We start from the raw sequence: 45,283 nt of genomic DNA on the forward strand, positions 1-45,283 counted from the left end.
TGCTGCCAATCTGCACCAATGGTCCAACTCCACCATTGTGAGAAATCATAAAGATTGGGCACAGGACTTTTTGCCTGCTTAAACGTTAGCGACCCTGGTTGCATGATACTATCATGTGGTTTGGGAGTGCCTTCGGGAAGTTGCTTTTTCATTTCCTCCCAATCTAATTCTCTTTCAGCAACTGTTTTATAACCTGTTTCCTTTACAAATTCTTTAAACTGGTCATTGGTTACTTCGGTAATGTCCATAAAAAAACCATCAACGGCAACCTTATGTGCTGGCTTCTCATGTTCCATTGCCCCTTTATCCTGTGGTACGGCACCTTGTGAGAAAACTGCTCCTGGAATCCAAACCATTCCTTTGGGAGTAGGTACATCTTCTGGTTTTTCCTTAACTACCGTTGTATCTACCACAATTGGTTTGGACTCCTCTTTCTTTTCTGGAGTTTTTACTACCTCTGCCTTTTGTGATTTATCTTCTTTGCACCCTATGGCAAAACATAAAACCGCAACAGAAGCAAGTATTTTGATTGTATTATGCATAATTCTATTTCAAAAATGGAAAACAAAGTTAAACATATTTTCCGGTTAACCACTATATTGGATTCCGTCTGTTTCTTTTAAAACGGAAACAAAAAAATGTCCCCGAAAAAGACGGGGACATTGTTATTTTGTGATACTTATAAATTATATGACTACGGTTTCACCTGGTTTTGGAATGTTGTAACTACCGTCCGCATTAGGTTGTACGGGGGCTGGAGAATCCCATGTTAAATCATCAGGTGCCAGATCAATGTTAGATTGCATGGCTTCGTCCCATTTAATTACTTTACCCGAATACGTTGCCATTCTTCCTATAATGGCACTCATGGTACTCTTGGCCCCATTTTCGGCATCAGCTATTACACCTCCGTTTCTTATGGATTCAAACAACTTTATATGCTCTACTTCATATGGATTAGGGTCATCCTTACCTCTATGTTCAAAGACCGAGTTTCCGCTCCAATCTGTAATTGTAGCGGTATCCCCTTTTGTATAAATGGTACCCTTTGTTCCTTGGAAAAACTCCGAAACCTTACTCATAGTTTCCGGCTGATGACGACATTGGCTAGCAACGACCGCACCACTAGGATAAGTGTATTCTACAAAGTGGTGGTCATAAATCTCACCATGGTCCTTACCGTTGCGAACCTGTCTACCACCCATACCTTGGGCAGAAATTGGGTATTCACCAACAAACCAGTTGGCAACATCTATATTATGGATATGCTGCTCCAAAATGTGGTCTCCGCATAACCAATTAAAATAATACCAGTTACGCATTTGGTATTCCAACTCACTTTGCTGTGGTTGGCGCTCACGAACCCAAACACCACCGCTGTTCCAATACACCTGTCCCGAAACAATTTTACCGATGGCATCTTTTTTAATCTGGTCAATGGCAGATAGATAACTATCTTGATAATGTCTTTGCAAACCTACAACAACGTTCAATTTATTCTCTTTGGCCTTTTTGGCAGCGGCCAAAACCTTACGAACGCCAGGTACATCTGTAGCAACTGGTTTTTCCATAAAGACGTGTTTGCCATTGTTTACCGCATATTCAAAATGCTGCGGACGAAATCCTGGAGGCGTTGCTAGGATAACAACATCTGCTAGGTCCATTGCCTTTGTAGCTGCATCAAAACCAACAAATTGGTTCTTTTCCTTCACGTTAATTTTTTTAGTTTCGCCCATTGCCTTTGAAATATTGGCCAAACTACCTTTTAGACGATCTTCAAAAGCATCGGCCATAGCCACAAGCTCTATATTATCATCTGCATTCAACGCTTGTACAGCTGCGCCGGTTCCACGACCTCCACAACCTACTAGTGCTAATTTCAATTTCTTGTCCCCTAATACATTTGCCATACCGCTCATCTGTAAATTGGGCAACAACAATGCTCCGCCAGTAAATAAGGCGGTGTTTCTAACAAAATCTCTTCTGGATTTTTTGATAATACTGGTTTTGGTCTTGTCTACTTTCATTTTCTGTATATTTCTAGGATTATTTGCAGTAGCTGGTACATCTACGAAGCAACTGTGAATATAAAAATAATAAGCCAACTTATTTCATCAAAATTTGCGTTTTTCTCACTTTCTGAAACATTATTTTATCAAAGCAATACAAATTTGTTAGTTTTAAGAATATCCAGTCAATTGGATGGGCGCAAACTACCTTTTCCGCCGTAAGTCTGCCATTTTATAGCATTAAGTCTTTTTTACTCCTAACCACCTGACTTTTGGCACCTTGAAGATATACCTCCAATTTCAATTAAGTGTACTTTTAACACATTTTGAATTTTAAAAATGAACTTTTTGTCTAATTTTCCTGTGTTAGGCAAGTAAACCAAGGATTGTTAAATTCACTTTTTTTTTATCAATTACATATTTTTAAATTATCTTTCGTTTCGATTTTCGTAAAAAAACTTTTAATAAAAATTACTTTTACAAATCTGAACACCAAAAACAACAAACCAAATATTATATGGAAACAAACACAAATGAAATGGCTTCAAACGCCAATAGACTTTTTTACGCAAGTTGCTTTGCACTTATTACCACTGCATTTTCTTTTAGTATTAGGGCTGGTATCTTACCACAATTGGGCGAAGAGCTCAGTTTAAGTGGTGAACAATTAGGTTTTATTAACGCTATGTGGTTTATCGGCTTTCCTTTATCTATGGTTATAGGGGGGCTTATTTATCACAAAGTTGGTGGCAAAGCCATAATGCAGTTTGCTTTTTTTGCTCATGCTATAGGAATTATACTTACCATTTATTCCGGTAGTTACACTGGTCTTCTTATCTCTACTCTTTTAATAGGTTTGGGTAACGGTTGTACCGAAGCCGCATGTAACCCTATGATTGCAGATGCATACCAAGGAAACAGGATGAGTACTATGATGAACCGTTTTCACATGTGGTTCCCAGGTGGTATTGCTATAGGAAGCTTAATTTCAAGCTTTATGACAGATATGAGCTTTAGCTGGGAAAGTCAAATATGGCTTATTTTAATACCTACTTTAATCTACGCCTATTTATTCTTTGGCCAAGCATGGCCTAAGGCTAAGGTAGAAGAAGCCGCTACACTTGGCGGGAACGTAAAAGCTATGTTATCGCCATTATTCATCTTTATGTTGGTTTGTATGTCTTTGACGGCTATTTCCGAATTTGGCCCTAACCAATGGGTGGGTCTTATCCTCTCTAAAAGTGGAGCCAACCCTATGATCATTCTTGCCTTAACAGCGGGACTAATGGCCATTGCAAGATTCTTTGGAGGTAATATGGTGAAGCGATTTAACCAAACCGGCGTTCTTTTAGGTTCTGCCGTACTTGCCACTTTAGGTATTTACTTATTTAGCACGCAAACAGGTGCTATGGCATATGTTGCTGCTATTTTCTTTGCCCTAGGTGTTGCATACTTCTGGCCTAACATGATTGGTTTTGTTGCTGATAAAATTCCAAAAAGTGGTGCATTAGGTCTTTCTATTGTTGGTGCCGTAGGTATGTTCTCTAGCTCTATTTTTCAACCAATTATTGGTGGATGGATTGATGCCGATAAAGCAAAAGCTGCTGCGGAAGGTTTTACAGGTGATGAACTGGATTTGGTTTCCGGTCAAGCTACTTTGTTGACAATGACAATATTCCCTGGTATTCTAATCGTGCTTTTCACCCTGCTTTATTTCTGGATGAAAAATAGAAAAGAAAACACTCAGGCTGAAGTTGCTTAAATCTTAGTCTTATAATTTATATGGAAAAGCCCGATGATACATCGGGCTTTTTTATTTATCCCTCCCCATTAAGTGCTGCTCCTATAGTCCTCTCCTTCATTCTCCCCTACTTGTTTCTATGTATTTTGAAGTACTCTATTCTAGTTACTGCGAACATAGCCTTGCAGCACTATAAACTCCGTTTTCTTGGTATTATATTTTAGGATTTTTTCAATGCAAATTAGCAGTTGTATGATACAAAGTAAAACATATGCATAACATATGGTTTTTCGCTTCTTATTTATGCCCTCTCAGACACATATCACATTACTAATTTTCACCTCTCAAAACTATTAAATTCCTCATTTTTACCCCGTAAATATTGGGATAACAAAAGGAATGCAACAAAATTTCCATCATATGCGTCAAATCTTTTACTTCTCGTTCAAGCCTTCACATACATTTGTTTCGGTGATGTTTTCATTGATACCAACATCCTAAAAATTAACTAACTAAACTTAATGATTATGATTAAACTTAAACATGCGATCATTGCATGTCTTGTAATGATCGGACAGTTTGCTTTTTCTCAAACCTCTACCGTTAATGGTGTGGTTTCAGATGAAAGCGGAACTCCCTTGCCAGGTGCTACAATCTTAGTATCCGGAACAACAAACGGTACAACTACGGATTTTGATGGTAACTATTCCCTTTCTAATGTAAGCCCTTCGGACAATTTAGTTTTCTCCTATATAGGCATGACATCACAAACCATTACCGTAGGAAACAGAACCTCTATAAACGTAAGCTTACAAGAAGACGCTCAAGCTTTGGATGAAGTGGTTGTGGTTGGTTATGGTACGCAGTCCCGTGCAGAAGTAACCGGAGCTATTGCCACCGTAGGAGCGGAAGAACTCTCCGCATTACCTGTAGCTAGTGCCGATCAAGCCTTGCAAGGTAGGGCCGCAGGTGTTACGGTCTTAAATACCGGTTCTCCAGGTACCGCCCCGGTAGTTCGTATTCGTGGTCTTGGTACTATGAACAACAATGATCCATTGTATGTTATTGATGGTATTATTGCTGGCGGTTTGGGCGATTTGAATCCTAATGACATTGAATCCATCAACATACTAAAAGATGCCTCTACAACGGCCATTTATGGTTCTTTGGGATCTAATGGTGTGGTTATGGTGACTACTAAAAAAGGAAACAGGTCCGGAAAAACCTTAGTGACGCTTGATGCATATACAGGGGTTAATTTCTCAAACCAAAGGTTTGACCTATTGGATACACAGCAATACTTACAGTACGCACAGGACGCTTTTGGATTTACCCCAACTTCCGCCCTTTCACAATCTAACGGGAACACTACGGATTTTCAAGACGCTCTATTTAGAACGGGTGTTATGCAAAAAGTAGATTTTGGACTTGCTGGTGGTGGTGACAATAACAACTACAGATTTTCTGCCGGATATATGGATCAGGAAGGAGCTATTATAGAAACTGGCTTTGAAAGGTTTTCTTTCCGTGCCAATAGTAACTTTACCGTAGGTAAATTTAATTTTGGTGAAACCATGGCGGTTTCCTTTCAAAAGCAAAACCCTGAAAGAAACCTAGGAGATAGGTCCCTTTTGGAACATGCTATAAAAGCCGCTCCTTATTTACCTATTTACAATCCTAACAACTTACAAGGTTTTCAGGGACCAAATAATGATGCGGACGGCCAAGACGGCGAGAACCCAATTAGAGTTCAAACCCTTGGGGAACACGTGAACAAATCATCTGCCGTTCTTGGTAGTATTTTTGGTGAATTTGAAATTATAGACGGACTTAAATTTAAAAGTCAAGTGGGTCTAGAGTACAGAAACGCCAATACCAACATTTTTGTACCTTCTTATAATGATGATAGTCAAGGAGCTACGCACAGCTCAGAATTTGCGGCCATTACCAAAAATTCTAGCCTAAGAAAATCGATTACAATTACCAATAGCTTAAACTATACCTTCTCTGTTAATGACAAGCATAATTTTGATGTACTGGTACTTGCAGAGAAACAAGAAACCATAGATGAGCTTCTAAACAGTAATAGTCAGAACCCCATTACTAATGATATCAACCAAGTATCTTCAGAAAAAGCATTCTTACAGTCTTTTACGTATGAATATAACCGCTTAGGATATTTGGGTAGGTTAAACTATAATTTTGACCAGAAGTATATTTTTGCAGCATCAATCAGACACGATGCTTCCTCTAGATTTGGAGAGAACAACAGATGGGGTACTTTTCCCTCTGTTGCCTTAGGTTGGAACATTGTCAAAGAAAATTTCCTTACGGACACCGCTTTCAACACTTTAAAATTAAGAGGTAGTTGGGGTATTACGGGTAACGACCGTATTAACAATTACCAGTACAGCGCTACCTTACTTTCTGATTTCTTTTATCCGTTTGGCGATACATTGGCAACTGGAACAACAGCAGGCGGACTCGCTAATCCTGATTTAAAATGGGAGGAAACTACCATGATGAATATTGGACTTGATTTTGAACTGTTCAATAGTAAATTAATGGGTGCCGTTGAATACTTCAACAACACCAGTGATGATTTACTTATGAGTCGCCCTCTTGCCGGGTCGCTAGGAATTCACTCTGGTTCCGTAACCGAAAATGTAGGTTCTGTTGAAACGAATGGAGTTGAATTTAATATTGGTTACAATGATTACGACGGAGACTTTACATGGTCTGCCAATCTTAATGTAGGTACGTCTACCAACGAAGTAAAATCCTTAGGATCTAACGAGTCGCTTTCTGGGGGTACTTTTGAGTCTCAGGATATCTCAAGGATTGAAGTGGGCGAGCCTTTGTTCTTTTTCTTCGGTTATGAAACAGACGGTATTTACCAAACTCGTGCAGAAGTAGACGCTAATCTAAACCAAACCCTTGTTGATGGTGAGTTCCCGGTTAACCCTGGAGATATTAGATTCGTAGATCAAAACGGAGATGGTCAAATTAATGCGGACGATCGTGTGAAAATTGGAAACCCATATCCTGACTTCACTTATGGGCTAAACCTAAACGCTAATTACAAGCAGTTAGACCTTAACCTATTCATATCCGGGGTATCCGGTGTTGATGTGTACAACACCAATATTTATGACTTGGAAGGTATGCCAAGGCTGTTCAACGCAGGCACTAATGTCCTAAACCGTTGGACGGGCCCAGGAACATCAAATAGCGTACCTGCTGCAGGAGGTAATGCCCAGAATTTCAACTCCATTTCCGATCGTTTTGTAGAAGATGGTTCATTTACCAGATTAAAGAACATAACACTGGGGTATACCTTAAAAAATACTGCCTTGGAAGATTACTTCTCTAAATGCAGAATTTACGTGAGCGGTCAGAACTTGATTACTATAACAGATTATTCAGGTTTGGATCCAGAGATAGGAAACCCTTTGACAAATAATGGTGGAAATAGCCAGTATGAATTGGGAATAGATAGAGGTAACTATCCACAGCCTAAATCAGTATTACTTGGAGTTCAACTATCATTCTAAAAAAATTATCATGAAAAGAAATAAAATATTAGTAACGGTCATAGCTACGATAGGTCTGGTGCTATCGTGTAATGAAGATTCATTGGAATTGACCAACCCGAACGAACTTTCGCCAGATACCTTTTTTACGAACAGCACCCAGGTACAGTCTGCCGTTAACGCGGTGTACTCTAACTTGCAGACCAGAGGCCTCTATAGTCGTCATATGTTCTTTATGATGGATAATATGTCTCATGAAAACGGAGGAAACAACCAATTGGAGGCCGATAAAAGACAATATCTTGATTTCTCATTTGATGCCAGTCATGGCGCCATTGGAGCTTATTGGGAAAGTTGCTACAGAGGTATCAATAAAGCCAATTTCGTTATTGAGAATTCAGAGAAAATCAATGAGATTCTACCTTCTCAAATGAGCGATGCCCTAAAGCAAAAGGCCATTGGAGAGGCTAAGTTCTTGCGTGCCCTGTTCCATTTCTTTATTGTAACCAGATATGGAGATGCGCCGTTGGTTACTACATTGCCCCCAGATGATGGTTCCGGCCCAGGCAAGAGCCCTAGTTCTGAAATTTATGCACAGATCATCAAAGACCTGCAAGAAGCTATTCCTGTGCTTAAAATAAAGGGTGAGGAAGAAAATGGCCGTGCTACAAAAGGGGCCGCTCAAGCCTTACTGGGCAAAGTATACTTGTTCTTGGAGCAATATGATGATGCCTTGGCTCAGTTCAATGCTTTAAACGGCTATCAATTGGAAGACAACTACTTTGACAATTTCATGGAAGAAACCGAACATGGTGTTGAATCTATCTTTGAAATTGAATATAATGATGATTTTGGTACCAGCGCACAGTGGAACTCGGACCGCAGCGGTCAAGGTCCTAACGAGGCCACTTTTAGAGGTCAAGAATATGGCTTTAATGATTGGTTCAATGTTTTTCCTTCGGATGATTTATTGGAGGAATATGAAATTGGAGACATTCGTTTTGAGCAAAGTTTTTATGTAAACGGAGATACATTTGGACCTGACGGTTCATTAACCGTAGATGCTTTCCCTAGCAATGGTGGTGGCAATGCAGGCTGGTCCAAATACAACAACTATTACAAAGATGCCAATGAGGATCAAACTTCTGGTATCAACTTTAAATATTTAAGATATGCCGATGTTTTGTTAATGATGGCCGAGTGTGAGAGCATGAGACCGGGAGGTGACCAAGATGTAGCCATAGGCTACATCAACCAAGTTCGCGAAAGGGCTACATTAGACCCATTGCCTACAGGATTATCCAAAGCTGAAGTCTTTGATGCTTTGGTACACGAACGTAAAGTTGAATTGGCCGGTGAGCAATGCAGGTTCAATGATATTATCCGTTGGGGAATTGCAAGTACAGAATTGTCCGGGACCCAGTTCCAAGAAGGCAAGCATGAGCTTTTACCTATACCTCAAGCAGAGATTGATGCCAATATCAATATTTCTGCTGCAGACCAAAATCCTGGCTACTAAACATTTTACGAGTTAGTTTGAGTTAGTTATTTTAAAAACAGTGTGTTTTGGTCGACACACTGTTTTTTTGCTTCAATTCTATTTTAAAAAAGCTGTATCTTAAAAATTTGAACACATATCCAAATGGATTTTAATATGTACGGTAAAACACTGGTATACTCCATTATCCTTCTTTTTTTGGTGAATTGCACCAAAGAATCCAATAAAGTGGAAACAAAATTATTTACGGGTTTAGACCCGGAGCTTAGTGGTTTACACTTTAATAATACCCTTACGGAGAATGATTCCTTAAATTATTTTACCTATTCGTACCTGTACATGGGTGGTGGCGTATCTGCTGGGGATATTAATAATGACGGCTTGGTTGACCTTTACTTTACCGGAAATCAAGTTTCTAACAAATTATATCTGAACAAGGGTAATCTTCAATTTGAGGATATTACGGAAAAGGCCGGCGTAACAGGTGATAACCGTTGGTATACCGGAGTTACCATGGCCGATGTAAATGCAGATGGATTTCTAGATATCTATTGTTCCGTAGGTGGCAAATTCGGTCCAAAGGACAATGAACTTTACATGAATAACGGAGATGGTACTTTCACCGAAAAAGCGGCAGAATATGGTCTTAAAGATATAGGCAACAGTGTGCAAGCTACTTTTTTTGATTATGATAAAGATGGTGATCTAGACCTGTTCGTAGCCAACTACCCTCCTACTAAATTTGACTCTCCCACTTTTGTTTATTCATATAAGATGAAAAATGTCCAGGACCATGAATCCGGGCACTTGTACCAAAACAACGGACAGACCTTTACCAATGTTACCGAAGCCTCGGGACTTAAAGCATACGGACTTTCCTTAAGTGCCACCGTAGGCGACCTCAACAATGACACCTGGCCAGATCTTTACGTATCCAATGATTTTAATTCCCCTGATTTCATGTACATTAATAATCAGGACGGTACGTTTAAAGAAGTGGTAAAACAAGCTACATCCCATACTGCGTTTTATGGTATGGGAGCCGATATAGCAGATTTTAACGACGATGGAAACCTAGATATTTTCCAGGTAGATATGGACGCCAAATCCAACCGACGAAAAAAGGCCAATATGGCCAGCATGAATCCGCAACTGTTTTGGGACGTAGTAGATGCCGGATTCCATTACCAGTACATGCACAATTGTATGCAAATGAATTCTGGAGTTTTTGAAGATGGCATTCCTCATTTTTCCAATGTTTCTAGAATTACCGGCACCTCTTCAACCGATTGGAGCTGGGGTCCTCTTTTTGCCGATTTTGATAATGACGGCTATAAAGACCTTTTTGTATCCAACGGTACGCGACGGGAAATCAATAATAATGACTATTTCAACAAACTGAAATCCATCAAAATAAAGAATGATACGCTACTGGAACTTAGTCAAAAAATTCCATCTGAGAAAATAGACAACTTCATTTTTAAGAACAACGGAAACTTAGAGTTCAAACGAGCCAACAAGGATTGGGGCATTGAGTTTAAAGGTTTCTCCAACGGCGTGGTCTATGCTGATCTTGATAATGATGGAGATTTGGAAATCGTTACCAATAACATAGATGATAAAGCCTCGGTTTTCAGGAACAATGCTTCGGAGAACAATAATTATGTACAAATACAGCTCAAAGGCAATAATACCAATCCATTTGGTTTAGGTGCCCGTGTATATGTAACGGTTGATGGACGGACACAAATGCAAGAATTAACGCTGACCAGAGGATTTCAGTCTTCAGTAGCTCCTATGCTTCATTTTGGATTGGGCGACGCTTCTAAAGTAGACGGATTAAAAGTGGTTTGGCCTAACGGAAAGGTTCAACAACTGCAGGCGGTAAAAGCCAACCAAGCACTGACCTTAAATTTTGAGAGTGCTGTTACGAATATTGAGAAAAAGGGATTTCAAACTAAATTATTTGCCACGGTTACCAACTCAAAGTTCCCTGAATATCAACATACAGAAAACAAATATGATGATTTTGAGGACCAGGTTCTGCTCCCACATAAAATGTCCTCTTTTGGTCCTACTCTTGCTGTTGGAGACCTTAACAATGATGGTCTGGATGACTACTTCGTAGGGGGCTCTTCCGGAAATCTTGGTAGTATATTTTTACAGACGTATGATGGCTTTGAAAAGCAATCTTCTAACTTTTTACAAAATGATATAATAAGTGAGGATTCCGGTTCTTTAATTTTTGATGCCGATGGGGATGGAGATAATGACCTCTACGTGGTAAGTGGAGGATATGAATTTTCAGAAAACTCTAATGCATTACGAGATAGATTATATCTAAACGACGGCCGAGGCAATTTCCAAAAATCTGATGCCACGGCCCTACCGGATTTAAAAATTAGTGGTTCCCAAGTCTATCAATCCGATTTTAATGGAGATGGCAAACCGGACCTTCTGGTCTTAGGCAGACAGATTCCTAAAAACTACCCTAGCCCTACTTCCAGTTACCTTCTTAAAAACACGAGTACAAACGGCAACGTTAGTTTTGAAGTCTTTGAAGATATACAACCACAAGAATTCCAAAATCTGGGCATGGCCACCAGCGCCTTAATTACAGATTTTAATAATGACAACAGACAGGATATTATGATTGTGGGCGAATGGATGCCCATACGCATGTTCCAAAATACCGAGAACGGTTTTGAGGAAGTTTCTGAGTCTTGGGGGCTCACTAAAGATACTACAGGCTGGTGGTGGAGCATTCAACAAGGCGATTTTGACAAGGATGGCGATATGGATTATGTTTTGGGCAACAATGGTGAAAACTATAAATATAAGGCCACTGAGGAAGAAACGTTTGATATTTTCGTGAGCGATTTTGATAAGGACAACAACCAAGATATTGTACTCAGTTACTATAATGATGGTAAACAGTACCCTGTTCGTGGCCGTGGATGTTCGTCTCAGCAGATTCCTGCTATAAAACAGAAGTTCCAGGATTACGAGAGTTTTGCCGAAGCAACCTTAGAAGATGTCTACACAGAAAAGTCTCTGGAATCCGCGCTTCATTATCAAGTAAAATCCTTCGCCAGTATCTATTTAGAAAATAAGGACGGGAAATTTATAGTTCATAAGCTTCCGGTGTTAGCGCAAACCTCTAGCATTAACGAAATATTGGTAGACGATTATAATAAGGATGGAAACCTAGATATTCTTGTAGCGGGCAACCTTTATGCCTCGGAGGTTGAGACCCCACGTAACGATGCCAGCCACGGACTCTTCCTAGAAGGTAACGGAGAAGGAGGTTTTACACCTATAACAGCTTCTGAAAGCGGCTTTTTTGTTACTGGAGATGTGAAGCATATGGCCCCTATTCAAGTAAATTCCCAATCCTACATTCTAGCGGCCAAAAACAATGATTATTTGCAGTTTATAGCACTTAAAAAGAAAGAGGGACTACCACAATGATAGTCCCTCTTTTTCTTCATTATAAAATCCGATTAAAATTCTTTATATGGGTCTAAGGTTACGATACTCCCATCTGGATTATAAGTAATCTCCGCAACTTTTACAGACCGTAAATGTGTAACCCCTCGGGAAAGACTAGAGTCATGGTAGAACAGATACCACTTGCCATCTACCTCACAAATGGAATGGTGAGACGTCCAACCCACAACCGGATTCAAGATGCGTCCGGCATAGGTAAAAGGTCCGTATGGATTATCACCTATAGCGTAACAAATGAAATGGGTATCTCCAGTGGAATATGAGAAATAGTATTTGCCGTTGTATTTGTGTAGCCATGATGCTTCAAAGAAACGTCTGTTATTATCCCCTTCTAACAAAAGGTTACCATTGGCATCCAAAATTTGTACTTCTTTTGGCTCCTCGGCAAACTCCAGCATATCGTCCGTTAACTTGGCTACGATAGGCAATAAGGCCGTTTCTTGGGGTTCGGGCATTTCATTGGTCTTATCATAAGCATTTTTACGGTACTTTTGGAGCTGTCCGCCCCAGATTCCACCAAAATACATGTAGTAGCTTCCATCCTCGTCTTCGAATACTGCTGGATCAATGGAATAACTTCCCTTAATAGCTTCGGGTTGGGGCGTAAAAGGTCCTTCTGGAGCATCGCCTACGGCAACACCTATTTTAAAAATTCCATTATAATCCCTAGCTGGAAAGTACAAATAATACTTCCCGTCTTTATGGGCCGCATCCGGTGCCCACATTTGCTTCTCCGCCCAGGGCACGTCATCCACATGAAGTGCAACCCCATGGTCTACCGTTTCACCCGCTATTCCGTTCATGGAAAGCACGTGGTAATCCTCCATCGCAAAATGGCTTCCCAAATCATCAAAAGGAATCCCGGATTCGATATCATGAGATGGGTAAATGTAAATTTTTCCGTTAAAAACGTGGGCAGAAGGGTCTGCGGTGTATATGTGCTTTACCAATGGCTGAGAAATAGCCGTTTCGTTCAACTTATCAAAATCGATATTTTCTATAGATTCTTCTGGCATGAAATCTTGTGTTTTGTTTTAGATATTATTTTTCTCTTCGTTTCTTTAAATCCAATTCTATGCGGGTTTCCGTTGTTTTGTTGATTTCATAGAAAAACAACAAACCTATACCTATCAAAAACGGAATGGCCGGATAGATACTAACCAACATTCGGGTACCTTGCACTGCAGTTTCCGGCTGCACAATGGCTTCTCCGGCTACCACTGCTTCTTTTGAAACATAACGGTACATACCCAATATAGCGGTTACCAATGCGCTCCCTATACTTAAACCTCCTTTTAACCCTACCATCATGGCAGAGAAAATTATGGCTGTGGCCCTACGGTTGTTCTTCCATTCGGAGAAATCTGCAACGTCTGCAATCATGGCCCAAAGCAAGGGTATGGTGATACCGTAAAAGAAGCCGTGTAAAATTTGTGAGATAAAAATCAACCCAATAGAAGTAGGTGCAAAAAAGTAAAAGAAAACTATGAACAGTGTTGATAAAAATAGGGCTACCATAAAAACATCCCTTTTACCATAGGTATCTGCGAACCGTTTTGAGAGCGTAATACCCACAATCATAAAAATAATTCCCCCGGCATTAAAAAGGCCAAAACCAGCAGATACCGGATTTTCCCCAAAGAAGTTGACCCCAATAGCGGACAAACCATCAAGAACGGGCTGTATAAAAAGGGTAAGGCTTTCTTCGTTTACGTAATTTTCAAAATAATACACATAAGAGCCACCTTTCATGGCCAAGGTTATGAATACCAAAGTGGTAAGTACCAACATAATAATCCACGGCCTGTTACCGAACAAGTCACCCAAATCTTCCTTAAGTGTAGATTTCTGTTCCAAAGTAGGAACAATGCGTTCTTTAGTGGTTAAAAAGGTAATAATCAGCATTACGGTTCCTATAATGGCCAACCAGGTCATTACAATTTCAATACCAACGGCTTTATCACCACCTCCAGCAGATTCGATTATAGGCAACATAAAAACCTGAACAAAAAACTGTGCGAACATAACCGCTACAAAGCGGTAAGCAGACAAACTGTTTCTCTCGCCCATATCACCCGTAATAACCCCACTTAAGGCCGAGTAAGGCAGGTTGTTCGCAGCGTACAGTAATAATAGCAGCGTATAGGTTACCACGGCATAAATGACCTTGCCCTTATAGGCAAAATCAGGTGTACTGAACGCCAACAGCGCCACTATTCCTAGCGGAATGGCCGTAAACAAAATCCAAGGTCTAAACTTACCCCATTTGGAAGTGGTACGGTCCGCCAAAGCCCCTATAATAGGATTAAAACCAAAGGCCGCAATAAGACCCACGGTAAGCATAATGGCCGATGCATGGTTGGTTTCCAAGCCATAGATGTCCGTGTAGAAATAGGCCAGGTACGTCATTAAGGTCTGAAAGACCAAATTTGCCGAGAGATCGCCCAGACTATAGCCTATTTTTTCCTTAACGGATAATTTTTGAGATTCTAAATTCATGAAGATTAATGTTGGTTGGTAGCATCGGTTTTTAAGCCTGTAACAGCGTAGTATGCTTTTTTGGTTTTGTACTCCCGATCAAAAAGTAGCGGATAGTTGGTACGGTCTTTAATGGGCCAATTGTTAAGCCACGAGCTTCTATCGTTCACGCCCCAGAACGTAACCCTGTCAATTTTATCGCTGTGCTTCAAGAAAAGCTTAAAAATATCTCGGTAACGCTCCGCCAACTGTACTTCTACAGAATCCGGCAAGGCATCCGGGTATGGATTCATTTCCTCGCTGTTCTCAAAGTTCTGGCTTATTTCCGCGCCCTCCAGCTCCCAAGGGTTGGGCAGAACGGTAACGTCCAATTCGGTTATGGCTACTTTAATCCCTAATTTGGCATAGGCTACTATACTTGCCTCTACTTCATCCAACGAAGGTTCCGTAAGACCCCAGTGGGCCTGCATACCAACCCCGTGAATTTTAGCACCGTTCTTTTGAAGGTTTTCTATAAGCCTAATGGCGCCTTCCCTCTTTTTAGGCTTCCACATGTTATAGTCATTGTAATACAACTCTGCGGCAGGATCGGCCTTTTCTGCCATTTTAAAAGCGAACTCCAAATAGCGCTCTCCCATTACTTCCAAGAAAACGGATTCCCGTAGAGAGCCATCCTCGTTAAGCGCTTCGTTCACCACGTCCCAACTGTCTATCTTACCCTTGTACCTATCTGCAACCGTGGTAATGTGTTCTTTAATATAGTTGGCCATTTGGGCGCTATCCTTCACGGAATTCATCCATTGGCCAATTTGGCTATGCCATAACAATGTATGCCCTACAATATGCATATTATTCTTTTTGCCCAACGCCACATATTTGTCCGCCATCTCAAAATTATAGGTATCGGGAGATGGATGAAGGGCTTCCCATTTCATAACGTTTTCCGGGCTTAGCGAATTGAAATCCCCTTTCAAGACTTTAAGCGCTTTTGCATCGTTTCCTGTAATAATCCGGTCGTTTACGGCCGCCCCGATATAAAAGTCTTTTTCATATACTTTCTTGAGACTGGTAGCATCATCTTCGGTTTGAAAATTGCTTTCCCTGATTTTTCCAAAACCGAACAAAAACAACAGAATTGCAAAAAATAATACAACGGATTTAAACATATCATTAATTTAAAAAGGTTAAATAAAGAAATTGATAATAGCTCCTTTCTGTTTTGAAGACTATAGTTTGATAAAAGTCGGAAAATAAGCAGGTGGGCCATACTACAAATGAAGCGCAGTATAGAACATTTGTGGCATTTTGTTTTGCAAATACAATAGTACCAAAGCATTTGGGCCCTAGGCCGAAAATGAGAGTGTAAAATTATGCCTTACAAAACCGAGAAAACAGATGATAGAATCGTGTTTAATTGAAGTGAAAAAACATTGAAATAAGGTGAGTTTTCACGGCTTATTTTGAGTATTGGGGAAATTACCAATACCCATTCTCACAAACTAATCAACAAGGTTAGCATAGAAACAAAAGCCATTATTCCATAAAGAATTTTGGATGTATTGGACTTGATTGTCTTTGTCTTATAAAGTCCGTAAAAACCCAAAGGTGGCAATAAAAACAATAAGATATCTACAGTAGTGCTGCTATTATACCATTTACTCTGTTGTTTAGTTTTCATAGCAGGGTTCGTTATGTTATTCATAATTAAAACAAATTCTTAGGTTTGTAAACTGTTATTTAGCACTAAATGAGCAACCGTTTTTAAATGGGAAAATTTAGTTAAACTAAATTGATTCTACTACGATTTCTTACTTGTCAATTCTGGCACAAAGCCAAGTTGCTTCTGCAATAGGTTCATCGTTCGCGTATGCAATTCCAGATTGCTTTATTAATTTGTTGCTAACTCTAATGTTTTTAATAACATATTTAACTTCTTCGTTATAAGTCACTCCTTTTGAAAAAGTAACTTTCTCCATACTTGCCAGTCCAAAAAAACCATTTGCAAGTCCTGCTTTTTTTTAAGCCTGCACCTCCACATTGAGCCATGGATTCTATTAAAATCATTCCAGGGATAAAGTTATATTCCGGAAAACTACCCGTTAGCATTTCATTTGATTTGTCAAAACTTTTGATTCCTATAATCTCTTTTTCGTTTGCAGTAATAATTTTATCTACAAATAAAAAAGGGAATCTATGTGGAATTAATCTTTCTATTTCTGTTTCCATTTATTTCTGTTTATCATATGACGCTTAACGCTTGCACTAAATGCAGTGTGGTAGTAAGGAAACTTTTCGTTTCCGTATGTGAACGAGGCTAAAGTTTATTGTTTTGCCTAATATTTTTAAGCGGGTCTATCTGATTATAAAAGGATCGACCAAAATCTGAGATTACATATTCTTCAAATAAATCATCCTTCTCTATTATTTTTCTCCAATAAGTTAACCTGTTAACAACAGTTCCATATTGCATAAAGGTTAAATTGTATGTACTTTTATCTACAGATAAATTATTTACTTCAACAACATAAAATCTATCGACGAACATATTATTATTTACAAAATTTGGATTAATAGCCAAATTGACACTTTTTAAATTACTTTGCCTACTTGGGTACATTAAAATATCTGTTCTTGTATCATGATCTCTAAAAAGAGAATTATGAGCAATTGTTGCGGATAAAGAATAGCTATCATCACTAATGAAGCAATTGTCTAAATATTCAAGATATTTAATTAACCCTTCTCTTTTATCCAATGATAATTTTTTTTCAAATATTTGGTCTAGTTTTTCAACTAAAGTCGAATTCATTTCTTTAAAAGTATTTTCCTTAGGCAATGGACTTCTTAAGAAATTCTCAAAAAATAAAATTTCTTCAGTGGGTTTAACTTTCCACCTTGAAATGCAGAATTGTTTTTTTTCGAAATCATTATCTCTAATAACTTCAAACAATGAAGTTCCAGGGTCATTAGAGCAATAGAAAACAGGTGTTTTCGGAAAATTACATCTACCCATTTTTGTCATATGCGATGGAGGGTGAGAGTGTTCTAAAAAAATATCTGGATTAGTGAAAGTAGATAAATCTCTGACCCGAAATAGATTCAAATTGAATTCGTTACATTTTTTCGGTTGTAATAAATGAGGGTAAGCCTTGAATTCTTTTTCAATTGGAGCCAAAACGTTTTTTTTAAACTCATTTATATTTTGATTGTCAGATTCCTTGAATTTTGGAAACTTATATTTTTCTAGTTTTTGAATGGCTTTTATAGATTCTTCAAGCGTTGGGAAGTCTATCAAAGGGTCTTTTTCCATGTTTGATGAAATGGGTTATAACATACAGATATATACTATATGATTATAAATTTATATTCCTCCCCTAATTTAACTAAATCTAGCGAAGTCTTAAGATTTGTACTACAATAAAAATTAATATGTACTTACTTTACTTCTGTAGGAAGAAACCCAAACTGGGCCTTAAAGCATTTGGTGAAATAAGAAGGAGAGGAAAAGCCTACTTTAAAGCAGACCTCGCTGATAGATTCGTTTCCGTTCTCTATCATTTTCTTGGCTTTTTCAAGCCTTATCTTTCTTAAGAATTCATTTGCGGAGTAACCGGTGAGCGCTTTAATCTTCCGGTATAATTGACTTCTACTTAGGTTAAGCTCTTCTGCCAGCTGCTCTACATTAAGGTTTTCATCCGATAGGTTGGCGGTAACATAATCCAGCACTTTGGAAATGAAACCTTTATCCAGTTCGGAAGTGTTTTCGGGTACTTTTACATTATTGGAATCGTTTAAATACTTATTAAAAAGTACCTGCCTACTACTAAGAATCTGCTTTAGTTGAGCTTTTAAAACGGTCATCTCAAAAGGTTTGGTCAGGTAGATATCCGCTCCAGAATCAATTCCTTTTACCCAATCCTCCGTCATGGTTTTGGCCGTTAACATAAGTATAGGAATATGGCTTGTTTTTAGGTCTTCCCTAATATGTCTACAAAACTCAAAACCATCCATTTCGGGCATAACCACATCCGACAGGATAATATCCGGAGTTCTTTTTTCCGCAGCTTTTAGTCCCTCTGTACCGTTTACGGCTTCAATAACGGTATACTCTTCCTTAAGTTCGTTTTTTAGGTAGCTACGCAGTTCCGCATTGTCCTCTACAATGAGCAAAGTAATGCCGGAGCCTTTATTGGTAAGTCTTTCCACTATATCTTCATCTACCCTGGCCAGTGGTAAGCCATCCGCTTTAGGTGTTGGTTTTAAGAAAAGTTCGCTAGGTTTAAAATGGGCATTCCCCAACGGCAGGAAAATCTTGAACTTGGTTCCGATACCTTCTTCGCTTTCTACGGTAATTTTTCCTTTTAACAAATCTACAAAACTCTTTACCACTTCTAAACCAATACCTGTACCGCCATAATACTGGCTGTTCATTTTTTCAACCTGATAGAAACGCTCAAAAACCTTTTCCAATTCGTCCTTACCAATACCGCTTCCGGTATCCTCAATATAAATTTCCAAGGCCTGAACGGGCTCTTCCTCGTTTAAAAGGGGCAATATAATTTTATCGGCACGTTTATAAATACCCACGGTAATGGTGCCTTTATCCGGTGTAATCTTAAAGGCATTGGAGAGAATATTAAAAATGACCTTTTCCAGCATGGAGGGATCGCTCCATAGCGTTATGGGCGGTTCATCCGACTCAACCACCAAATGCACATCCTTTAGTGTAGCTTCTTCCTCAAAATGACCGGTTATCTCCTTTACAAAAGACACGGCTTCCAGTTCAGATACTTTAACGTTCAGCTTGTTGATGTCCAGTTTTCTAAAATCCATCAACTCATCTATCAACCGTTTTAACCGATTGGTATTCTTATGGATAATGCTCAACTTCTCTTTCATTTTCTTTGAAAACACCTCTTCCGAATCTCGCAGAATGTCTTCCAAAGGATTTAATATAAGGGTAAGCGGGGTTCTAAACTCGTGAGAGATATTGGTAAAGAATTGAATTTTTCTATCGTTCAACACTTCTTCCTGCAGTCGTTTTTCACGTTCAAACTGCACTATGCGCTTTTCACGTATGCGCTGGCTGGCCAGATTCACTAAGAAATAGGTAATGAGAAGAATAGCCAAAACATATAGAAATATGGCCAGATTGGTACTCCACCACGGCGCCAAAACCGTAATGACCATTGCCGTTGGGGTATTGTTCCAAACCCCGTCATTATTGGCGGCCTTTACTTTAAAAACATAATCGCCAGCAGGCAGGTTGGTATAGGTGGCACTTCTTGTACTACCTACATAGTTCCATCTATTATCAAACCCTTCCAGAATATAGGCGTACTGGTTTTTTTTGGGCCTTGTAAAATTAATTCCGGCGTACTCTATGGTAAAAACGGACTGGTCATGGGAAAGAGTCATGGCCTTGGTACGATTAATTACCTTCTCTAAAGGCGAGTCTTCCGTTCCCGGAACCACGGATTTATTGAAGAGTTTAAAATCCGTAAAATATACTTCTGGTTCGTGCTCATTAAAATTCAGGTTCTGCGGGTCTATAGAATTTACGCCCTCATAACTCCCAAAATATAATATACCGGCTTCATCCTTAAAAGTGGAATTAAAATTGAAATCATTGGCCAGAAGTCCGTCGTGAACATCAAAATTCTTGAAATTCTCTTTTTCCACATCCATTCTAGAAATGCCATTGTTGCCCCCCAACCAAATGGCGCCATTATTGTCCTCTAAAATAGAAGCTATGGTCTGTTGGCTTAGACCGTTCCTATCTCCGTACCAAGTAAACGAGTCTTTGAAAGGGTCATATTTGCACAGACCTCCGCCGTCCGTGCCTATCCAAATAATGCGGTTACTATCCTCATATAAGGATATAATTCTATCTACTATAAGCTGTTGACTCGTATCTGCATGCATGCGCTCCACCAAAGAAATAGCCTTGTCTCCTTCGGAAAAATCACTTTTAATTTTGTACAGTCCGCCTGTGGTACCCAACCAGATAAAACCATTGCTATCTACCAGAACCTTACGTACCTCTCCGTGATGGGGTACCTGGTCCTGAAAAATTTGGTCTACATGAGGTGAGAATTTTTGGGTTTTAGGATTATAGGAATGTAAACCCGTTACATAGGAGCCAATCCAGATTATTCCGTTTTTGTCCTCATCAAAGGTCATGATACGGTTACTGGTTAATCCGCCATTGGTATTGGAAATTTTATAATTTTTAAAGGCTGTAGCATTCTTTTCCAGAAAGTAAATGCCCGAGTTCCATGTTCCTACCCAGAGATTGCCCTTACTGTCAAAAAACATCCCTGAAACCGCAGCGGCATGCAGGTTCGTGGCTATCCCGTTTTGAGGGTCTTTCAAATGTACAATGCTATTGTGTTTAGTGTCATATACATCTATTCCACCACCATCCAAACCTATCCACAGTTTTCCTTTTTTATCGCTCACAATACCCGTAACGGATGGCAACAGCAAAGAGTTATTGATGTTCGCCAAGCTCTTTATATCTCTGAACTTATCGTACAACTTGTCATAAACCCCTACCCCCTTGTTGTAGTAGCCGATCCAGATACGCTCTTGGCTATCTACAAATACGGACCAGATGGAATTGGATTTAATACTGTTTACATCAAACTTGTCATAACGATAGTTCTTGATCAGCGTTCCATCTGCCTTTAGGACAAAAAGGCCGTCATTTTCCGTACCGCATATGATATTACCATCTGCAGCTTGAGCGATTGAAAAAACCCGCTCCGGAGTTATTTCAAAGGAGTCTATCCTGTATTTGTTCCCGGATATGAATTTTATTTTCACTAAACCATCCGATAAGGTTCCCAACCAAATGGCCCCTTCTTTATCCTGAAATAAAGTCTCGATATTCCTTGATAGACTTTTGACTTCCTCTCCCTTTTCATTTACTATTTGTGAGGGTATGACCTTAACTCCATCATACTCAAAGAGACCATAATTTGTGGCCACATAGATTTTACCCGTGGTGCTTTTTAAAATATAGTTGACCTGAAGTGTGGCTATATCTATAGTAGATTGAATGGGAATTGACTCACTTTTCATAGTCAAAGGGTCTACCCTAAATACACCATGATAATGTGAGCCCACTAAGAGTTCTCCATTAATACCTTCTTGAATGGCCCTAATAAGGATACTTCCTTGTCTTGCGGTATCATTCCCAAGTTCTACTTTATCAAAATTATCAAGGTCTGTGTTGTAGAGATCAAGACCTGTTTCCGTACCCACCCAAAGTCTATCCGAACGGTCTATATACGAGGTATGTATAAGCGAGTTACTTATTGACTTGGGTTCGTTTATATCTTGTTTATAGGTGATAAAATCAATGCCATTATACTTTTTTAACCCAACGCCATTGGTTCCTATCCAGATAAGTCCCATACTATCTTCAACAATAGTTGAGACCGCTCTTTGTGTATTGTCCTGCTCAATATTTACAAAATTATATTCCGTTTCCGAATTTTGGGCATACAGGCAATCTTGCGCAAAAAACGCACAAAAAATTAAGACCAAAATTACCTTTACAAACTTCATATATAAGTACCGCCTTACGGATGAATTATAGATTACCGATTTAAATCTAAAACGAACGCCTTTTCATGCCTGCCTGAAGATAGACCAATTGATCAATTCACACAAACGGAACAGTTGGCCGACGCTCTGGCACCATGAAAGGAAAAGCTGTCACCAAAGCATCTACATTTAATACTGGATACAAAAGACATCACAAACCAAATTGCCGGTAGATCAGACCACCGGCAATTTCATGTATTGAATCAAAAATTAACCATTGGGGCGACCATGGCTACATGGTCTACTTTCTTTAGGTTTTTATTCGTTTCCTTTGTTATAATCTGCCAAAAACTTCTCTAAACCACTATCCGTTAACGGGTGCTTTAGAAGGCCTTCAATTGCCGATAATGGACCTGTCATTACATCAGACCCTAATTTGGCGCAGTTAATAACATGCATGGTATGACGTACGGATGCGGATAAAATCTGTGTATCAAAACCGTAGTTGTCATAGATCAAACGTATTTCTTCGATCAAACGTAAACCATCTGTTGAAATATCGTCCAGTCTTCCTAAAAACGGAGAAACGTAGGTAGCTCCCGCTTTAGCGGCCAATAACGCCTGTCCCGCGGAAAAAACTAAAGTAACGTTGGTCTTTATTCCCTTGTCCGAAAAATATTTACAGGCCTTAACTCCATCTGCAATCATAGGTAATTTTACCACAATCTGCGGATGTAAAGCGGCCAATTCTTCGCCCTCCTTAATCATACCGTCATAATCTGTCGCAATGACCTCAGCCGAAACATCACCTTCAACCTTCTCACAAATAGCCAAGTAATGCTTTAGAATATTGTCCTTTCCAGTAATCCCTTCCTTGGCCATCAAAGAAGGGTTGGTAGTTACGCCATCCAAAACACCTAATTCGTAGGCGCTTTGAATGTCGTTTAAATTTGCTGTATCTATAAAAAACTTCATATATCCTAGATGTACTGATTAACAATGTTTTCGAACAATTCTTGCTTACCACTCTTAAGCTCTAACTCACCATTAGTTACCGCTAAATCGTATAAGTTCTCAAGGCTTAATTTACCTGCTTCAAACTCTTTTCCTTTCCCTGAATCAAAAGAGCTGTAACGGTTTTCACGAAGCTTGGTATAATCAGAAGACTGGATAATTTTATCGGCCGTAATTAAACCTCTTGCAAACGTATCCGCACCTCCAATATGAGCTAAGAAAATATCTTCAAGGTCTGTAGAATTTCTTCTAATTTTAGCATCAAAGTTTACACCACCACCTTGTAAGCCTCCTGCTTGCAAGAAAACCAACATAGCTTCTGTAGTCTCCAAAATATTGTTCGGGAACTGATCCGTATCCCATCCGTTTTGGTAATCCCCACGGTTGGCATCCAAGCTTCCTAACATTCCGGATTTTGCGGCAACTTCCATTTCATGCTGAAAAGTGTGCTGTGCCAAAGTTGCATGGTTTACTTCAATATTAATTTTGAAATCTTTATCCAATCCGTACTCTTTCAAGAAACCGATTGCCGTAGCCGAATCAAAATCATACTGGTGCTTGGTTGGCTCCATTGGTTTTGGCTCGATAAAGAAATTACCTTTAAAACCTTGCTTACGGGCATAATCTCTAGCTATAGTTAAGAACTGTGCCATATGGTCTAATTCGCGACCCATATTGGTGTTCAAAAGAGACATATAACCTTCACGACCTCCCCAGAAAACATAATTCTCTCCATCTAATGCAATAGTAGCATCCAAAGCCAATTTTACCTGACCACCTGCTCTAGCAACCACATCAAAATCAGGGTTGGTAGCAGCACCGTTCATGTACCTTGGGTTAGAGAAACAGTTAGCCGTACCCCACAATAATTTAATACCTGAAGCTGCTTTTTTCTCCTTGATATACTCAGTAATAGTAGCTAATCTTTTTTCTGATTCAGCGAAAGTTGGACCTTCTTGAATTAAATCGAAATCATGAAAACAGAAATAATCGAAACCCATTTTGCTGATAAACTCAAAAGCGGCATCTGCCTTGTCTTTTGCAGCTTGAACGGCATCAGAAGATTTATCCCACTCAAAACTTTGTGTACCTGGGCCAAATGGATCAGAACCCTGTCCACAGAACGTATGCCAGTATGCAATGGCAAACTTGAAATGTTCCTTCATGGTCTTGCCCGCAACAACTTGATCCGGGTTGTAATATTTAAACGCTAGAGGGTTGTCTGATTCTTTCCCTTCAAACTTAATGTCTCCAATACCTTTAAAATACTCTTTGTCTCCTAATAATGCCATGTTACTTGTTTTTTAATAATTGTTCTAATTCTTTTTTCCATGCGGAATATGCGGATTGCAATGCTTCTTTTTCTGCGGAAGGTTTATAGCTCATGACATAATCATTGGCCATAATCTGTTCCCCAAAGCTTGAAAAATCGCCATCGCGTAAAATACAGGCCCTAGCTGCGCCAATAGCGCCTGTGGTATTATATATTTCTATTTCGCGATCAATAAGTGTCGCTATAGTGTTCGAGAAAATTTCCGAGCGAAACAAGTTATCGTTTCCTGCTCGTATTTTAGTAGCGGTAATACCGTCTGACCTAAGGATTTCCATACCATACACAAAAGAGAAGGCAATACCTTCCAATGAAGCTCTGCACAAATGTGCTTTGGTGTGGTTGTTTAAGTTGATACCAAAGATATTCGTCCCTAAGTCCACATTGTTCAACATGCGTTCTGCACCGTTACCGAAAGGCAATATTTTTACACCGTCCGAACCTTGTGGTACCGAATTGGCCAAATCGTTCATTTCATCGTATGAAGCAACACTTAAGTTGTTCAACAACCATCTGTATTGAATACCGGCTCCGTTGATGCAAAGTAGTTTACCCACAAATCTGTTGGCTTCACTATAATTTACGTGAGCAAAGTTGTTTACCCTCGAGCTCTCCTTAACCGAAAGATTATCCGTAATGGCATAAATAACACCAGATGTACCACCTGTAGCCGCTACCTCTCCTGGATTAAAAACATTCAATGACAATGCATTGTTGGGTTGGTCTCCTGCACGGTATAAAATAGGCGTGCCTTCTTTTAAACCTGATTCTTTTGCTCCTTGTTCCGATACTTTACTTTGAACAGAAAAAGTATCAACTATTTCAGGCACATGAGATTCGTTCAATCCGTAATAGTCCAATAACCACGTAGCCAGACTATTCGTTTTAAAATCCCAAAAAATACCTTCGGACAAGCCGGATAAGGTAGTGTTTGCCATTCCGCTTAACCTACAAGCTATATAATCTCCGGGAAGCATAAACTTATGGATACGCTCAAAAGTTTCCGGCTCGTTTTCTTTTACCCATTTTAATTTGGAAGCGGTAAAGTTGGACGGCGAATTCAATAAATTCTCACTACAACGGTCATTGCCCAATTCATCAAATGCCTTTTGACCTATGCCCACTGCCCGACTATCACACCAAATAATGGACTCGCGTAAAGGCTTTAGGTTTTCATCAACCACCACCAATCCGTGCATTTGATAAGAAATACCAATACCCGTAACCTCTTCCGGTTTTATATTGTTCTCGGACAACAATGTTTTTGTTGCGGTACACACATGTTTCCACCAGGTATCCGGGTCCTGTTCCGCCCAACCATTATTAATGGCCAAAATATCCATTTCTGTTTTAGGTTCGCTCACTACAGCTACGGGTTTACCAGTACCCACCTCTACCAAGGCCGCTTTTATTGACGAACTTCCTATATCGTAACCTATACTATACATCATCTTTTGGTGTTTGTAAGTGCCTTTGTTTTTCGGTTTAATCCTCATAGGGTATTTTGTAGACCCCTAAAAACCAAGCGCTTTTGTCAAATTTAAACTATAACTTAAAACGAGTTCCAGATAATTCGTTTCCGTACTAAAAATACGAAATACAAGCGTTTATAAATTCAAAATTTCGCAATCACAACCTATTTAAAATCAGATATTTACAATATTTTACATTTTTCGAAACGGGTTTCGTAAAAAGCGTAGGGCCAAAATGGTATTTTAGCGATCCAGAAGGTAATAAAGAAGTAAAATGGTATTGATGATATTTAGTATCTTGATGCAGTTATGAAACGAAAACTTAGTTTAGACGATATTGCAAAGCATTTTAAAGTCTCTAAATCTACCGTATCCAAAGCATTGAACGATAGCCATGAGATCAGTGCCCGAACTAAGGCTAAAATAGTTGCTTACGCCAAGGAACAGAAATATCGCCCTAACCTTAATGCCATTAATCTAAGAAAGGAATCGTCGCAATCCGTAGGTGTTATCATTCCCAATGTTCTTAATTACTTCTTTGCCCAGGTCATTAGCGGTGTGGAAAAGGTCCTGAACGATCATGGTTATAATATGATTGCCTGTATCTCCAATGAATCGTACAACAAAGAGGTTGCCATTACGGAGATGTTACGCAAAGGTGCCATTTCCGGACTTTTAGTCTCCTTGGCCGAGGAAACCGGAAAGATGGACAAAGTAGACCATTTTGAACCTTTTTTGAACAAAGGTATCCCGCTGGTGATGTTTGATCGTGTTTCCTCAAAATTAGAATGCGATAAAGTAACCATAAATGATACCAAAGCTGCCTACAATGCAACAGAGCATCTTATAAAATCCGGATGCAAGCGTATTGCCGTTGTTTCGCTTTTAGGTGACCTTGAGATTTCAAAACTGAGAATTAACGGGTACCACCAATGCTTAAAGGACCACAATATAGAACTGGACCAGAGCTTAATTTTTGAAAAACTGGAGAAGTCTTTTATGGAGGTGGAAATTCGAAAATTACTCTCTGCCGGAAAAGTAGATGCTATTTTGGGATTGGAGGAAGAAGCAGGAGTTACCTCTTTGCTGACCGCTAATTCTTTGGGCATGAAGATTCCCGAGGCGCTTTCCATAATCTGTTTTACCAACGGGGTGCTTCCCAAATATGTAAGGCCCAGCCTAACTTCTATAAGTCAACATGGGTACCACATGGGGCAACGCGCAGCCCAACGGTTGGTGAGCCGGATAGAACAGACCCAAACGGACAAAGCTTTTGAAACCGAAGTGATCAAAACCACTATGATCGAACGGGATTCTACCATACCCTTGATAAAAGCCTAACCTTTAAAAAAAGAACAATTGATTAACGCGTATGATCTGTCCTTTTTGCGGTTGCGCTACTATTTTTAAGTATTTGTAAGATTGCTTCGGGAGCTTCATAGATATTTCCTTAAGTCGCTCCATTTTATTTTCTTGGGTAAAGCTCTGTTTTTTAATCAGTTTCCAATCTTCCTTGTCATCGCTGGTCCAAACGGCTACATAGTCCAATGGCGAATCCTTTTGCTTAAAATGGATACCACAACTTAGGACCACCTCCCCAATTTCCGGTGCAGAACTGCTAAAATCAACAACGGCCACTAACGGGTCCTTCTTAAAAGAGGCCCAGTATTTAGAGAAACCTATTTTTTCATTGATGCGAACGGCATCCGTTAATATTTTCTCGGCATTGCCCGTGTACGAACTTAATAGCCCGGGGTGTAAAACTTCTACGCCCTCAGGTACCAAACCTCTATCATAAAACTCATAGGAAACCGGTTTACTGGCCAACCAACCGTCTTTATAGGCCAATGTTTTTATGGTCTGTTTTCTTTCGTCCATTAAATCTAACGCAAAGGGTTTTTCAAAAATGGTTGAAGTAGAATCCGGCTGAGAACCATCTAAAGTATAGCGTATAGCAACTCCGTTCATTTTATGTCCTAGGGAAATCAAATCACCAGAACTTATAATATTGCCTTCGTTCTCCAAAGTTGGTGGTGTTAATTCCAGCTCCTCTTCCGGGTTTGGAATGTAACCTTCGTTAATAACCACTTTGGGCAATCCATTTCTTAATGCCTCAATATCCTCTGCCTCCAAGTCCGTATTCCAAACAAACACCTCCTTTAGACTTTTTAGACCTTTTAAGTGCTCCAAAACACTGGCGTCTACATCAGTTCCGGACAAGGATAAGGTTTCCAGTTGGGTACAACTCGCCAACGCGGCAATAGATTCACTATTTACATCTGTAAAATTGAGCACCAAATGCTCCAAGTTCCCAAACTTTCCTATGGTTGCCGTATGATCTGTATTAATGGGGAGATTAGCCAAATTTAAATAGACTACTTGATCCTTTACCTTTTCCAATTCGGTTAAATTGGCATCCTGAAAAGCGCTTCGCCCGAATATTGCAACGTCCAGACCAGGTGATGAAGGAGACTTTTGAACTACCGTACGATACGGATTATTGAGTTCTTTAATTGTCTGCGGACTTACAAAACTGAAATCATACTTTTTTTCTTCCGTAAATTTTATCCATTTACTGGCAAGTAGTTGCTTTAAGGTATCGGCTTCTTTTAGTTGCGCATAATTCACTTGATGGTCTGCTCCGTGTTGGATCCAAGTCCGCATTAATTCAATTTCAGTTTCGGTAAGTTGTGGCTTTCCTTCGGGCGGCATGTGCTCTTCATCTTCAAGAGGTAAGGCTACCCTTTTTAGAAAAAGACTCTCCTCTGCATTATGGGGCAACCACAAGTCTCCATTTTCCCCTCCTTTGGTTATAGCTTCGATTGTGGTCAAATCCAAATCGCCCTTATGTTTCTGCGGATTATGGCAACTGGTACATTTCGCCTTTAGAACAGGAGCAATATATGCCGTATAAACCGGTGTATTTTCATCTATAATTTCCTCTTTTGAAGCGGTAATGGGCTCCATTAAAAAATTAGTGCCATGCGTCAATCCCGCACCAAAATGCCCGCCTACCATAACACCTATCAAACCCACATACAATAATACCTGAAACACTTTTGGATAGGAATAACACCAAACAAGCGCATAGATCACAAAGCACAAGGCCACGCCTACCCATTTATGGAGCGTTAGCAACTCCGAATCATACCCTTCCAACGATAACAAAAGCCCCATAAGGGTTGCCAGAACCGTTGTAAAGGATGTAAGCAATAACAGCGCAAAGTTTATCTTTTTAAAAGCGGCGGGTTCCAATTGCTTTTTAAACAGATTGAGTACTACCAAAAGTACAATGAACGCTACCGGAAAGTGCAATACCAAAGGATGCATCCGTCCTAAAGGTTGTACCCAAAAGGGAACCTTCATATAGCCTTCAAAGAGTACTAAAAATGCCAATAGTACATGCAGAAAGAACAAAACGTTCAAAACGTAGGGAACCGCTTTTTTCATATAGCTAGGCTAGAATATCTTTTACCACATGGCCATGAACATCCGTTAAACGGAACCTTCTACCCAGATGCTTATACGTTAATTTTTCATGGTCTAAGCCCATTAAATGCATAATAGTAGCATGCAGATCGTGAATATGCACCGGACTTTCCACTATGTTATACCCTAACTCGTCTGTCTTACCATAAGAGATACCCGATTTTACACCGCCACCGGCCAAAAAGATACTGAAACAACGTGGGTGGTGATCACGCCCGTAGTTGTCTCTTGTGAGTTTTCCTTGGCAATAGTTGGTTCTACCGAATTCTCCGCTCCATATCACCAAGGTTTCATCTAAAAGTCCCCTTTGTTTTAAATCGGTGATCAGGGCTGCGGAAGCCATATCCACATCTTTGGCCTGTCCTTTAATCTCGCCTACCAGATCATTGTGCTGATCCCACCCTTGGTGGTACAATTGTACAAAACGCACCCCGGATTCGGAGAGCTTTCTTGCTAGCAAGCAGTTGGCCGCATAGGTGCCCGGCACCATACAATCCGGCCCGTACATTTTTTTGATGTGATCGGGCTCATTGGATACATCCGTAATCTCGGGAACGGCCGTTTGCATCCTAAAAGCCATTTCATACTGCTTTATTTTTGCCGGAATTTCCGGGTCGCCAAACTCATCGTACCCTAGCTGATTTAAAGACGCCAAGTGGTCTAGCATCTTACGCCGGGTTTCACGGTCCATTCCCTTGGGGTCGTTCAAATATAAAATAGGGTCTTCACTGGCACTCAATTGCACCCCTTGGTGCGAGCTGTCCAAAAACCCATTAGACCATAATTTTGAATATACACCTTGACCGTTACCCTTGCCCTTTGAAAGTAACACACAATAGGCCGGTAAATTTTGATTTTCACTACCCAGACCATAACTGAACCATGAACCAATACTGGGCCTATTCCCAACCTGAGCCCCAGTTTGCATAAAAGTTAGTGCCGGATCGTGGTTAATAGCATCCGTATGCATGCTCTTGATCATGCAAATATCATCTGTGATTTTGGCGATATGCGGAAAAAGCTCACTTACCCAAGTACCGGATTCCCCATATTGCTTAAAGCTGAATTTGGACCCGACTAACGGAAACGATTTTTGCCCCGCTGTCATACCCGTTAACTTTTGCTCTCCTCTAATTGAATGCGGTAGCTCTTGGCCGAACATATCGTTCAATTTGGGTTTGTAATCAAAAGTCTCCAATTGGGAAGGTGCCCCGTTCTGTACCAATAAAATAATCCGTTTGGCTTTGGCGGCAAAATGCTTTAATCCCAAGGGCAACTGTTCTTCCGCTGCTTTTTTACCTTTTAGCAAATCGGGCATTAAAAGGGAACCTAAGGCTACGCCCCCTACTCCCATGGCCATTTTACCCAAAAAGTGTCTACGGTTCGTATTCAAATAATGTTCAAAAACTTCTTTATCCATATCTTTTGATTGAACGTTAACCTTTTACTATGGTTTCTTCCAGGTTATAGATGGTGTGAACAATCTGCATTAGTGCGGCAACTTTCACCTCATCCCTACCCTTTAAAATGGGGTACTCCCCAACTTCAATAAAATCTTTTGCTTTCTGCGTATCGTTCGCAAATGCCTCTTCCTGATCTTGGTAATACTCTACCAACATTTCCTTTTCCTTGGGCTTTATACTCCTACAGAGAATGCGCTCAAAGGCTTTCTCTATTTTTTCATCTACCGTACTTTCTTCCTGTATTAAACTTTCGGACAGTACTCTTGCCGCTTCAAGAATGGTAGGGTCGTTCAAGGCTATGAGTGCCTGGAGCGGAGTCATGGTTGACTGCCTCTTTACCTCGCATTGATCCCGTGTGGCCGCATCAAAAGTCAGTTGAACCGGTGGCAGGGTTGTCCGTTTTATAAAAATATAAATTCCCCTTCTATACAGGTCCTTCCCATGATCTTGCACATAATTGGCCAAAATACCACGTCCTGAACTGGCTGCTTCCCAAATACCATCAGGTTGGTATACTTTTACGCTACGGCCTCCTATTTCATCATTTAATAAACCGCTGGTTGCCAATGCATGGTCCCTAATCGTTTCTGCACTAAACCGTAAGCGCGTCATGTGCGAAAGGTATCTGTTGTCCGGGTCTATGGCCAGCTTTTTATCATCAACCACCGAAGACTGTCTGTAGGTAGATGACATGACTATTTGCTTCACCAAACGTTTCATATCCCAATCGTTCTCCATAAAATCTGCGGAAAGCCAATTTAATAGCCCTATGTGCGTGGGCAGGTCTCCCTGCATACCAAAATCTCCAGAAGACCTAACGATACCTTCGCCAAAAATTTCTTGCCATACCCTATTCACAAAAACACGGCTCGTTAATGGATTCTTTTCATCAAAAAGCCATTTGGTAAGACCAAGCCTGTTACGATCATAAACCAAGGTATCAAATTTTAAAACCGACTCCGGTGTGCTGGGCTGGACAATTTCACCTTTATCATCATACACACCCCTATTTAGCAAATGGGTGGTTCTAATATCCGGTTTCTCCTCTATAACCATAACCTCTACATCTTCCGGTTCCTTTTTGTTCACGAACGGGAGTTCCTTTTCTACAACTTCATCCGTAAGTGTAATTAATGGAGGCTCTGCCAATACTTCGCCCATTGGTTTTGGTCTATGCACTACCTTATCAAAGAAGGCAAAGGTGCTGAAGTAGTCTTTCTGCGAAATGGGATCGTACTTGTGATCATGGCACTTGGCACACTCCAAGGTGAGTCCTAAAAAAGCCTTCCCAAAAGTATTGGTACGATCAGTTACATTTTCTATCCTGAACTCTTCTTCTATAATACCGGCCTCTTGGTTTATTTTATGATTCCTATTGAAACCCGTTGCCAAAATGGTCTCTATGTTTTTAGTGGGCATCAGGTCTCCCGCCAACTGGTAGGTTACAAACTTTTTGTAGCTATAATTTTCGTTAAAAGCATGAATTACCCAATCCCGCCATGGCCACATGGTACGCAACTGATCGTTCTGGAAACCGTGCGAATCTGCATAGCGCGCCACATCTAACCAATGACTCGCCATTTTCTCACCGTAATGAGGACTGGACAATAACTCATCTACTATTTTCCCATAAGCATCGGGAGCATTATCCGATATGAATTTTTTACGCATTTCCGGAGTGGGCGGCAAACCTGTAATATCCAAAGAAACCCTTTTTAACAGACGTTCCTTATCCGCAATTTCGTTGGGTTCAAGACCGACTTCGCTCAGTTTATCCAAAACAAAATGGTCAATTTCGTTATTCACCCAATCTGAATCCGTATTTGGAATTTTTGGTTTTTTCACCGGAATGAATGCCCAGTGAGGGTCATAGACCGCTCCCTGCTCTATCCACTTTTTCAACACCTTTATTTCGTAATCTGAAAGCTTTAAATTGGATTCCAACGGTGGCATAAGGTTGGAACTATCTTTGGTCGTAATCCGTTGATACACCATGGATTTTTCAATATTCCTAGGCACAATAGCAAACTCGTTTTCCGAATCCTTTAATGCCTTATACGCCCCTTCAGGAGTATCTAGCCGCAGGTCTGCAGACCTTTTATTGGCATCAGGACCGTGGCAATTAAAACACTTGTCCGACAAGATGGGACGCACATCAAAATTATAGTCTACCCTATCCGGCACTTTTTTCTGCGGGATGGAAGCATATTGCCCTTGGTCCTTGCAAGAGACCAGAAGTACGCCCAAAATTAGGAGATGTAAGACCTGTTTTTTCATGAACTATACCCTTTCTAATTTTATAGGATAGGTTTTATTGGCATTCCACTGACAGACATAAATGTTCTTATCATCATCAATACACACATCATGACAGTGATTGAACAACGGCACCTCTTGCACCATTAGCTGTAGTTCCCCTTTCTTATAGACAGGGGCAGTACCTCCGGGATTTGAGATTACTTTATTGTCTTTGTCCAGAATGGTAACAAAACCCGAATCCGGAGTTTGCTCCAAATATTTAAGTCTGGACCAACATACGCCCGAGTATAAATTCTCACCATCTATGACCGGCCTACAAACAAAAGCCCCGGGCAGAAAAATACTGGACAGATATTTACCGTCCAGGCTATAGCGTTTAAACGAATTGTGCTTTCTAGAGGTACATAATAAAGTGATATTGTTGGGATCTCTGTCATCTATCGTAACTCCGTGGGCCGTACTGAACAAATGGTCCTCAAGACCGTGCCCCCCAAATTTTCTGATAAACTCCCCATCTTTTGAGTATTGCAAAATAAAATCGGAGCCATACCCATCAGCAACATAAATGTCTCCGTTGGGACCAACAGCAGTTTCCGTAGGACGGTACTTTTGGTCCTTTTCATATACCTCTATCTCATGCGGATTTGGCAATTGCATAAGTACTTTGCCGTTTACCGTAGTTTTTAAGATAGCCCCATCATTATCAGTAATAAAAAGCATATCCTCTTCCCCTTCTTTGGACAGGGTTAAACCATGGGCGGATTTTAAATCATGGGTCCAGCTTTTTAATAGTTTTCCAGACTTGTCATAAACAATAACATTGTTCTTGATTTCATCCGTTACCATGATCAATCTCCCTTTGGAATCCATTACCATTTCATGGCAATTTTTCACCGGAGTGGTTGCCGGATTTAGGTTGCCCCATTCTTTATGAACGCGATATTTAAAATTGCCATGACCAATAATTTGCTCGGATAATTTTGGCCTGTTTATAATCCCAAAACTATAGGTGGGTATGGTTACAGCGGCACTTGCAAGAGCGGACTGTTTAATGAAGTTTCGTCTGGAGTTTTTCATTTGAGTATTTTTGGTGCAGTTATACAAAATGCTTCTCAAAAATACCTAACTCCCTCTTTTACAATGTAGACTTATTACTCAAAAAGGTGCACTTTTTGTGTATTATGTACACTTAACCTATTTCTTGGACACGTAATGAGATGGCGGGTGGCCAAACTCCTTTTTAAAAATTCTACTAAAATACCGGTTGTCATTGTACCCTACTTTAAACGCAATTTCCTTAATGCTTAGGTTCCCTTCCTGAAGCATGGGCATGGCTTTGGACAATTTATAGGTATTGATATATTCAATAATAGTTTTACCGGTCAAGGCCTGAATTTTTCGGTACAATTGTGAACGCCCAATAGCCAATTCATCACATAGATAGTCGATTGAAAAATCCGAGTTTTCCAGATGCGCATCAATGACTTCGTTCACCTTTATCAAATATTGATCAACGGACGAGCTAGGTTCTACGAACAACTCTTCTTTTTGGTATTTTTTAATGAGTCTATGCCTACTTTTTAGACGGTTCTGGATTTTCATTTTAATCTCGGAGACATTAAAAGGCTTCTCAATATAATCTTCGGCACCCGTTTCCAGACCTTTCAATTTGTTTTCCAAGCCCGTTTTGGCAGTCAAGAACATCAACGGGATATGGGCCGTTAATTCATTTCCCTTTAATTGATTTGCCACTTGAATTCCATCGAATAATGGCATCATAATATCACTTATTACAATATCCGGAATATGCTCCAAGGCCAACTGAAAACCATCCTTGCCATTATCTGCCTGAAGAATCACATAATCGTCGGACAACTCTGTGGTCAGGTAATTTCTGATATCCTCATTATCCTCAATAAGCAATACTACGGTTTCCCCCGTTGTACTCTCTACCATAGGAACCGCTTTTTCTTCAACGGCGGTTTCATAATCTTTATAACCTATAGGCAAGGTGATGGTAAAATGCGAACCTACACCTTCTTCGCTCTTTAAGCCGATACTCCCTCTGTGCAATTTCACCAATTCCGAAATCAGCGAAAGACCAATACCACTACTGTACCCTTTATTGGGGTTCTCATCTAACTGATAAAACCGTTCAAAAACTTTTTCCTGGTACTTTGCCGGAATGCCCGAACCGTTGTCTATGACCTCTATACATAAACTTCCGTTCTTTACTTTATCATCCGTATCAATTTCAAGATTTACGTACGAAGCCTTCAAGGTGATTTTTCCGTTTTTTGGTGTAAACTTAAACGCGTTGGAAACTAGGTTACTCACCATTTTTTCAATAACATCCTCATCAAAATAAAGGGTATAATCCGTTTCCGGGGCATCGCATAAAAAAATTATATTCTTCTCCTTTGCCCAATATTCATAGGCCGTGTACATGTTGGAACAGACCAATAGTTCATCATGGGCCTTGATTCGCAATTGTTGGTTTCCTTCCAGTTTTCTAAAATCCAGAATCTGATTGACAAGCTCCAACAGACGGTTACTATTTCTGTGCATCATCTGCAATACCTTGGTATCCGGTTTGGTGCCTTTACGTATGTACTTGTCCAACGGAGAGGTAATGAGCGTTAAGGGTGTACGCAGCTCATGGGAGATATTGGTAAAAAACCGCAATTTCATCTGTGCCAACTCCTCAAATTGATACACGCGTTGCTTCTCTATCTCAAACTTGTTCCGGGTCCTTTCCCGTAGCAAGAAGTAGCGAAATGCCCAGACCCCTAATAAAATCACCAGAATTCCCGCTAGAATTTGAACCCACAGGCGCTCCCAAAACGGAGGGGTCACTTCAATGTGCAATCGTTTTAATTTATCCGTCCAGACGCCGTCTTCGTTGGTAGCTTTTAACAAAAAGGTATAGTTCCCGGAGGGCAAGTTGGTATAGGTTGCCCGTGTACCATTGGCCATGGTCCAGTCCTTATCAAAACCTTCCAGCATATACGCATATTGGCACCGTTGTGTATTTTCGTACTGAATGGCTTGAAATCCCAGTTCTATCTTTTGGTCCTTATAGGATAACTGTAGATGATCCTCTACCTCAATACTTTTTTTTATGTAATCGCTATCCGGTGTAACCAGTTCATTGTTAACCCACAGTTTAGAAATATAGACCGATGGTGTCTTGGTACTGGGCACTACCCTTTCCGGGTCAAAAGTCATAAAGCCCGAGTTGGTGGAAAATACCATATGCCCGTTATCCGTAACCGCGCTAGAAACATTGATTTTCTGTGAAATGAGTCCGTCCTGCTCATTTAAAATACGCACCACATTATTCTTCGCATCCAGTTTTATAAGTCCGTTTCTTGTACCCAGCCACAGGTTGCCCTTGCCGTCCTGTTCAATGCTGTTAATAATCCTATCTTTCAGGAGGGCATTATCATACTGAATAAAAAGATCTTTTTGCGCATCATAACTACAAAGCCCCGAGTTTGTTCCCACCCAAAGGGTACGGTCTGCATCTTCAAAAATTACATTTATAAAATTGTTGTTTACCGTTGCGGTATTGCCAATCTCATGCCTGTAGTGTACAAACTGATTTTTCTCCGGTAGATAGCGTTTTACCCCATCGCCATTGGTCCCGATCCAAATTTGATTTTTATAATCCTCGAACAGTTCATTGGCACGGTGAAAGTACCCGATACCGTTAGGGTCATTGGGATCACAGTCAAAATAAACGGTGGCATCGGTTTTGGGGTCGTAGATACGCGCACCCAAAACCTCTCCTGTCCAAACCAGTCCGGCACTGGTCTCCAAAAGACCAAAAAGCTCGGCGGGTTTTCTACTGGTTTTGGACAGCGTTTCCCCTTCTTCGGTAAATTGATAGATGGAATTGGTATCTGCCACCCAAACGGTTTCCTTGTCATAGGAACTCATATACGTTCTATGGTAAAAGCCCTTTAGCGTTTTAACCTGTTCGTGAGTAGCTTTGTCATAGATGGTAATGGCACCCCTATCAAACACCCAGTAGTTGCTATTTGTTTTTAGGATTTTACCGCTAACCCCAGGTGCTATGAACGGCTTAAAAATGGCTGCCGATTTTTTAATGTGGAAAAAATGGCCAGCGCCATCCAAGGCCCACGAATCTTCCTTGGACGGGTTGTGAAATATTTGCCGTATATAAAAAGACCCATCCTTGAACCGCTCATTGAGCGCTATTAATTTCTGGGTTTTAAATTGATCATCTATAATCGCTATTTCATTTCCGTGGGCTATCCAACAGTTACCTACGTCATCCGGCTGTATGGCACTCACCCAGTCCTGGGTTAAACTCAATCTGTGGAATCGGTTCTTTTTATCTACGGTGAACAGCTTACCGCTAGAAACGATTAAATCATTATAAAACCCCAAAACGGGATACGCATGGGAACCCTCCGCTATATTTTTTACCAAACGTGTAAATTTCCCCGTATTTGAATGGAACATATTTAGCCCGATCCATGTACCTACAAAAAGGCGACCATCCGGGCTTTCCTGTATATCCAACACATTATTATGGCTAATACTCTTGGGGTCCTGTGCATTGTATTGAAACCTTTTAAAAGTTCCGGTATCCCGGTCCATGATATTTAACCCGCCACCATCCGTCCCGATGTAAAAAGTTTTGTCCGCCGTTTCATAAATTACCCTAACTTCATTAAAACTGAGGCTTTCCGGGTTATTTTCGTCATGAATAAACCGCTGGAAACGGTCATACTCCCGATCATATTTTAATAAACCACCACCATAGGTACCTACCCATAAAACACCCGCACTATCTTCAAACAAACAAAAAACATGATTGTCCGTAATGCTGGTCTGTTCATGCTCATTTTTACTATAATTCTTAAAATTACCCCCATCAAAACGCCATAGACCATTGGTAGAGGCTATCCAAAGAAACCCGTAACGATCCTCCAAAATATCCTGGGTCTCCGTTTCTATGGGCAGTTGAAAATGAGTAATTTCATAATTACCAACCTTACTTTGCCCGTAGACCGTTGTAGAAAAACCTAGAATACAGACCGTTATAAATTGAAATAAAAAACGAGAAACGCTATGCATGTTTTGAATATAAACCAATTCTCATGAAAGGTAAATTAATTTTAAAATTTATAAGCCCCTAATTAAAAATACACACCGCTTTCTGGTGTAAAAACCTACTAACTACGCTTGTTAACCAAGAGGGTTAAGATAGTGCCGACCCTTGCTAAAATACGAAAACGCACACGCCCCATTTTAAGGTTACTTTGTAGACCATTGTATGTGCCCTTCCGTGACCTTAAGAACTGGGCACTTTAAAATCGTTTTATAAAACACGTTAAAAATGAACATTCGTATCCTTGCTCTTGTCTGTATTGGGTTGTTATTCGGTTGCAAAAATTCTACTACTCCCGCACCAAAAGAAACACCAAAACAACCTAACATTCTGTTTCTTGCCATAGATGACCTTAGGCCGGAATTGGGCGTGTACGGTTCCGATATTGCCATTACCCCACACATAGATGCACTTGCCCATGAAGGTCTTCGTTTTAATAATGCGTATTGCCAACAGGCCATTTGCAGTCCTTCCAGGGCCAGTTTAATGACCGGTGCCCGGCCCGAAACCATTCAGGTGATTGAAAATTTTACGTATTTCAGGGATAAAAATCCGGATATACAGACCCTTCCTCAGCATTTTAAAGCCAATGGTTATGAGACCGTTTACACCGGAAAAATATATCACGGCAAATATAACGACCCAGAGCTTTCATGGAGCAGAGAGCCCGTTGCCATGAGCAAAAGCGATGTAAAATTCGGTTTTAAACTGCCCGAGAACATTAAAATGCAAAAGGAAAATAGCGCGGCCATGGTTGCCAAATACGGTGAGAATGCGCTTAGAAACGGACTTGGTAAAGGGCCTTCCTATGAGTTTGCCGATTTTCCCGACAATGCCTACGAAGACGGTTTCAATACCGATATGGCCATTGCCACTATGAAAGATATGTTGGAAAAAAATCCTGAAAAACCGTTCTTCTTGGGTATGGGCATGAAAAAACCCCATTTGGATTGGATAGCCCCTAAAAAATACTGGGATATGTACGATGAGGCGGACATTAAACTTGCCGAGCAGGACAAAGCCCCAAAAGACGGTGCTACTATGGGGCTGCATGCTTCGTTTGAATTAAGGGCCAGGGCGGGAATTCCTAAAAAAGGTGATATCTCTCCCGAACAGGCCATACAATTGAAACACGCCTATCTAGCCTGCGTAAGTTACGTAGATGCCCAAATTGGTAAAATGCTTGCCGCATTGGAAGATGCAGGAATAAAGGACAATACCATTGTTATTTTGTGGAGTGACCACGGTTGGCATTTAGGCGATATGGGTATTTGGGGGAAAGCCACCAATTATGAAATTGCAACACGGGTTCCGTTAATTATACGCACTCCGGATATGGCAAAAGAAACAAGAGGAAAATCTACCGATGCCCTTGTAGAGCTAGTGGATATGTACCCAACCCTTTGTGAGCTTGCCGCTATTTCAAAGCCCGAAACTTTAGAGGGCCAGAGTTTTGCGCCCTTACTTTCAAATCCCGAACAAGAATGGAAAACAGCGGTTTTTTCTCAATTCCCCACACCAGCACTACGTGAATGGGCGGCCAACCCCTTATCCAAAGGAATGCGGGAAACTTCATTTGGACCGTTAATAGAGGAAGTTGAGGGCCGTATTAAAAAACAACAGGGCGAAAAATGGGACCGCGACCTATTTGAAAACCGACTCATGGGCTATTCTATGCGTACCCAAAAGTACCGGTTTATTGTTTGGAAAGATTATACGGATGCTACAGCAGAACCCATTTTCATAGAACTCTACGACCATGAAAAAGACCCGTCCGAAACCGTGAACATTGCCAAGGAGCAGCCTGAGCTTGTAAAAGAACTTATGGAACAATTCAATAAAGGTTGGCAAGGGAACCAGGCCAAAGTTGCTGAGAAAGGAGCTTAACGCTCCTTTGACACACAGTGGTGCGAAGCAGAAAAAAACCAAACGCAACTTAGGTAAACAACCTACTGTTTCCCTTCCTTTTTTTGTACGGTGGCCAGCGCCCGTTTCTTTTTGTAGTGTTCCTTGTTCGCTACATAAATCGTTTTCTTTACTTCACAGAAAACAGTATTACGATCGGCATTCATTAAAAGGGTTGTCTTTACGATATCTATCTCCTCTTCCTGCCCTAGCCTTAATTTAATTTCGTCTATTTCTTCTTGGTCGTATTCAAAATCTGCGTATACGTCCTCTTTTGCCGGTCTTTTAAAAGCAATCTCCGCAGATTTGTCCCACACCACAAAATCATTGCCCAAAATATGAATTAGCTGGACCATGGGTATGGGGTCTACCGCCGAAAAAAGACTGCCCCCAAATATAGTATTTACGTAATTCCTGTTTTTATAGCTAATAGGAAGTTTAACCGTTACCTTTTTAAGGTCTTCTGAAACGTGTTTTACCCTAGCGGTAGTTCTGCGGTACATTGGCGATAAGTTAAACCCATGTTTAAAAAGGGTGTGCTTGCCCATAAACCGTGAACCAAAATCCGATACCTTACTATAAAATGACATTTGCCTTCTGTTTTTTTATGTAATAAAACCACAAATTTAGTACTCTAAAAAGGGTTTAAGAAATATATACATGAGAAACGCGGTACAGTGAAAAATATAAAAAAAGGGGTACCCAAGTTTTGTCAGCTGTTAAGATGAGTTCTATGGTGTGTAATTATTCTGCAAACGCCCAGCCGTTTTTAAGCGTTTGTAAAAGCATATTATATGTATACTATATTCTTATTTTCCTACAAACATTGACAGTATCCAAGATTTAAGTAAATTAGGTCTAAAATAGAGATAAAGCAACTAGTTGCTTTATACAATTGTTGGGCTTAATATGAAATATAAATAAATGGGTAAAGTAAACTTAGATGCTATAATACCAAGAGAAGATTTTGAGGTTGAGGAAAATCAATCTCCAGGAAAAAAGAAGGAAACAATATCGATAGAAGATATAAAAACGGACTCTTTTTTCTTCATAAATATTAGAAAACCTGATTTTCAAAGAGAAACAAATGAATGGGATGAAAAAAAAATTTCGCAATTTGTTAAAAGTTTTGTTGAAGGGGATTTAATACCTGCAATAATCCTATGGAGAAGTTCAGGAGGTTATCTTTTTGTAATTGATGGATCTCATAGGTTAAGCTCATTATCTGCTTGGGTAAATGATGATTATGGAGATGGCGACATTTCAAAAATGTTTTATGATGGTCAAATACCAGAAGAACAACTCCAAATTGCGGAGAAAACAAGAAAAAAAGTTAATGCACTAGTCGGTTCATATAAAGACTACAAATTGGCACTCACACATCCACAGAAAGTTAAGCCAGAGATTGTTTCTAATTCTAAAAATCTTGGCGCTTTAGCAATTCAATTACAATGGGTTGAAGGAGACGCGACAAAAGCCGAAAATTCTTTTTTCAAGATTAATCAACAGGCTGCACCTATTGATAAAACAGAATTAACCTTACTTAAAACAAGAAGGTTTCCAAATAGTATTGCAGCTAGAGCGATTATCAGGAGTGGTAAAGGTCATAAATACTGGTCAAAATTTACGCTAGATATTCAGAAGGAAATTCAAGAATATGCAGAAAAAATTAATGATGTTCTGTTTAATCCAAAGCTAGATACTCCTATAAAGACTTTGGATATCCCAATTGGAGGTAAACTATATGCTGCCGCAACTCTTCCGCTTATTTTGGATTTTGTTAATATCGCCAATGACATTAATACAAAATCGAATCTGAATGAAGATATCGATGGAAGCGAAACTATCCGAATCCTTAAAAGGACCTTAAAAATTGCGAGATTAATTAATAGTAATCATCCGTCATCTCTTGGTCTTCACCCAGTAATCTACTTTTACTCAAAGGATGGAAGACATAAGACTGCTCTATTTTATAGTATTATCAACTTTGTAATCGACATAGAAAAAAGAAAAAAGCTAAATGATTTTATAAAAGTAAGGGCTGGAATTGAAAATATTATTTGGAATTATGACTACCTAATTCAACAGATTAATCGAAAGTATAGAAGTGCTCAAGCTAGCTACCCACATATTTCTTCATTCTTAAAGAGATGTATGGAATTACTAAATGAAGAAAAAAGTGAATTTGATGTTATTAAACTCCTTTCTCAAAGTGAATATGACTATTTGACTATAGAAAGCAAAGAATTTGAAGAAACTTCTTCTTCCGATTTTAATACAAATAGGAAAAGTGCTGTTTACATAAAAGACGCAATAGAGTCGGCTCCAAAATGTAAAATTTGCGGTGGTTTAATACATAGAAATGCTATTTCGATTGACCATATTGACAGAAAAGAAGACGGAGGTTTAGGAACTGTAGATAATGGACAATTAACACATCCTTACTGTAATACTGGATATAAAAACTAAGCACAACAATTTGTATAATGCATATGCACCCTTCGGGATGCAAACGCATCATACAAGAGACGCTGTGCGTCATTATACCAAACCATATGAAAAAGACTTTCCTAATCCTACTAATCTTCGGATTTTATTCGTGTAAAACAAATAATGAAAATTCACAAACCGAATTAAAAAAAGTAATTGAGGACAATGCTGAATTAGTTGAAATTTATAAAAATGACCAATCCGATAGACAGGCAAGCGAAAATATTGATTGGAATGTCGTTTCAAAAAGAGACAGTTTGCGCGAACTAAGGGTTTATCAACTTTTAGATTCAAACAAAGTTAGGACTTCTAAAGACTATCATAATGCAGCTATGGTTTTTCAACACGGTGGAGATTCTACTGCGTATGGAATGGCTGTTAAAATGATGCGTAAATCAATAGAACTTGATTCTACAGCTGACAAATGGCTTTTAGCGGCTGCAATCGACAGATATTTATTGAGTAAAGATGAACCACAAATTTATGGCACTCAATATCTTAAATATGGAAAAGACGAACCTTGGCAAATTGCAACAATGGATACCACAAAAATTTCCGATGCCGAACGAGTTGAATATGGTGTAGAAACTTTGGCAGAACAAAAAGAAAAAGTTAAGCGGATTAACCAGAAAAAATTATATGACATTTATTCTCAAGGAAAATCTGTTGACCAGATTGTTGAAATCATAAAATCTGAAAACAAAAAAGACCCTAAATATGATATTTCTGAAAATGGAATTAATGGCTTTGGTTATGATTTAATGGGTGAAGAAAAATATAAAGAAGCCTTAAAAATTTTCACTCTCAACACGGAATTATATCCTAATACTTACAATACTTGGGATAGCTTAGGAGAATGTCTTTTAGCACTTGGAAAGAAAGAAGATGGAATTAATGCCTATAAAAAATCATTAGAACTTAATCCTAAAAATGAAAACGCTGAAATAATAATTGCGGAATATAAATAACGAACGCACAACACCGTATATAATTCATTACTAGTAATCGCATACTTACGAAAATCCTCATGGATTTTCTATTCGGTTTGCATTTGCTTATTTAGTTGCTTAAACACGCAACGAAATCATACACAGAACCGTTGTGCTTAATGTTGCAGAATTGAACCAAAATTGAAAATTTGAATAGAAAAGAAATCTTTTGGTTATTTGGAACCGCAGTACTTGTGTTAGTCTTGACTCTAATCCTATTTGGAATAGATGCACTTAATATCGATTCTACTTTCGATATAAATATTCATGATACTTATTTTGTTATTGCCAATGTCCATTTAGTTTTACTATTATTTGTTTTCATTTTTTTTAAGGTTTATCTGATTAGAGTAGTTCTAAATGGATTTAAAAATCTCACGGCAAATCTAGTGCTGATAATTGCAACGCTTTTAATCGCAGTAGTTCTTGGAAAAATAATTGGCATGCTAGACTTTTTTAGTGGACCTCCCAATAATGATTCTATGGCTGATGGAGCAAATGAAGTTGGAAACGCATTGAAAATTATTTCACGAATACTGTTTACTGTCCAAATGATACTTCTCGTATTGTTAGCATATTTTGGATTCAAAACTGGACGGAATTACAACACAGAAAAAAAACACTAAACATAACAGAATTTATAAACAATACCGGCTAAAGGCTTTACCGAAAGGTTTGCGAATTTTATGAAGTCCGCAAAATCTTTTGGATTTTGCTCTGGACAAGAAAAGAAAAAGCGAAACAAAAAGATTTCGCTACGTGCATGGCGGAAAGCAAACGCTATTTTGCTCCCGCACTGTTCATATCTAAACCGTTGTAGAACATTTAAAAAATATGGAGAACAAGACAACAAAGTTCATTTTTAAAACTCTAATTCTTTTTCCAATTGGGTTTGGAATATGGACTTTAATTAGTGGAATAGATAAATTTCATTGGTTTTCCCAACAATGATGGGTTTCGGTTTAGCATTCGGAACTATTTTTTGGAATCTATTCGATTATGAAAAATTTGACAAAATGGAAATAACTGATTTTCTCGAATCAAGGCATAAATTGAATGTAGAAAATAGTGATGAAAACTGGAATCGAATAATTGATTTGACTGAAAAATCTTTAATAAAATATAAAGTGTTAGAAAAATCTGATAGTGTTTTAAAAATTGAGATTCCAAGAAAGCTTTTTGACTCAATATTATTGGCAGAAAAGAAAGAAAATGTAATTCGCCTGAAAATTGAAAAGAAAGGAATTTTAAAGTTTTTACCCGATAATGCGGAAAATTACGCAACATTAAAAACAGTTGTAACGGAATTAAAAACTACTGCCAACACATGTAACCGTTGCACAAGCCGTTGATTCTCCACGGAACGGATTCATATAAGCCTCTTTACGGGGCTTTTTTTATGTCTG

General features: G+C 39.5%; 27 protein-coding genes (1 of these 27 running past the window's edge). 10 read left to right on the plus strand and 17 right to left on the minus strand.

Features of this window, described 5'->3' with window-relative positions; all coding sequences use genetic code 11:
* Both Q4597_RS09655 and Q4597_RS09660 read right to left on the minus strand, forming a co-directional pair.
* Nucleotides 1-542, minus strand: partial view of a formylglycine-generating enzyme family protein gene (locus Q4597_RS09655; protein ID WP_303406030.1) — the beginning only. 601 nt of this gene lie to the left of the window's left edge; only the first 542 of its 1,143 coding nucleotides appear in the window; it begins with the start codon at nucleotides 540-542; the stop codon falls past the left edge of the window.
* 144 nt (nucleotides 543-686) lie between these two features.
* A complete protein-coding gene (locus Q4597_RS09660) occupies nucleotides 687-2,027 on the minus strand; it encodes a Gfo/Idh/MocA family protein (RefSeq protein WP_303406031.1) in 1,341 nt (446 codons plus the stop codon).
* A 499-nt stretch (nucleotides 2,028-2,526) separates the two neighbouring features.
* Here Q4597_RS09660 and Q4597_RS09665 point away from each other — a divergent pair, with 499 nt between their 5' ends.
* From Q4597_RS09665 to Q4597_RS09680, 4 genes are all read left to right on the plus strand, one after another.
* Nucleotides 2,527-3,771, plus strand: coding sequence for a sugar MFS transporter (locus Q4597_RS09665; protein WP_246560444.1), 1,245 nt, complete (start codon nucleotides 2,527-2,529; stop codon nucleotides 3,769-3,771).
* A gap of 506 nt (nucleotides 3,772-4,277) precedes the next feature.
* Complete coding sequence (locus Q4597_RS09670) at nucleotides 4,278-7,304, plus strand: TonB-dependent receptor (protein WP_303406032.1); 3,027 nt, start codon at nucleotides 4,278-4,280, stop codon at nucleotides 7,302-7,304.
* 10 nt (nucleotides 7,305-7,314) lie between these two features.
* Complete coding sequence (locus Q4597_RS09675; RefSeq protein ID WP_303406033.1) at nucleotides 7,315-8,802, plus strand: RagB/SusD family nutrient uptake outer membrane protein; 1,488 nt, start codon at nucleotides 7,315-7,317, stop codon at nucleotides 8,800-8,802.
* A 123-nt stretch (nucleotides 8,803-8,925) separates the two neighbouring features.
* Complete coding sequence (locus tag Q4597_RS09680) at nucleotides 8,926-12,252, plus strand: VCBS repeat-containing protein (RefSeq protein ID WP_303406034.1); 3,327 nt, start codon at nucleotides 8,926-8,928, stop codon at nucleotides 12,250-12,252.
* A 32-nt stretch (nucleotides 12,253-12,284) separates the two neighbouring features.
* Here the strand turns inward: Q4597_RS09680 and Q4597_RS09685 are convergent, their stop codons facing one another.
* The 9 genes from Q4597_RS09685 to Q4597_RS09725 all read right to left on the minus strand — a co-directional run bounded on the left by Q4597_RS09685 (nucleotide 12,285) and on the right by Q4597_RS09725 (nucleotide 26,115).
* Nucleotides 12,285-13,307 carry a glycoside hydrolase family 43 protein gene (locus Q4597_RS09685; RefSeq protein ID WP_303406035.1) on the minus strand — a complete coding sequence of 341 codons (1,023 nt, stop codon included), beginning with the start codon at nucleotides 13,305-13,307 and terminating at the stop codon, nucleotides 12,285-12,287.
* A gap of 25 nt (nucleotides 13,308-13,332) precedes the next feature.
* The gene (locus Q4597_RS09690; protein WP_303406036.1) at nucleotides 13,333-14,790 is read right to left on the minus strand and encodes an MFS transporter; all 1,458 of its coding nucleotides are present in this window, start codon (nucleotides 14,788-14,790) and stop codon (nucleotides 13,333-13,335) included.
* A gap of 5 nt (nucleotides 14,791-14,795) precedes the next feature.
* Nucleotides 14,796-15,935 (minus strand): endo-1,4-beta-xylanase, encoded by a 1,140-nt coding sequence (locus Q4597_RS09695; RefSeq protein WP_303406037.1) that lies wholly within the window; start codon nucleotides 15,933-15,935, stop codon nucleotides 14,796-14,798.
* 772 nt (nucleotides 15,936-16,707) lie between these two features.
* A complete protein-coding gene (locus tag Q4597_RS09700; protein ID WP_303406038.1) occupies nucleotides 16,708-16,995 on the minus strand; it encodes a 3-hydroxyacyl-ACP dehydratase FabZ family protein in 288 nt (95 codons plus the stop codon).
* Between the two features lie 88 nt (nucleotides 16,996-17,083).
* Nucleotides 17,084-18,079 (minus strand): RES domain-containing protein, encoded by a 996-nt coding sequence (locus tag Q4597_RS09705; protein ID WP_303406039.1) that lies wholly within the window; start codon nucleotides 18,077-18,079, stop codon nucleotides 17,084-17,086.
* 125 nt (nucleotides 18,080-18,204) lie between these two features.
* The gene (locus Q4597_RS09710) at nucleotides 18,205-22,344 is read right to left on the minus strand and encodes a hybrid sensor histidine kinase/response regulator transcription factor (protein ID WP_303406040.1); all 4,140 of its coding nucleotides are present in this window, start codon (nucleotides 22,342-22,344) and stop codon (nucleotides 18,205-18,207) included.
* Between the two features lie 297 nt (nucleotides 22,345-22,641).
* A complete protein-coding gene (gene fsa / locus Q4597_RS09715) occupies nucleotides 22,642-23,298 on the minus strand; it encodes a fructose-6-phosphate aldolase (protein WP_215914726.1) in 657 nt (218 codons plus the stop codon).
* A gap of 5 nt (nucleotides 23,299-23,303) precedes the next feature.
* Nucleotides 23,304-24,629, minus strand: coding sequence for a xylose isomerase (xylA, locus tag Q4597_RS09720; RefSeq protein WP_303406041.1), 1,326 nt, complete (start codon nucleotides 24,627-24,629; stop codon nucleotides 23,304-23,306).
* Nucleotide 24,630: 1 nt separating this feature from the next.
* Complete coding sequence (locus tag Q4597_RS09725; RefSeq protein ID WP_303406060.1) at nucleotides 24,631-26,115, minus strand: xylulokinase; 1,485 nt, start codon at nucleotides 26,113-26,115, stop codon at nucleotides 24,631-24,633.
* Nucleotides 26,116-26,448: 333 nt separating this feature from the next.
* On the opposite strand from Q4597_RS09725, the gene Q4597_RS09730 reads away from it, so the two are divergent.
* Nucleotides 26,449-27,480 carry a LacI family DNA-binding transcriptional regulator gene (locus tag Q4597_RS09730; protein WP_303406042.1) on the plus strand — a complete coding sequence of 344 codons (1,032 nt, stop codon included), beginning with the start codon at nucleotides 26,449-26,451 and terminating at the stop codon, nucleotides 27,478-27,480.
* Between the two features lie 3 nt (nucleotides 27,481-27,483).
* On the opposite strand, the gene Q4597_RS09735 is transcribed toward Q4597_RS09730, so the two are convergent.
* From Q4597_RS09735 to Q4597_RS09755, 5 genes are all read right to left on the minus strand, one after another.
* Complete coding sequence (locus tag Q4597_RS09735; protein WP_303406043.1) at nucleotides 27,484-29,589, minus strand: c-type cytochrome domain-containing protein; 2,106 nt, start codon at nucleotides 29,587-29,589, stop codon at nucleotides 27,484-27,486.
* A gap of 4 nt (nucleotides 29,590-29,593) precedes the next feature.
* Nucleotides 29,594-31,048, minus strand: a complete 1,455-nt coding sequence (locus Q4597_RS09740) for a DUF1501 domain-containing protein (protein ID WP_303406044.1) — start codon at nucleotides 31,046-31,048, stop codon at nucleotides 29,594-29,596.
* 16 nt (nucleotides 31,049-31,064) lie between these two features.
* Nucleotides 31,065-33,368, minus strand: coding sequence for a PSD1 and planctomycete cytochrome C domain-containing protein (locus Q4597_RS09745; RefSeq protein WP_303406045.1), 2,304 nt, complete (start codon nucleotides 33,366-33,368; stop codon nucleotides 31,065-31,067).
* Between the two features lie 3 nt (nucleotides 33,369-33,371).
* Nucleotides 33,372-34,427 (minus strand): 6-bladed beta-propeller, encoded by a 1,056-nt coding sequence (locus Q4597_RS09750; protein WP_303406046.1) that lies wholly within the window; start codon nucleotides 34,425-34,427, stop codon nucleotides 33,372-33,374.
* A 117-nt stretch (nucleotides 34,428-34,544) separates the two neighbouring features.
* Entirely contained in the window at nucleotides 34,545-38,459 is a 3,915-nt protein-coding gene (locus Q4597_RS09755) for a two-component regulator propeller domain-containing protein (RefSeq protein ID WP_303406047.1), read from the minus strand.
* A gap of 262 nt (nucleotides 38,460-38,721) precedes the next feature.
* Between Q4597_RS09755 and Q4597_RS09760 the strand changes: the two genes are divergently transcribed.
* Nucleotides 38,722-40,380, plus strand: a complete 1,659-nt coding sequence (locus Q4597_RS09760) for a sulfatase (protein WP_303406048.1) — start codon at nucleotides 38,722-38,724, stop codon at nucleotides 40,378-40,380.
* Nucleotides 40,381-40,442: 62 nt separating this feature from the next.
* Here Q4597_RS09760 and Q4597_RS09765 read toward each other — a convergent pair whose 3' ends face one another.
* Nucleotides 40,443-40,988, minus strand: a complete 546-nt coding sequence (locus Q4597_RS09765; RefSeq protein ID WP_303406049.1) for a DUF4442 domain-containing protein — start codon at nucleotides 40,986-40,988, stop codon at nucleotides 40,443-40,445.
* Nucleotides 40,989-41,322: 334 nt separating this feature from the next.
* Between Q4597_RS09765 and Q4597_RS09770 the strand changes: the two genes are divergently transcribed.
* The 4 genes from Q4597_RS09770 (at nucleotide 41,323) to Q4597_RS09785 (ending at nucleotide 45,229) form a co-directional block, all read left to right on the plus strand.
* Complete coding sequence (locus Q4597_RS09770; RefSeq protein ID WP_303406050.1) at nucleotides 41,323-42,867, plus strand: DUF262 domain-containing protein; 1,545 nt, start codon at nucleotides 41,323-41,325, stop codon at nucleotides 42,865-42,867.
* 86 nt (nucleotides 42,868-42,953) lie between these two features.
* Complete coding sequence (locus tag Q4597_RS09775) at nucleotides 42,954-43,856, plus strand: M48 family metallopeptidase (RefSeq protein ID WP_303406051.1); 903 nt, start codon at nucleotides 42,954-42,956, stop codon at nucleotides 43,854-43,856.
* A gap of 170 nt (nucleotides 43,857-44,026) precedes the next feature.
* Nucleotides 44,027-44,503: a hypothetical protein gene (locus tag Q4597_RS09780; RefSeq protein WP_303406052.1), complete on the plus strand. Its 477-nt coding sequence runs from the start codon at nucleotides 44,027-44,029 to the stop codon at nucleotides 44,501-44,503.
* A gap of 390 nt (nucleotides 44,504-44,893) precedes the next feature.
* Entirely contained in the window at nucleotides 44,894-45,229 is a 336-nt protein-coding gene (locus Q4597_RS09785) for a hypothetical protein (protein WP_303406053.1), read from the plus strand.
* Nucleotides 45,230-45,283: the final 54 nt, after the last annotated feature.

The sequence above is a fragment of the Zobellia sp. 1_MG-2023 genome, from assembly GCF_030549125.1.
GTDB classification, from domain to species: Bacteria; Bacteroidota; Bacteroidia; order Flavobacteriales; family Flavobacteriaceae; genus Zobellia; species Zobellia russellii.

Bases quoted from the DNA above. Each gene is read 5' to 3' on its own strand.
- Q4597_RS09660 (WP_303406031.1), bottom strand. From the start codon at position 2,027: ATGAAAGTAGACAAGACCAAAACCAGTATTATCAAAAAATCCAGAAGA.
- Q4597_RS09665 (WP_246560444.1), top strand. From the start codon at position 2,527: ATGGAAACAAACACAAATGAAATGGCTTCAAACGCCAATAGACTTTTT.
- Q4597_RS09670 (WP_303406032.1), top strand. From the start codon at position 4,278: ATGATTAAACTTAAACATGCGATCATTGCATGTCTTGTAATGATCGGA.
- Q4597_RS09675 (WP_303406033.1), top strand. From the start codon at position 7,315: ATGAAAAGAAATAAAATATTAGTAACGGTCATAGCTACGATAGGTCTG.
- Q4597_RS09680 (WP_303406034.1), top strand. From the start codon at position 8,926: ATGGATTTTAATATGTACGGTAAAACACTGGTATACTCCATTATCCTT.
- Q4597_RS09685 (WP_303406035.1), bottom strand. From the start codon at position 13,307: ATGCCAGAAGAATCTATAGAAAATATCGATTTTGATAAGTTGAACGAA.
- Q4597_RS09690 (WP_303406036.1), bottom strand. From the start codon at position 14,790: ATGAATTTAGAATCTCAAAAATTATCCGTTAAGGAAAAAATAGGCTAT.
- Q4597_RS09695 (WP_303406037.1), bottom strand. From the start codon at position 15,935: ATGTTTAAATCCGTTGTATTATTTTTTGCAATTCTGTTGTTTTTGTTC.
- Q4597_RS09700 (WP_303406038.1), bottom strand. From the start codon at position 16,995: ATGGAAACAGAAATAGAAAGATTAATTCCACATAGATTCCCTTTTTTA.
- Q4597_RS09705 (WP_303406039.1), bottom strand. From the start codon at position 18,079: ATGGAAAAAGACCCTTTGATAGACTTCCCAACGCTTGAAGAATCTATA.
- Q4597_RS09710 (WP_303406040.1), bottom strand. From the start codon at position 22,344: ATGAAGTTTGTAAAGGTAATTTTGGTCTTAATTTTTTGTGCGTTTTTT.
- fsa (WP_215914726.1), bottom strand. From the start codon at position 23,298: ATGAAGTTTTTTATAGATACAGCAAATTTAAACGACATTCAAAGCGCC.
- xylA (WP_303406041.1), bottom strand. From the start codon at position 24,629: ATGGCATTATTAGGAGACAAAGAGTATTTTAAAGGTATTGGAGACATT.
- Q4597_RS09725 (WP_303406060.1), bottom strand. From the start codon at position 26,115: ATGTATAGTATAGGTTACGATATAGGAAGTTCGTCAATAAAAGCGGCC.
- Q4597_RS09730 (WP_303406042.1), top strand. From the start codon at position 26,449: ATGAAACGAAAACTTAGTTTAGACGATATTGCAAAGCATTTTAAAGTC.
- Q4597_RS09735 (WP_303406043.1), bottom strand. From the start codon at position 29,589: ATGAAAAAAGCGGTTCCCTACGTTTTGAACGTTTTGTTCTTTCTGCAT.
- Q4597_RS09740 (WP_303406044.1), bottom strand. From the start codon at position 31,048: ATGGATAAAGAAGTTTTTGAACATTATTTGAATACGAACCGTAGACAC.
- Q4597_RS09745 (WP_303406045.1), bottom strand. From the start codon at position 33,368: ATGAAAAAACAGGTCTTACATCTCCTAATTTTGGGCGTACTTCTGGTC.
- Q4597_RS09750 (WP_303406046.1), bottom strand. From the start codon at position 34,427: ATGAAAAACTCCAGACGAAACTTCATTAAACAGTCCGCTCTTGCAAGT.
- Q4597_RS09755 (WP_303406047.1), bottom strand. From the start codon at position 38,459: ATGCATAGCGTTTCTCGTTTTTTATTTCAATTTATAACGGTCTGTATT.
- Q4597_RS09760 (WP_303406048.1), top strand. From the start codon at position 38,722: ATGAACATTCGTATCCTTGCTCTTGTCTGTATTGGGTTGTTATTCGGT.
- Q4597_RS09765 (WP_303406049.1), bottom strand. From the start codon at position 40,988: ATGTCATTTTATAGTAAGGTATCGGATTTTGGTTCACGGTTTATGGGC.
- Q4597_RS09770 (WP_303406050.1), top strand. From the start codon at position 41,323: ATGGGTAAAGTAAACTTAGATGCTATAATACCAAGAGAAGATTTTGAG.
- Q4597_RS09775 (WP_303406051.1), top strand. From the start codon at position 42,954: ATGAAAAAGACTTTCCTAATCCTACTAATCTTCGGATTTTATTCGTGT.
- Q4597_RS09785 (WP_303406053.1), top strand. From the start codon at position 44,894: ATGGAAATAACTGATTTTCTCGAATCAAGGCATAAATTGAATGTAGAA.